Below are 56,921 nucleotides of genomic sequence, written 5' to 3'. Positions count from 1 at the left end.
ATCGCGGTGACCCGCTGGCTCGACCAGCACGGCGACCCCGACCTCCCCGCCACCATCGACCAGACCCTGGCGGCGATGAGACACCTGGTCGGTACGCCGTCGGCGTGAGCCAGGGAACCGTGCAGGGACGAACGCACCATTCCCACCATTCCGCGCTTGCGCCCTCCCTCCGTGCGGACGTAACACAACCGCAAGCTGCGAGAAGTACGTCTGGCTGCTGGCTGCAGAAGTATCTGCGGCGGATGCCGGCACAGGGAGAGCAGGATGACCAGACGCGGAGGCATGGAATGACGTACGCCGCCGACGCGGGCCGATCCGGCAACGGCGGCTCCGCCGTGGTCTCCGCCCTGGTGGCCGAGGGCGTGGAGGTCGTCTTCGGCATCCCCGGCACCCACAACCTGGAGCTCTACCGGGCCCTGGCGGACACCTCGATCCGCCACGTCACGACCCGCCACGAGCAGGGCGCCGGCTACGCCGCCGACGGCTATGCCCGTGCCACCGGGCGTCCCGGCGTCTGTCTCGTCACCAGCGGTCCGGCGGTCAACAACATCGCCTCGGCCGTCGGCACCGCCCACGCCGACTCGATCCCGTTGCTCGTCGTCGCACCGGGACCGCCGCGCGGGCTGGAAGGTGCCGACATCGGCAGCCTGCACGAGATGCGTGACCAGCGTGGTCACATGGCAGGCGTGGCCGAACGCAGCGTACGGGTGGACAGCGCGGCGCAGGCCGCGACCGTGATCCACGAAACCTTCGCCCACTGGCGGACCGCCCGGCAGCGACCGGTGTTCCTGGAGGTGCCGCTCGACGTCCTCGACGCTGCCTGGGACGGCCGGCATCCGCCGTCGCCGTCGCCCCCGCCGGTGCCGGCCGCCTCGTCCGACGACCTGGACCGCGCCATCGAGCTGCTGGTCTCAGCGGAACAGCCGGCTCTGCTCGTCGGACGCGGAGCCACCGGCGCCGCGCGCGAGGTGCGCCGCCTGGCCGAACTGCTGGCCGCTCCCGTCGTCACCACCGTCACCGGCAAGGGCGTCCTCGACGAGACGCACCCGCTGTCGGTCGGTGCGTCGGTGCGGCTCGCGCCCGCGCAGGAACTGCTCACCGCCGCCGACACGGTCCTGCTCGTGGGCAGCGGACTGTCCGACGCGGAGCTGTGGGGGTGGCGGCCCGAGCTGCCGGGTGCTGTCATCAGGATCGACATCGACCCCGGTTCGCTGACGAGGAACCTCGTACCGGCGCTCGCGTTGCACGCCGACGCCAGCGCGGCGCTGCACGCCCTGGCCGAGCGGATCGCGAGCGAGCGTCCCGGGGCGGTGAGCGCGGCGACCCGACGCGCGGCATCGGAGCGGGCCGGCCACGCACGCGTCGCATCGGCGGCAGCGGCCGCCCGGGACGCCGGGCCGTGGGCCCACCTCAACCAGGCGCTCAGCGCCGCCCTGCCGGCCACCACCATCGTCGCTGGCGACAGCTCACAGGTGACCTACTACGGCACCGCCCATCACTGGACCGCGCGGGCGCCGATGCGGCTGCTCTATCCGACGATCTACGCCACCCTCGGCTACGGGCTTCCCGCCGGTATCGGCGCCAAGCTGGGACGACCGTCGGCACCCGTGGTCGTGCTCGTCGGCGACGGCGCGTTCATGTTCTCCGTCGCCGAACTCGCGACGGCCGTCGAACAGGGGCTCGCCCTGCCGATCGTCGTGGTGAACAACCACGGCTTCGCAGAGATCCGGGACGGCATGCTCACGGCCGGCATCGCCCCGGTCGGGGTGGACCTGGTGACACCCGATTTCGTACTCCTCGGCCGCGCGTTCGGTGCGCACGGCGTCCGGGTCACCGGTATCGACGAACTCGTCGACGCGACGCGTCTCGCACTCACAGCGGACCGGCCCACCGTCATCGAGGTCGATGCGGACACCGCCGGGTGGCAGTGACGCCTGCGCCCCAGCACTGCCGGTGCCGGGGTCGAGGGCAGCCTCGACCCCGGCGAGGTAGGCGTGCCGGCGGTGTGCGAAGGGTGCCGGTCGTGGCACCACCGGCTCAGCCTTTCCAGTTGGCCTTGATGTCTGCGACGATCGCCCGCGCGATGTGCAGGGTCTGCGCTCCGCGTGAGGCGTAGGTGGCGCCGCCGTTGTGGGGGGTGAGGACGACGTTGTCCATCTTGCGGAGCTCCGCCGGTACGTACGCGTCGTGGACGACCGGCGGCTCGCTGCGGAACACCTCGAGGCCGGCACCGGCGATCGTGCCGTCCTGCAGCGCCCGGATCAACGCCGGCTCATCGACGATGCGGCCCCGCGCGACATTGATGAAGTACGCCGTCGGCTTCATCATCTTGAACTGCTTCTCGCCGACGAGCTCGTGGTTGGCGTCCTCGAAGTTGACCAACAGGCAGACGTAGTCCGACTGGGTGAACAGCTCGTCAGGTTCGGCCCACTGGACGCCCCACTTCGCTTCCTCCTCGGGAGTCAACCGGGTGCGCTTGTTGTACAGGACGGTCATGTCCATGTTGGTGAGCACCCGGGCCGCCTGTTTGGCGACCTTGCCGAAGCCGTAGAGGCCGACTGTCTTGCCGGTGGTGCCCTGGCCCATGAACTGCATCGTCATCTCTTGGAAAAATCCGACGCCACGCAGATAGTGGTCGGATTCGGTGACCCGGTACGCGAGGTTGAGCAGCAGCGCCACCATCAGTTGGCCGGTGGCCCGTGGGTTCAGCCCGTAGCCCTCCATCGTGTACCCGTCCGGGTCGGCCGGTGGCTCGGGGCGCTTGGCTTCCAGGATCCGGACGCCGGAGGCCTTGATCGCCTCGGCGTCGTGCAGGTCGGCCCGGTAGCCGGAGGTCCCGATGCCGACGAGCTTGGAGCCGGGCCCGAACAGGGACGCCCGGATCGGTGTGTGGTGCATGCAGAACAGGTAGTGTGAGCGGCGCGCCGCGCTCGCCAGTTCGTCCAGGCTCGCGTCGCGGTGGGTCCAGGGGAAGACCTCCACGTCGCCGTACTGGCGCATCAGCTCGAGTGCTGGATCGGGAATCGGCAGCGGCACATAGATCTTGGGAAGCACAGGTTGCTCCTTCTCAGTTCTTCCAGTTGGCTTTGATGTCTGCGACGATCGCTTCGGCGGTGCGCAGGGTCTGTGCCCCGCGTGAGGCGTAGGTGGCGCCGCCGTTGTGCGGGGTGAGGACGACGTTGTCCATCTTGCGGAACTCGGCCGGCACGTAGGCGTCGTGGACAACCGGGGGTTCGGTACGGAAGGCCTCGAGCCCGGCGCCGGCGATGGTCCCGTCGCGCAGCGCGGCGATGAGTGCCTGCTCGTCGACGAGGCGGCCGCGTGCCACGTTGATGAAGTACGCGGTCGGCTTCATCAGTTTGAACTCGCGCTCGCCGAACAACTCGGCGTTGTCGGCCGTGTAGTTGACCAACAGGCAGACGTAGTCGGATCGGGTGATGAGGTCGTCCGCATCGGCGACCCACTGGACCCCCCACTTCGCCTCATCTGCCGGGGTCAGGCGGGTGCGTTTGGTGTACAGCACCTCCATGTCCATCGCCGACAGCAGGCGGGCCGCCTGTTTGGCGACCTTGCCGAAGCCGTAGAGGCCGACGGTCTTGCCGGTGGTGCCGTGGCCCATGAACTGCATTGTCATTTCCTGGAAGAAGCCGTTCGCCCGGCAGAACATGTCGGACTCGTTCACCCGGTAGGCGCAGTTCAGCAGCAGCGCCACCATCAACTGCCCGGTGGCCCGCGGGTTGAGCCCGTAGCCGTCCCAGGAGAAGCCGTCCGGATCGTCGTCGGGCGGCGAGGGGCGCACAGCAGTCAGCATCCGAACCCCGGAGGAGGCGATCGCCTCGAGGTCGTGCAACTCCGGGTCCGGCCCGGAATATCCGATACCCACCAGTTGCGAGCCAGGGCCGAACAAGGACGCGCGGATCGGTGTCTCGTGCATGCAGAACAGGTAGTGCGAACGTACGGACGCACTCTCCAGTTCATCGAGACTGACATCACGGTTGGTCCATGGAAAGACTTCGACGTGGCCGTGCTCGCGCAGCAGTTCGAGCGCGGGCTGGGGAATCGGCTGGGTGACGAAGATTCTGGGACGCATCGGAGCCCTCCTTTTCGAAGTCGCTGGTCTCTCGGCACGTGACGCCGTACGTCGGCGCCGCGTGGCTGGGTGTCAGCCCGTCCAGTTGGCTTTGATCTCCTCGACCAGCGCTTCGGCGATCCGTAGCGTCTGGGCGCCGCGCGAGGCGTAGGTGGCGCCGCCGTTGTGCGGGGTGAGGACGACGTTGTCCATCTTGCGCAACCTTTCGTCGACGTAGGGGTCGACGACGTTCGGTGGTTCGGTCCAGAAGACCTCGAGACCGGCACCGGCGATGGTCCCGTCGGTGAGTGCGGCGATGAGGGCGTCCTGGTCCACCAGCCGGCCCCGTGCCACGTTGATGAAGTACGCGGTCGGCTTCATCAGTTTGAACTCGCGCTCGCCGAACATCTTCAGCTTGCTGTCGTCGAAGTCGACCAGCAGGCAGACGTAGTCGGACCGCGCGACGAGGTCGTCCGGGTCGGCGCACCAGGTGACGCCCCATTTGGTCTCGTCATCGGTGCTCAGGCGGGTGCGTTTGGTGTACAGCACCTCCATGTCCATCGCCGAGAGCAGGCGGGCCGCCTGTTTGGCGACCTTGCCGAAGCCGTAGAGGCCGACGGTCTTGCCGGTGGTGCCGTGGCCCATGAACTGCATTGTCATTTCCTGGAAGAAGCCGTTCGCCCGGCAGAACATGTCGGACTCGTTCACCCGGTAGGCGCAGTTCAGCAGCAGCGCCACCATCAACTGCCCGGTCGCGCGCGGATTCAGGCCGTAACCGTCGAGGCTGTAGCCGTCCGGATCATCCGTCGGCACGACCGGCTTGGACATGATCTGCTTCACGCCGGCGGCCTTCATCGCCGCCAGGTCGTGCAGGTCCTCGCGGGCCAGCTGCATGCCAATTCCCTTGAGTCGGCTACCGGGGCCGAAATACCGGGCCCGGACCGGCACGGTGTGCATGATGAAGAAGTAGTCGCTGCGCTGCGCCGCGCTCTCCAGCTCGTCGATGCTCACTTCTCGATGCGTCCAGGGGAAGACCTCGAGGTCGGCGACCTCGGCCATCAGGTCGAGCGCGGGTTGGGGAATCGGTTGGGAGACGAAGATCTTTGGCCGCATCGGCTACTCCTTGTCGAACTTTGCGAAGGCTTGGGGGCGGGGGCGACACCCGGCGCGACTGGTCGAACGGTCACGCGTCTTCTCGGAGAGCGGTTCCCCAGCCGGGAGGCTTTCACTTGTCCCGGGTGAAACGTCGCACCGCCAGGGCCGTGAAGACGACGGTGAGTCCCACGGTCCAGGCCAGGTACTGCAGGAACGACGGGAGCAGTGGGCCCCCGTGGGTCAGAGCGCGGGCGGTGTCGACGACGGCCGACACCGGATTGACCCGAGCGAAGGACGCCAGCCAATCGGGCATGCTGGCGATGGGCGCGAATCCGGAACTTCCGAAGACGAGCGGCAACGTCGGAGTGATCAGCCAGGTCTGCGCTGTCTCGCCGTCGCGTACCGCCAGCCCGACCCAGGTCGAGAACGAGGTCACGGCCAAGGCCCACAGCGCGATGACCGCGGTCGCCGCGACGCCGCGCAGGAAGCCGGTCTCGAAACGGAAGCCAATGACCGTGACGGCGACGATCATGAGGATGGTGATCTGAATGGCGCTCTTGGCCGTGTCACCCAGCGTCCGTCCGAGGAGCACCGCCGATCGCGCGATCGGCAAGGTACGGAACCGGTCGTTGATGCCAGCGTCCGCGTCGTGGGAGACCGCGACACCGGTCCGCATCGCCTGGACCATCACCGCCTGGGTGAGCACTCCCGGGATGACGTACTGCCGGTAGGGCATGCCCGAGACGGTCGCGACCTGGTCGAGGACGTACGCGAACAGCACCATGTTCGTCAGTGGCTGGATCAGAGACAGTGCCAGCAGTTGCCGGTTCCGCCAGAAGCTCAGCAGGTTGCGGCGGGCGATGGTTCCGATGTTCTCGATCGCGTGCGGCAGGGTGACGTAGCGCCGCACTGTGACACCGCTGTCCGCGGACCGGCTGCGGACGGGACTCATGGATGCTCCGCCGCGGTGACGACGTCGAAGACTTCGTCCAGGGTCGCGCGGTGAACGTTGATGTCGATGAAATCCAACCCTTCGGCGTCGAGGGCACGGACGGCCGCCGCGACCGTGAAGGTGCCGGACTGGACCCGGAACCGGGCTTGGGCGGAGCCGACGTTCACCGTGACGGTCGAGTCGTCGAGGCCGGCGGTGAGGGCGAGAGACTTCGCGGCCCGACGCGCGTCGGCGTCACTTGCGGCATGGACCTCCACGATCTCGCCGCCGTAGGCCAGCTTGAGTTCGGGCGGGGTTCCGACAGCGACGGTTCTGCCATGGTTGATCACGGTGATGTTGTCGGCGAGACGGTCGGCCTCTTCGAGGTACTGCGTGGTGAGGATGACGCAGGTGCCGTTGTCGCGGAGGTCCTCGACCACTTCCCACAGGCGTTCCCGGCTCGGCGGGTCCAGGCCCGTGGTGGGTTCGTCGAGGAAGAGCACCTGCGGTGAGGTGATCAGGCTCATGGCGAGGTCGAGACGCCGACGCATCCCACCGGAGAAGGCCCGGGCATGTCGACTGGCGGCCGAGGTCAACTCGAATCGTTCCAGGAGTTCGTCGGCCTTCGCCTTGGCGACCCGGCGGGGTTGTCTGTGCAGGCGAGCGATCAGGATCAGGTTCTCGCGTGCGCTGAGGCCGCCGTCGATCGCGGCGAACTGACCGGTGAGCGCGATGACCGACCGCACCTGGTGCGGCCGGGCGTGAACGTCGTGGCCGGCGACGAAGGCGCGGCCGGAGTCGGCAGTGGTCAGCGTGGTGAGGATCCGGATGGTGGTGGTCTTGCCGGCACCGTTGGGTCCCAGGATCGAGCCGATGGTTCCCGCCGGTGCGACGAGGTTGACGCCGTCGAGGGCCCGGAAGTCACCGAACCGCTTGCATAGATTTTCGGTGAAGACGCCCTCTTGCATGATCTCCCTCGCGAGCAACGCGGCCGCCGACGACGCCCTTTGTCGATTATGCATTATCGGTGGGCACAGTATGCACAGGCGCCGTGTCGCCGCGCAAGGGTGGTCGGCGGGCTCGACGACCGGTCGTCGCCCGCACCCCGGTGGGGGGCGACGTGCCAGGTCACGAGGCACTTGGCCGCCGGGCCGTCTCCGTGTCGGAGCTGTGAAAAAAGTCGATCACGTTAACAACCTGGCCGCCAGGTTAGTAGTGCGTTACACGCCTTGCGCGACGTGCCGGTACGCGCCCAGGATCGGCGCAATCGATTATGCACAACGTTGGAGGCGGAGATGGCAGCAGCAACGCCGAACCTCGGGTGGGGCCTGGTCGGCACGTCCGGCTACGCCGCGCGGGTCTGCGTTCCAGCGGTCACCGAGACTCCGACCGCGCGTCTGCTCGCGGTCGCCAGCAGCAGCCAGGAGCGGGCGGCGACCTTCGCGGCCGACGCGGGGATTCCTTGCGGCTACGGCGACCTCGACGCCCTGCTGGCCAACCCCGACCTCGACGCCGTCTGGATCGCCTCCAGTAGCTACCTGCACTTCGAACACGCCACCCGGGCGATCCGGCACGGCAAACACGTTCTGTTGGAGAAGCCGCTCGCGCTCACCGCCAACGAGGGCTGGGAGCTGGTCAAACTGGCCCAGGCCTCGGGGGTCAGACTCGCCACCGGCTACCAGGCGCGCTACGTCCCCGGCCACATCAGGATGCGGGAGCTTGTTACCGCCGGTGCGATCGGGCGGATCGTGACCGCTCGGAGCCTCTACGGCATGCGGCGGGACTCGGCGCCGAAGACGTGGCGCGGACACAAGGAGACCGCCCGCTGGGGGGTGCTGGCCGACATCGGCACCCACCACGTCGACCTGCTCCGGATGCTGCTCGGCGAGGTCGAGTCCGCCATCGGCCTCACCGCCGCCCAACGCGGGTACGAGACCGAGGATCTGGCCGTCGCGGCGCTGCGGTTCTCCGGCGACGTGCTGGCGACCCTGACCGCGACGGCGAGCTACTACCGACCGACCACCGTCGTCGAGGTGACCGGTACGCAGGGCGCTCTCGTCGCCACCGACACGTCCCCGACCGGGCAGGGCCGGGTCGTGTTGCACCACGCCGATGGCGGCACCGAAGACATCACCGGTGAGACCCCCCACTCCGCGCAGGCGCAGCTGGCAACGGTGACAGCCGCGTTCCTGGGCGAGGACGTCGCCTACGCGACGGGCGAAGACGGAGCCCGAAATCTGGACGTTCTCGAACAGATCGCCCCGGCCTGACTCCGAACCGTCTGCGGTCTCACCTATTACTACCCACATAGGAAGGTGTCACATGGGTCCACGACTCAGTCGACGTTCAATACTGGTAGCGGGTGTCGGAATGGTCGGTCTGGCGGCCACCGCCGCCTGCGGTGCCGACTCGCCCTCGACCTCGGCCTCCCCGGGCGCCTCGCCGGGCACACCCCGCAGGGGTGGCAAGCTGCGCGTCGGCGTGATCGGCAGCTCCGGCAACATCTACGACCCGCACTTCACGTCGTCGGACACGGACCAGGGCCGTGGCCAGCAGATCGCCGACAGTCTCGCCCTTCTCGCCCCGGATCTGCCGTACCGTGCCGAGCTGGCGTTGGCCGAGTCGTTCGAGATGAACGCCGACGCCACGGTGGCGACGATCCGGCTGCGCAGTGGGGTCGAGTTCCACCACGGCAAGTCGCTGACCGCCGACGATCTCATCTTCTCGTTGCAACGCATCCTGGATCCGGACAACCCGGGCCGGGCGGCGTCGGCGCTGGCGTCGATCGACCCCAACGCCATCAAGAAGCTCGACAACCTCACGGTCGAACTCACCCTGAAGACCCCGGACTCGCTGCTGCCCACCCGCTGGGGATCGTCGCAGACGAGTATCCTCCCCACCGACTTCGACCCGGCCAAGCCGGTCGGCACCGGGCCGTGGGTCATGCAGAGCTTCCAGGCCGGCGCACGCTCCACGTACAAGGCCTTCCCGAACTACTGGCGCGAGGGACAGCCGTACCTCGACGAACTCGAGATCATCGACTTCGCCGACAACACGCCGCGGATGGCCGCACTCCTCGCCGGCCAGGTCGACGCGATCGACGGTGTCGACTCCACCCTGATCCCCCAACTGCCCCCGACCGGGTTCACCACGGTCATCACGAAGTCGGGCTTCTACCAGCCGATCACGATGCGGGTGGACTCCGCGCCGTTCAACGACCCCAACGTGCGTCTCGCCATGAAGCTGCTCGTCGACCGTGAGCAGATGGTGCAGCAGGCGTACAGCGGCCTCGGTGAGATCGCCAACGACATGCCCTGCCCCGGCGACCCGGGCTACCCGGACCTGCCGCAGCGCGAGCAGGACATCGAGCAGGCGAAGAGTCTGCTGAAGAACGCCGGCTACGAAGGGCTGACGATCACCCTCAACACGAGCGCCCAGAACGGTGGCATGGTCAACTCCGCACAGGTCTACGCCGAGCAGGCCAAGGCCGCCGGGGTCACGGTGAACATCAACATCCAGGACGCCGCGACGTGGAGCGCCAACCACAAGGAAGACCAGTTCAAGCAGAACTACTGGGCGGCCGGACTGGTCGGCGGGTCCTGGTCACAGCGGTGGAGCGAGGGTGGTCGTTCCAACGAGAGCCTGTGGCAGGACCCGGAGGGTGACCAGATCTACAACCAGCTGCTGAGCACCACCGACCCCGCGCAGCAGGCCGAGTACTCCGGCCAGCTGTTGACGAAGCTGTACGAGTCGGGACCGGACATCATCCACTCCTTCAAGAGCAACGTCGACCTGACCACCGACAAGCTCAAGGGTGTGATCCCGATGGAGTCGAACGGCTGGAACCTCGGCAGCTGGCGCTACCGCCTGATGTGGCTCGAAGGCTAGTAGAACTCATTCTCCGACGGGTGGCGTCATGATCCGATCGATCCTGCTTCGGCGACTGATCAGCGGGGTGATCACCCTCTGGTTGATCTCCGTCGTGATCTTCGCGGTGCTGCACGTCCTTCCTGGCGACCCGCGCCTCATCGCGCTCGGCGACGAGTACACGCAGGAGCAGTGGGACGCGATGACTCGCGAGATGCAGTTGGATCAGCCGCTGCTCACCCAGTACGGCAGTTGGCTCAAGGGATTGGTCACGCTCGACTGGGGCAATTCGCTCATGTCGCCGTACCCGATCTCCGAGCTGCTCGGTAGCGCCGTCTACTACACCGCGCTGCTCACGTTCTTCGTGATGATCCTGGTGATTCCGATAGCCACGGTGATCGGAGTGTACAGCGCCGTACACTCCGGTCGCCTGGCGGACAACATCGCCTCCTTCCTGACGCTGAGCCTCGCCGCGATGCCAGGATTCGCCATCGCTGTTCTGACGATCTATTTCCTCGCCACGAACGTTTTCCGGATATTCCCAGGGTCGAGCATCTTCGACCCTAACGTCTCCGTCTGGAGTCAGCTCGAACTCTTCGCGCTTCCCGTCCTCGCCTCGGTGCTCGGGCTGATCCCGTACCCGATCAGGATGGTGCGTGCCGCCATGATCGAGGCGCTGGAGAGCGACGCCGTCATGGTCGCCCGCCTCAAGGGACTACCCGAACGCACCGTGATCTTTCGGCACGCGCTGCGTATGTGCCTCGGTCCGATCGTGCAGGCTTTCGGGTTGACGCTCGTGTTTCTCTCCGGAGGCACGATCATCGTCGAGACGGTGTTCTCGTATCCCGGCGTCGGGTACGAACTGATTCAGGGGGTCGGCCGGCGCGACTTTCCGGTCATCCAGACCCTTGTCGTGATCCTGGCCTTCTTCACCATCGTGTTGAACCTGTTGACGGACCTGGCCGTCATGATCGTCACCCCTCGCCTCAGGACGAGAATGTGAGGACCCGATGACGACAGAAGTTGTCGATCCGCCCGCTACCCCAATTGCGGTGGATGCGCGACCATCGGTGGCACGGCAGCGCGGATTCATCCGGCGGGCACTGAAACTCGGCCGGACCCGGGTGGGTATCGCGGCCGTGCTCGCGGTGGTTCTCTTCGCGATCGTCGGGCCGTACTTCGCCCCGTTCTCGACCACCGAGTTCGTCGGCATTCCGTTCTCCGGGCCCGGCGGCGAAGCGCTCTCCGGCACCGACCGGATCGGCCGTGACGTCTGGACGCGATTCCTCTCGGGCGGTCGCGACCTGCTCGTCGTCAGCGCGTTCGCGACGATCCTGGGCGTCGCCGTGGGCACCATCATCGGACTTGTCGCCGGCTACACCAAGAAGGTCGTCGACGAGACCCTGATGCGCTTCGTCGACCTGATGATGGCCTTCCCCGGGTTGGCCTTCTCACTCCTGGTCATAACGGTCGCCGGTGCCCAGACCTGGGTCCTCGTCGTCGCTGTCGGCGTCGGCCTGTTCCCGCATACCGCGCGGGTGGTGCGCTCCGCGACGGTCGGTGTCGCCGAGTCCGACTACGTTCGGTACAGCGAGGCGACGGGCACACCCACCCGCCGTATTCTCTTCTCCGAGATCCTGCCGAACATCCTCGTGCCGTTGTCGGTCGAGACCGGGCAGCGCTACACCCTCTCGCTCGGCTCCGTCGCCGGCCTGAACTACCTCGGTCTCGGCGTCAAGCCGCCGGCCGCCGACTGGGGCCTGATGATCCAGGAGAACCAGGCCGGCCTGCTCACGACACCGATGGCGGTCCTCCTACCGGTCATCGCGATCATCGTCGTCACCGTCGGTGCCAACCTGGTGAGCGACGGCCTCGCGGTGGCCGCCGCCGGCGCCGACGGCCGGTGAGCGGCGCGTGGAAAGGAATGCAGCAGTGAGTGCCAGCGGCATGTGGAAGGGAGTGGGGCAATGAGTGACGAGTCACGGTCCGACGGGTCGGACCTGCCCATCGGCCCGCCCGAAGCGACCAGGGTTCCGCGCTACGCCGGACCGGACACCTTCGCCCGGCTGCCCCGCCTGCAGGACGTCTCCCGCGCCGACGTGGCGATCCTCGGCGTGCCGTTCGACAGCGGCGTCTCGTACCGTCCCGGCGCCCGTTTCGGGCCACAGGCGATCCGCGCGGGCTCCAAGTTGCTGCGCAGCTACCACCCGGCGCTCGACGTCGAACCGTGGAAGGTGCTGCAGCTCGCCGATGCCGGAGACGTGGCGGTCAACCCGTTCGACATCGAGGAGGCCGTGGCCGAGGTACAGGTCGCCGCGACGGCGCTCTACCACCAGGTATCCAAGATCGTCACGATCGGTGGCGACCACACGATCGCGCTACCGTTGCTGCGCGCGGCGTACGCCCAGCACGGGCCGATCTCGCTGGTGCACTTCGACGCGCATCTGGACACCTGGGAAAGCTACTTCGGCGCGAGGTACACGCACGGCACACCGTTCCGGCGGGCCGCCGAGGAGGGCATCCTCGCCCTGGACAGCTCCGCGCACGTGGGAATCCGCAACTACGTCTACAGCCCACACGACTTCAGCGAGGACCGGCGGCTGGGCTTCGCCATCGTATCGACGCTGGACATCGCCCGCCGTGGCGTCGACGACGCGATCGACCGCGTACGCGACCGGGTGGGCGACCACCCCGTCTACGTCAGCATCGACATCGACGCGTTGGACCCCGCACACGCCCCCGGGACCGGCACGCCGGAGCCGGGTGGCCTGACCACCCGGGAGCTTCAGCTCATCCTCCACGGGCTGGTCGGCCTGAACATCGTCGGCGCCGACATCGTCGAGGTGTCACCGGCGTACGACCATGCGGAGCTGACCTCGATGGCCGCTGCGGTAGCCGCTTTCGAACTCCTGGCGATGTTCGCGAAGGCCAAGCCATGACCGACGAGATGCCCGCTGGCACCGACGACCACGTACTCGACGTCCGTGGGTTGACCGTCACGGTCGACGCCCGCGAGCCGTACGACATCGTGCGGGAAGTCGACTTCGGGCTGCGGGCCGGTGGGGTCCTCGGCCTGGTGGGCGAATCCGGCTCGGGCAAGACGACGCTGGCGCTGTCGCTACTCGGCTTCGCACGGGACAATCTGACCCTGTCCGGCTCGGTCAAGGTGGCCGGCGTCGAGATGGTCACGGCCACCGAATCGGCGAGGCGAAGCGCCCGTGGGCGGGTGATCTCCTACGTACCGCAGGATCCGATGTCGGCCCTGAACCCGGCGCTGCGGATCGGCACGCAGCTGGCCGAGACCATGGGCGAGTCGCGCTGGCTCCGCAGAGCGGCCGACTGGGACCGGATCCGGCACCTGCTCGAGCGGGTCAAGCTGCCGGCCACAAAAGAGTTCCTGCGGAGGTTCCCACACCAACTCTCCGGCGGACAGCTGCAGCGGGTCACCATCGCGATGGCGATGCTCAACCGGCCGAAGGCCATCGTCTTCGACGAACCGACCACGGGCCTCGACGTCACGACGCAGGCGGCCGTACTCGACACGATCCGCGATGTCATCGCTGAGGAGGGGGTCGCCGCCGTCTACGTCACGCACGACCTCACCGTCGTCGGCACGATCGCCACCAGGATCGCCGTCATGTACTCCGGACTGGTCGTCGAGGACGGCCCGGCGGACGAGATGCTCACCGCCTCGGCGCACCCCTACGCCCGCCGACTCATCCTCGCCACGCCAACGGTCGACCAGCGCCGCAAGCTGGTCGGGATCGCGGGGACGCCACTGAACCCGAAGGAACGCGGCACCGGCTGCCCATTCGCGGCCCGCTGCGATCTGGTCGTCGACGAATGCCTGGTGGCGACGCCGGAGCCCGTAGCGGTCGGGCTCCGACACACGTCGCGGTGCCGGCGGACGGACGTCGTGCTGGCGGCCAGCTACGCCCGCCCCGAAGACACCGGTCCGCAGTGGACACCACCGGAACACCGCGAGCCCGGGCTGCTCTTCGTCCGCAATGTCGACATCAGCTACGGCAGGCGCTATGACGAGAACCGGGTGCTGTTCGGTGTCGACCTGACCGTGCGCGAGGGCGAGTGTGTCGCGCTCGTGGGCGAGTCCGGCAGTGGCAAGACCACCCTGGCCCGCGCGGTCAGCGGCCTGCACAAGGAAGCTGTCGACGGCCGGCTCCACTACGACGGCCAGCGTATGCCGTGGCCATCCGGATCCCGGACGAAGGTCGCCCGCCGCGAGATCCAGTACATCTTCCAGAACCCGTACGGCTCGCTGAACCCGCGCCACACGATCGGCCGGATCATTACCCGGCCGCTGGAGACCTTCGGGATAGTCAAGGGGGCGGCGCGACAGCGCGAGGAGGTGCGCCGGCTGCTTGCCCAGGTCTCCCTTCCCGCCGACTACGAGACGCGCTACCCGGCGCAACTCAGCGGCGGTGAGCGGCAGCGCGTCGCGATCGCCCGCGCGCTCGCCGCCCGGCCCCGGGTGTTGATCTGCGACGAGATCACCTCCGCCCTGGACGTCTCGATCCAGGCGTCGGTACTCGAACTTCTGGTGAAGCTGCGGGTCGAGGAGAACCTCAGCCTGCTGTTCATCACCCACCACATCGGTGTCGTGCGCGCTATCGCGGACTCGGTCGTCGTGCTGCAGAACGGTGTGGTCGTCGAGGCCGGCTCGGCCGATCAGGTCCTGGAAAGCCCGCAGCACCCGTACACCGAGATGCTGCTCCGCGACACCCTCGTCATGCCCGAGGCCGGCAGCGTGGACGCCGACGGCTCGGGCGCCGACAGCCTGAACGCCGGCGGTACCCCGGCGGCCCGCGGGTAAGTTCCATTCGGCGTACGGCCGGTCGTCAGCCGATGGCCACCGGTGGCCACCCCGGTGTACGTCGCCTCGGTCCGACCGGCAGGCACAGGGCGGCCAGCCCCGCGAGCGCCATGGCCACGGCGGAGAGCACGAGGGCCGGCACGAGGCCGAGGTCGGTCGCCGCGAGCCCCCAGCCGACGGCGCCGACCGACTGGCTGCCCATGCGTACGGTCTGGAACAGGGCCATGACCCGCCCTCGGATCGGATCTGGTGCGGTCAGGGCCATGGTGGCCGCCAGTGGTGTCTGCATGACCATCCAGGTGACGCCGAAGACGAACAGGGCTACCGCGGCACCGATCAGGTCCTGGACCAGTGCCAGCGCGCCGAGCGCACCCGCCGAGGCCGCCCCGCCGACCAGCAGACTCGTGTTGTCACTCGCCCGTCGGCGCAGGCCCGGCAGGAGCAGCGCGCCGAATACGCTGCCGGCGCCGGCGGCTGCGAGGAGCAGTCCGTACCCGGTGGCGTCGACGCCGAGGCGCAGCGTCGACACCGACGGCAGCAACGCCCAGACAGCGCTCGACGGGATGCCGATCAGCAACGAGTGCACCAGGATGCGGCGGATCAGCACCGAGCGCCGGACGAAGACCATGCCTTCGACGAGCGCGCGCCGCAGAGCAGGGCGGGTTCTGGCCGGTCGGCCGGGGACCTTGTAGAAGCAGAGCACGACGACGAAGACCAGGTAGGAGAACGCGTCGAGCACGAACACCGTCGACGGTCCGGTCAGGGCGACGAGCAGACCACCGAGCACCGGGCCCAGCACCCGGGCGATGTTGAGGTTCACCTGGGCGAGGGCGACGGCGGAATGCAGCAGGGGCGGGGTGACGAGTTGCGGCACCAGGGCCTGGAAGGCGACCGTCGACAGCGCCGATCCGAGACCGAGTAGCAAGGTGTAGACCAGTAGCGCGGTGGGGCCGAGCCAGCCGAGCAGGCTGGTAACCGCGAGCGCCAGACCCACCAGGGTCTGGAACGCCTGGGACCCGAGCAGGAGCCAGCGCCGGTCGACGAAGTCGGCGATCGCGCCGATCGGCACCGACAGCACCAGCACCGGCATCCGCGCCGCTGCCACGACCAGCGCCGCGAGCAGTACGGCGTTGGCATGTCCGACGATCACCCACTGCGCGCCGACGGTGTGCATCCAGTTGCCCATGTCGCCGGCGAACTCGGCGAGCCACAGCGCCCGGAACACCGGGACGGACAGCGCGGCGAACGGGCCGGGCCCGCTGTCCGTCCGGGTGCGGGCCGTCTGCCGTCTGCCGGGCAGCACCAGCCGTGGGCCGGGCCAGTTCACCAGGTTCGCTCCGGGCCGGTGGCGGCGACTGCCGGTTCGGTCGCCGAGCGGGCGGCCCGGGCGAGCAGGACCGACAGCCCGTACGCGCCGACCAGGCCGAGCAGGCAGAGACCGACCATCGCGTACATCCCGATGGCGAACGAACCGGTCAGGTCCTTGACCTGCCCGAGCCCGAAGGCGAAGCTCAGGCCGCCGATGTTGGCGCAGAGGTTGGACCAGCCGCTGGTCAGGCCGGCGGTGCGCACGCCGAGCACCCTGATCGGGATCTCGAACAGTGGTCCGAAGTAGAACTGGAGGAAGACCGCCTGCACCAGGACCACCACGACGACGACGGGCAGCGAGCGCGCCGAGACCAGGGCCACGATGGTCGCGGTGAGCACCGCCAGCGAGACGCCGATCACCAGGGCGGGGCGCCGCAACCGGTCCGAGACGTGCCCGCCGAGGAAGTTCGACGACGCGGTCACCGCGGCCGCCGCCGCGAGCAACAGGCCCGCCGTGTGCAGGGAGAAGCCTTTCTCCGCGATGAGGTACGTGGGCAGCCAGAAGCCCAGGCCGTTGACCACCGAGTAGCGGACGAACTGCACCCCGCCGGCCACCCACATCACCGGGTGGGCGAGCAGGCCGGGCAACTCCCGTAGCCGTACGTAGGAGTCGCGTTGTCGGGTCGGGCCGGGACTACCGGCGCGCCAGTACAGCGCGGTGACCCCGAGGCCGAGCAGAGAGAAACCCACGAAGATCCACCGCCAGCCGACGTGGCCCACCAGCGCGGGACCCGCCAAGCTCAGCAGGATGTTCGAGGAGAAGCCGCCGGCCACGTAGAGCCCGAGCGCGGTGGCTCGACGGTGTGCCGGGAACTCGTGAGTGATGAGCAGCAGTCCGGGGGCGAAGACGAACGCCCGGGCCAGGCCGGAGAGTGCCTGGTTGACGAGAAGGATGGTGAAGGAGTCCACCAGGGCGAAGGTGAGGGAGCAGAGGTTGAGACCGACCAGGCCCAGCAGGAACAGCCGCTTGGGGCCGAACCGGTCCGCCAGGTATCCGGCCGGGACCTGCATGGCGGCGAACACCAGCAGGGAGACCGCGCCGAGGGTGCCGGCCTGGCCGAAGGTCAGCCCGACATCGTCGCGGATCAGCGGCAGGAACAGGGCGATGCCGCCGAGCGAGAAGCCCTGCGTGCTCTGGCAGATCACGATGAGGGCGATCGCCCACACCGACACCGAGGTTCGGGTCGTCGGCGATGCGGGATCGACCTGTGGTTGCGGTACGGCCACGTCACGTGATTTCAACGCGTGTCCACGTCCGTGACACCACATCTACAGTGGATGAACCCGGCGACATGGTGCCTCTTGTCTCCCTCGTCCGGTCGACGCGATTATGCTACGTACTATAGATTGTGCATAATCTTGGGTGATCAGCATCCACCACCGGCAGGTGATCCGACAAGGGGCGAAACACGATGCTTACAGATGCGTTCCTGATGACCGGCCTGGGACCCGACTGACGTCACCCGTCGCGGTCACGCTCCAGATCGTTGCGGAGCAGGCTCAGAATCGGCTGGCAGTGCTCGTAGGCCAGCCGCGCGGCCTCCTCGCCGTCACCGGCGCGAGCGGCGTCGACCAGTGCCCGGTGTTCACGCCGCGACTGGGCGCGCCGGCCGGGCAGACGAGCACTGTCGGACGGCACGTGCAGTGCACTGAGCGTGAGCAGCTCGGCCAACAGGGCAATCGCCCGATGGCGACCCGACGCTCGGGCCAAGGTCAGATGGAGCTCGCGGTTGAGCAGCGCGTAGCTGTTTCCGACGTCGGCGCGGCTCATCTTGCGGCACAACGCGTCAGCCTCGGCCAGCGTCGCCTCGTCCATCAACGGCACCGCATGCCGCAGATTGTCCGGTTCGACCAGCGCGATCAGTTCCTGCATCTCGATGCACTCGGCAATGGTCAGTTTCCGGACCGCGACGCCACGATGCTCGTCGATCGCGACCAGCCCCTCGGTCGCCAGCGAACGGAACGACTCCCGCACCGGTGTCGTGGACAGTCCGAGCTCCGCGGCGATCTCGACCTGGCGCAGCCGGTCACCCGGCTGGATCAGACCCAACAGGATCCGCTCGCGAAGCACATCCGTTGCCCAGGACTGCGCGGTCTTCGCGGCGCGCGCGACGGTCGGCTGATTGCGTTGCTTGACTGGCGTGGCTATCGCCCGACCTCCTGTTCGCCTGCGGCGGTTGCCAGCTGGCACCGTGCCTGTCTATCAAGGATGTCCCAGCGGCTCACCGGGCCCGGCTCGCACCGCCCGCCAAGCACCTATGCACAATCTACAGCCTAGCGTACGGACCGGATGCGTCGGCGCTACGGGCGGTCGTCGAAGGGTTTCGCACCGGTGGCCGTCTCGTACCCACCCGCTGCCCCACACTTCGACCGCCCGCCGATTCTTAACTTGTTCCTTCTCGGGGAGATCGTTCCAGTTAATCTGGTTGGAAGGCAAATGTCGGTTCGATACCCTTCTTGATCGACGCCAGCGAGACGCTGCACCCGGTGGTGCGCCGGCCCACTGCAAGGTGGGCCGGCGCACTTTGTCGCGGTCCTCGGAATTGCGGGTCAGTAGCAGATCAGGGTGACGTTCGCGGTGTAGTAGTAGTCGCTGATCTGATTTACGTACGAGCTGGATACGTAGCAGTCGATGAAGGGGGTGTAGCCATCGATCTGCGCCCAGAGCTCGGCCTGGTACCTGGCGTTGTAGACTGCGCTGCTCGCACTGCTTCCGCTGCCGTAGCCGTAGTAGACGTCGATGGCTGCCGCACTGGCGGATGCGCTGACCTGGGCGTTGGATGACGAGTCGGCGGCGACCGCTGCGGTCCCGGTGGCGGCCATCGCGCCCACGACCATCGCCGCGGTGACGGCGACTCTTGCGAGAGTACGCACGGATGTCCCCTTCCTGTTGCGGATTTGATGTCACCGTAACAGCGGCATTCGTGATCGGCAATGTCTTGCCGTTATCTAGCGCGCGCCGGCGAGGGCGTGCCGACCTGCGACGACTACGAAAAGTCAGAATTGAATTACGGCTGACCAGTGGTTTTGTAGACTGCATTTATCTGCACGATCTCGCAAACCGCGCGTACCCAGTCAGGCGAGGTCAGGCAGGGCCAGAGCGGGACCGGGAACCGGACCTCAGGCGGAGTCGCGCCGGACGAGCTCGGTGGGCAGCACCACCGCCGGCTCGACGGCCTCGCCGTCGGCCAGCCGCAGCAGCAGCCGGGCCAGCGTCCGGCCGATCTCCTGGATCGGCTGGCGGACGGTGGTCAGCGCCGGGTCCATGTAGCCGGCCATCTCGATGTCGTCGAAACCGATGATCGCGACGTCGTCGGGCACCCGGCGGCCGGCTTCCCGCAGCGTACGGATGGCACCGTGGGCCATCAGATCGGAGGCGACGAAGACCGCGTCCAACGCCGGGTCGTCCTCGAGCAGCTGACGCATCGCGATCGCGCCCGACTCGCGGGTGAAGTCGCCGGCGGCGACCAGCGACCGCCCACCGGTCTCCCGGATCACCGTCCGGTAGCCGGCCAGCCGGTCCACCCCGGCGATCATGTCCTGCGGGCCGGCGATCGTCGCCACCCGTCGCCGGCCGGATCCGAGCAGGTAGCGGACCGCCCGCTCGGCGCCGGCCTCGTTCTCCACGTCCACGTACGGCACCCCGGCGCTGACCTGTCCCATCGGTCGGCCGCTGCACACCACCGGCAGGCCGCTGCGGGCCAGCGTGCCGGGCATCGGGTCGACGCCGTGGATCGAGGCGAACATGACGCCGTCGACGTGCCGGCCCAGGGCGTACCGCTCGACCCGGTCGTGGCTGCCGACCGAGCCGGACATCATCAGCACCAGCTGCTTGTCGGCCGCCTCCAGCTCCTGGCTGACGCCGTGGATGATGCCGGGGAAGACCTGGTCGTCGGAGAAGACCCGGGTGGCGGTCTCCGGCAGGATCAGCCCCATCGAGTCGGTGCGCTGGGTGACCAGGCTGCGGGCGGCCAGGTTGGGGACGTACCCCAGCTCCTGGACCGCCCGACGGACCGCGTCCTGGATCGGTACGGCGACGGTGGTGGAGCCGTTCACCACGCGCGAGACGGTGGCCCGGGACACGCCGGCCCGGCGGGCCACCGCCTCCAGCGTCGGACGTTCCCTGGCCATGCTCACGCCTGTGCTCCCCGTCTGTGCAAGGTGCCGCCACCTCGGAAAACGCCAGCGGCTCAGCCGATGCCGTTGCGGCGGATCACCTCTTGGTACCACCGCGCGCTGTCCTTCGGCACCCGCCGCTGGGTCAGGTAGTCCACGTACACGATGCCGAATCGCTTGGCGTAGCCGTAGGACCACTCGAAGTTGTCCAGCAGCGACCACACCAGGTAGCCGCGCAGGTCGACCCCGGTGGCGATCGCGGCGTGCGCGGCCCGCAGATGCCCGTCCAGGTAGGCGACCCGGTCGGCGTCGTGGACCCGTTCGCCGTCGGGGGCGAGCTGGTCGGGGAAGGCGGCGCCGTTTTCGGTGATGATCATCGGTACGCCCGGGTAGTCCCGCCCCAGCTTGCTCAGCAGCGCGGTCAGCCCGGCCGGCTGGATCTGCCAGCCCATGTCGGTCAGCGGCGGTTCCGGGGCGATGAACTCGATGCCCTCGGTGCCGGGGAAGGCCCCGCCACCACCGGGGGCGCCGTCGCGGGCGGCCAGGTAGGTGGGGGAGTAGTAGTTGATACCGAGCAGGTCGATCGGCTCGCCGATGATCTTTTCGTCGCCGTCGCGGATGTGGTCCAGGCCGGTGAACCGGCTGACGTGGTCGAGGATTCGCTGCGGGTAGCCGCCGCGCAGGATCGGGTCGAGGAAGATCCGGTTCTGCAGGTCCTCGACCAGCTCGACCGCCTTGGCGTCGGCTTCGCTGGCCGGGTCGGCCGGGAAAGCCGACGTCGGGTTGACCGTGATCCCGACGGTCGACGCGCCGGCGGCGCGCAGCGCCTGGTTGGCCAGGCCGTGGCCGAGCAGCAGGTGGTGCACGGTCTGGAAGGTGGCGGCCGGGTCGGTACGGCCCGGGGCGTGCAACCCGGTGCCGTAGCCGAGGTACGCCGAGCACCACGGCTCGTTGAGCGTGGTCCAGGTCTGGACCCGGTCGCCGAGCCGGGCGTACACGGCCCGCGCGTACTCGGCGAAGGCCTCGGCCGTCTCCCGGTTGGTCCAGCCGCCCCGGTCCTCCAGGGTCTGCGGCAGGTCCCAGTGGTAGAGGGTGACGATCGGCTCGATGCCACGCCCGCGCAGCTCGTCGACGAGCCGGTCGTAGAAGTCCAGCCCGTGCGGGTTGACCGGGCCGGTGCCGTCCGGCTGCACGCGCGGCCAGGCGATCGAGAACCGGTAGGTGTGCAGCCCCAGTTCGGCCATCAGCGCCACGTCGTCGCGGTAGCGGTGGTAGTGGTCGCAGGCCACGTCCCCGGTGTGCCCGGCGTGCACCTTGCCCGGCGTACGGCTGAACGTGTCCCAGATCGACGGGCCGCGACCGGCCGCGCGGGCGGCGCCTTCGATCTGGTACGAGGCGGTCGCCGCGCCCCAGATGAACGAGTCGGGGAACCGGATGGGCTCGTTGGAGTTCGTCACGCCTTGACAGCACCTTCCATGATGCCGCCGATGATCTGACGGCCGAAAATGATGAACACGATCAGTAGTGGCAGCGTAGCGAGCGCCGTACCGGTGAAGACCTGCGACATGTCGTTGTAGTAGCCGTTCGACAGCGCCCGCAGCGACAGCTGGACGGTCGGGTTCTCCGGGTCGTTGAGCACCGCGTACGGCCAGAGGAAGTCGTTCCACATGGTCATGAAGGTGAGCAGACCGAGCACGGCGGCGGCGGGGCGCAACGCCGGCAGCACCACGTTCCAGTAGATCCGTAGCGTGGAGCAGCCGTCGACCCGGGCCGCCTCGATCAGTTCGGTGCTGACCGCCTGGCTGGCGTACTGCCGCATCAGGAACACCCCGAAGCCGGTGACCAGCGCCGGCACGATGACCGCGGCGAGCCGGTCGTTCCAGTCCAGCTGGCTCATCAGCATGTACAGCGGGATGACGCCGAGCTGGGTCGGCACCATCATCGTCGCGATGATCACCAGCAGCAGGGCGTTGGAGCCCTTGAACCGCAGTTTGGCGAAGGCGAACCCGGCCAGCGACGAGAACAGCACCACCGAGAAGGTGACGGTGCCGGCGACGATCGCCGAGTTGATCATGCCGGTGAGGAAGTACGCGTCCGGGTTGTTGAACAGCCGTTCGATGTTGCCCGGCAGGTTGCCGCCTGGGGTCAGCGGCGGCGGGATCTGCCCCATCGCGTCACTGGACCGGGTGGCGACCACGAACATCCAGTAGATCGGGAAGATCGACATCAGCCCGGCGACGATCAGCGTCGCGTACGTCAGTTTGCTGGCGCTCCACAGGTGCTGACTGGCTTTCACGGTGCTCACCCCTGCTTCCGGGTGCTGTTGCCGAGCCGGCGGATCACCAGCACGTTGATCAGCGAGATGACGACGATCAGGGCGAACAGCATCCAGGCGATCGCCGAGCCGTAGCCGAAGTTGAAGTGCGGCGCGAACGCGTTCTCGAACATGTACATGGTCATCGTCTGCGACTCGCGCAGCGGCCCGCCCCGGATCGGGTTGGGGCCGGAGTTGAACAGCAGCGGCTCGGTGAACAGTTGCAGTCCGCCGATGGTGGAGATGATGACGCAGAAGACAATCGTCGGCCGCAGCATCGGTACGGTGATCGACCAGAACTGCCGGACCGGGCTGGCACCGTCGATCGCCGCCGATTCGTACAGGTCCTTCGGGATGGACTGCATCGCGGCCAGGAAGATCAGCGCGTTGTAGCCGGTCCACCGCCAGTCGACCATCGTCGAGATCGCCACCCAGGCGCCGAACCGGGTGTTGCGCCAGTCGATGGCGTCGATGCCGACCAGGTCCAGCGCCCAGTTGATCATGCCGAACTCGCGGCTGAACAGCTGACCGAAGACGATCGCCACCGCCGCCGTCGAGGTGATGTTCGGGATCAGGATGCTCATCCGGAACGACGTACGGGCCCGCAGCTGCCGGTTCAGCAGGTGCGCCAGCCACAGTGCCAGCAGCAGCTGCGGCACCGTCGAGATGACGAAGATGCCCAACGTGTTGAGCACCGAGTTCCAGAAGTCGCCGTCGCCGAGCAGCCGGCTGTAATTGTCGAAGCCGACGAACGGGTGCTCGGCGGCGAGCAGGTCCCAGTCGTGCAGCGACACCCAGAACGTGTAGCCCAGCGGGTAGGCGCCGAAGATCGCGAACAGCACGAAGAACGGCGCGATGTACAGGTACGGGGAGGCTTTGGTGTCCAGCCGGGCCAGCCACAGCCGGGGCCGCCGGTGCGGCGGCTCGGGCTGTCGCCGGGCCGGCCGGGTGGCGTCGGCGGCCGGCTGCCCCGGCTCGACCTGCGCCACCCGGCCTGCGGTCACTTCTCGGCCGCCGTCTTGGCGTTGTTCACCGCGTCGGTCCAGCCCTCGTCGGGCGTACGCTGACCCAGCTCGACCGTACGGACGGCGTTCTCCACCTCGGTGCGTACCGCCTGGTTCTTCGGTCCCATGTAGACCGGCTTGAGGTTCTTGGCGCCTTCACCGAAGATCTGCCCGATCGGGGCGTCGTTGAAGTACTCGCTGGTCGCCTCCAGGATCGCCGGGTCGTCGAGCGCCTGCGGCGACGACGGCAGCGGGCCCTTGGCCTTGAACGCCCCGATGTGCCCCTCCGGGCTGGTCAGGAACTTGACCAGCTTGACGGCCTCCTCCTGGTGCTCGCTCTGCGCCGGCACCGCCAGGTGCGACCCGCCCCAGTTGCCGCCGTCGCCGGGCACCGTGGCGATGTCCCACTTGCCGGCCGCCTCCGGGCCGGCGTTGCCCTCGATCACCCCGGTCATCCAGGCGGGGCAGGCGATGGTGGCGAACTTGGCCTGCTTGAACGCGGCCACCCACTCGTCGGACCAGGCGCCGTACTTGCCGCTCAGGTCGGAGTCGATGATGTCCATGGTGATGTCCCAGGCCTGCTTGACGGCCGGGTTGGTGTCGACGACGAGGTTGTCTTCGAGGTCGTAGTAGTGGTAGCCCTCGGCGGCGCCGGCGGTCTGCAGCACGATCGTGTTGAACGTCTGGGTCGCCGCGTCCAGGAACGACGCGCCGGTGTCGGCCTCGACGAACTGCTCGCCGACGGAGATGTAGTCCTGCCAGGTCGGCCAGAGCGCGGAGACCTCCCCGCGGTCGGTCGGCAGCCCGGCGGCCTCGAACAGGTCGGTGCGGTAGCACATCGCCATGCCGCCGACGTCGGTGCCGAGCCCGATCAGCTGGCTGCCGTCGGCGGTCAGCGCCTGGTCCCACTTCCACGGCATGAAGTTGCCTTCGAGCTCGGCGGCGCCGTGGTCGAGCAGATTCACGAAGTTCTGCGGGTTGGCCTTGTACTCGATCAGCAGGCCCTCCTCGATGGCGACGACGTCACCGGCGCCCTTGCCGGCGGCCAGCCACTGGGTCAGCTTGGGGGAGTACTCGTCGAGGTTGGTGCCGGTGCCCCGTTCGACGATCTTGATGCCGGGGTTTTCGGCCTCGTACTGCTTGTACAGTTTCTCGTAGCCGAACTGGCCGAAGACGTCGACGGTCAGGGTGATGGTGCCGTCGTCGGTGGCTTCGTCGCCGCCGCAGCCGGTGGCTGCGGCGAGTACGGTGACCGCGGCGGCGGTCGCGGTGACCAACCGGCGGCGTGAATTGGCGCCCATGGATTGACCCCTCTCAGGTCCAGGCATGGTGGGGTGCGGAAACTGCGTGGTTGCTGACTGGCTCTGCGTTGACCTGGCGATCTGGCCGGTTGGCCGGCGTGGTCGGTGAGAGCGCTCTCACGAGAGTGGGACCTGAATCACTTCCATGTCAAGTGAGCGTTCGCAGAAAGTTGCCGGCACGTTACCTACGCCAGCATCGCCAGGGACGACCGGACGCCAGCATCGCCGGCTGGGACGTGACCGGTGGTCAGCCGACCCGGAGCGCGTCCAGCAGCGTGGCGTCGCCGGAGACGTCCAGCACGTCGAACTGCACCCGACCCCAGAGCCCGAGGAGCAGGTCACTCGCGGTGCCGGTGGCCAGGGTCCGGGTGTGATGATCGTCGGAGTCGAGGATCGTGTCGGTGTCCAGCAGCGCCATGCCCTCGCCCCGCAACCGGACGTACCACTCCTGCTCGGCGTCGGTCGCCACCAGATGCGCCACCCCGTACGCCGGCTGGTGACTGCGCCGCCGGCCCGCCGGCAGCCAGGAGTCCAGCACCTCGCTGATCCCGTCGGCGGCCAGCTTCGCCTCTACCGGCTCCACCCCGGCGATCGCCGTCTGCGCGTCCCAGCGGTGCACCGCGGTCTCGTGCGCGATCCGGCGTGGCCAGAACGCCGCCTTCTTCGCCTGCGGCGCCCAGTTCCACGCCGGCAGCTCCGGGTCGATCCCGTCGAGCAGATTGACCAGCGCGTCGAACTCCTGCTGCCACCAGACAAGCGCCTCGTCGCCGCCGGGCCGGCCGGTCATCTCGGACCGCACGGTCGGCGGATCGACCACTCCGCGCACCACGTGCTCGCGCACCCAGGCGTACACCGCGCCGAGATGGTGCACCAGGTCGACGACCGTCCAGTCCGGGCAGGACGGCACCGGCGCGTCCAGCGGCACCTGGGCGACCGCGGCCCGGAACGCCGGACCGTCCGCCCGCAGTGCGCCGAGCCAGAAGTCCTTGGAGCCGTGCAGCCTGCTCATCATGATCCTCCGGGTCGAGCCGACAGCCAGTGGCGTGGCGCGGGTGGATTCCAGCCTAGGGTGAGGGGCGTGCCTGACGTTAGTGCCCACGCGCCATCTGCTGAAGACCCGACGGCCCTTGCGCCGTTGGCACGCTATACCACGCTTGCCCTCGGCGGCCCGGCCGACCGGCTGGTCACCGCGACCACCGCCGACGAGCTGACCGAGGCGGTCCGTGACGCCGGCCGGCGCGGGGAGCAGATCTTGCTGCTCAGCGGCGGCAGCAACGTGGTGATCGGCGACGACGGGTTCCCCGGCACGGTGATCCTGGTTCGCTCCACCGGATTCCAGGTGGTCGCCGAGGAACCGGCGGGGGCAGGGGGTCCGGCCACCGTCACCATCCGGGTCGAGGCCGGCGAGCCGTGGGACGACCTGGTCGCGGCGACCGTCGCCGCCGGCTGGTCCGGGGTGGAGTGCCTGTCCGGTATCCCGGGCGCGGCCGGTGCCACCCCGATCCAGAACGTCGGCGCCTACGGCCAGGAGGTCGCCGAGACCGTGCAGGCCGTGCATGTGCACGACCGGCTCACCGACGAGCGGTACGCGTTGCCCGCCGCCGACTGCCGGTTCGCCTACCGGGACAGCCTGTTCAAACGCAATGATCGCTACCTGGTGCTGGCGGTGGACTTCCAACTGGTCCGCAGCGAGCTGTCCACCCCGGTGCGCTACGCCGAGTTGGCCCGCAGCTTCGGCGTCGCCGTCGGTGACCGGGTGCCACTGGCCGACGCCCGCGCCGCGGTGCTGCGGTTACGGGCCGGCAAGGGGATGGTGCTCGACGCCACCGACCCGGACACCCGCTCGGTGGGCTCGTTCTTCACCAACCCGGTGCTGGACGCCGCCGCCGCGCAGCGGTTCCATGCCCGGGTCGCCGCGGCCGGGACGGGCGAGCCGGCGACCTGGCCGGTCGCCGGTGGCGACGCGGTCAAGGTCAGCGCGGCCTGGCTGATCGACAAGGCCGGGTACGGCAAGGGCTACCCGGGCGGCGACGCGCCGGTCGCCATCTCCAGCAAGCACACCCTGGCGCTCACCCACCGGGGCGGCGGCAGCACCGCCGCACTGCTCGACCTGGCCGGCACGATCAGGGACGGAGTCCGCGCCCGGTTCGGCGTGACCCTGCACCCGGAGCCGGTCCTGGTCAACTGCTCGTTCGACTAGCCGCCGAGCAGCCGACCCGTCGGGCAGGGCCATCACGCGACGGGCCGTCGGGACCACTGCTCAACCGCCGGCCGGGGCCACCGCCGACCAGGGCACGGTCAACTCGCCGAGCCGCCACCGCGCCGGTCGGTCCAGCACCGGCCAGCCGCCGTCCCGCAGCGCCGACACCGTGTGCAGCCAGCGCTGCCGTGGCCCGTACGGTGCGTAGCCGGCCGCCGCCCGCCAGCTCTCGTCGAGCGCCCGCAGCAGTGCGTGCACCCGCTCGCCCGGCACGTTGCGGTGGATCAGCGCCTTGGGCAGCCGTTCGGCGAGCACCGCCGGCCCGCCGCCGGCCGGGCCGGCCAGGGTGGCCAACCGGCCGGCCAGGGTCAGCGAGACCGGCCCGGCGGCGTCGAGCAGCACCCAGGAGCAGACCCGGCCCGGTTCGTCACAGGTCCCCTCGACCAGCAACCCCCCGGGGGCGAGCGCGGTGCTCATCGTCGCCCACGCCGCCGCGACGTCGGACTCGGCGTACTGGCGCAGCACGTTGAACGCGCGGACCAGCACCGGCCGGAGCCCGGCCAGCTCGAATCCACCCCGGCCGAAGGTCAGTTGTGGCGGCGCGGCGGCCGGAGCCGCCGCCGCGACCCGGTCCGGGTCGATCTCCAGCCCGACCACCCGCACGTCCGGTCGCACCGCCCGCAACCGGGCGGCCAGCTCGACGGTGGTCACCGGGTGGGCGCCGAAACCCAGGTCGACCACCAGCGGTGGCCCGGCCGCGTCCGTCAGCGCCGACCCGCAGCGGTACGCGATCCACCGGTCGGCCCGGCGCAGCCGGTTCGGCGCGGTGGTGCCCCGGGTGACCTCGCCGACCGGCCGGGCCGCGTCGGGCGTGCGGGCTCCGACCGGCCGGGCCGCCCGACCCCTGCTCACCCGGGCAGCACCCGGTGCACCTTGTGCTGCGCTGCCTGGGCCAACGGGCGGACCACCAGCCGGTCCACGTTGACGTGCTGCGGCCGGGTGGCGCACCAGGCGACGCAGTCGGCGATGTCGTCGGCGACCAGCGGCTCGGCCACCCCCGCGTAGACCGCGTCGGCCCGCGCGGTGTCCCCGTCGAACCGGTTCACACTGAACTCGTCGGTACGCACCATGCCCGGATCGATCTCGACCACCCGGACCGGCCGGCCGCACAGCTCCAGCCGCAGCGTCTCGGTCAGCGCGGCCTGGCCGTGCTTGGCGGCGGTGTAGCCGCCACCGCCCTCGTAGACGACCTGCCCGGCGGTGGAGCCGATCACCACGACGGTGCCGGCCCCGCTGGCGGTCAGCGCCGGCAGCAGGGCCTGGGTGACCCGCAGCGTGCCGAGCACGTTCACCTCGTACATCCACCGCCAGTCGGCCACCGGCGCGGACTCGACCGGGTCCAGCCCACGCGCTCCGCCGGCGTTGTTCACCAGCAGGGTGACCCGTCCGGGTGGGTCACCCTGCTGGGCCAGCCCGGTGACCGCCTGCGCCAGCCCGGCCACCGACCCGTCGTCGGTGACGTCGCAGGTCACCGCAGTGGCGGCACCGCCGCTGTCGGAGATCGAGGCGACCAGGTCGGCGAGCCGGTCGGCGCGGCGGGCGGCGGCGACCACATGGAAGCCGTCGGCGGCCAGCCGGCGGGCGGTGGCCGCGCCGATCCCGCTGGACGCTCCGGTGACGATGGCGATCGGTGTCATCAGGCCATTGTCGCCGCTTGCCGGCCCGGGACGGTCGCCGCCGGTCGGCCCCGGGCGTCGCCACCGGCGAGAGGTGGATCACCTCCACTGGCTGTAGTGCGGTACGTCGCTGCCGGTACCGGGAAGATGTGACAGGTCGTCCTGGTTGGTGGCGTTGGCTGCGATCAGGCGAGCGGAGGGAGCGACGTGGTGCAGGTGGGTCAGGCCGGGCCGGGTGACAACCAGCCGCCGCCGCGTCCCCGTCGGGTCGCGACACTGTCGGTGCACACCTCTCCGCTGGACTCGCCGGGCACCGGCGACGCCGGCGGTATGAACGTCTACATCGTCGAGGTGTCCCGGCGGTTGGCCGAGGCCGGCGTGGAGGTCGAGATCTTCACCCGGGCGACAGCGGGTGGCGTACCGCCGGTGGTGGAGATGGCACCCGGTGTACGAGTTCGGCAGGTGATCTCCGGCCCACTGGAGCCGCTGCCGAAGGAGGACCTGCCGGCGCAGCTCTGCGCATTCACCGCCGGGGTGCTGCGGGCGGAGGCCGCCCGGGCCCCTGGCTACTACGATCTGATCCACTCGCACTACTGGCTCTCCGGGCAGGTCGGGTGGCTGGCGAAGGAGCGCTGGGGGGTGCCGCTGGTGCACACCGCGCACACTCTCGCCAAGGTCAAGAACGCCCGGCTGGCGGCCGGTGACCGGCCTGAGCCGGCTTCCCGGATCATCGGCGAGGAGCAGGTGGTCACCGAGGCGGACCATCTGGTGGCGAACACCAGGACCGAGGCCGGCGAGCTGATCGACTGGTACGGCGCCGGGGCGGACCGGGTGTCGGTGGTCGAACCGGGCGTCGACCTGGACCGGTTCCGGCCCGGCCCGGCCGGCCGGGAACAGGCCACCAGGGCGGCCGCCCGACGGCGGTTCGGCCTGCCGGTCCGCGGCCATCTGGTGGCGTTCGTCGGCCGGATCCAGCCGCTGAAGGCACCCGACGTGCTGCTGCGCGCGGTGGCCGCACTGCGCCGACGGGACCCGGATGCGGTCGCCGATCTCACGGTGGTGGTCGCCGGTGGCCCCAGCGGAACCGGCCTGGACCAGCCGGGAGCCCTGATCGACCTGGCGAGATCGCTGGGAGTGGACGACCTGGTGCGGTTCATGCCGCCGCTGGCCCGTACCGACCTGCCGGCCCTGTTCCGGGCCGCCGACCTGGTCGCGGTGCCGTCGTACAACGAATCATTCGGTCTGGTCGCCCTGGAGGCTCAGGCCTGCGGCACGCCGGTGCTGGCCGCCTCGGTCGGTGGCCTGGTCACTGCGGTCCGCGACGGGCGCAGCGGAGTGCTGGTCGACGGGCACCACCCGGACGACTGGGGCCGGGCGATCGGCGATCTGCTGGCCGCCCCGGCGTTGCGGGACCGGCTCGGTCGGGGCGCGGTGGAGCACGCCCGGCAGTTCTCCTGGGCACGCACTGCGGCCGGGCTGCTAGACGTTTACGGTGGGGCGGTGCGGGCGTACCGCGCGGCGACCGCCGCCGGGATGTCCCGGGACGCCGACGCCCTGTCGGCAAGCGTGGGCTGACCAGGAGTGCCATGAGCGGACGAGCCGAGGTGGCGGCGCTGATCGAGGCGGTCTGCAACGAGCGCGAGCTGAGCTGGGAACCGACCGGTGACCTGTCGTACGCGGTGACCTTGCCGGGCACCCACAAGCTGAAGACGGTGTGCAATCTGATCGTCGGCGAGCAGGCGCTGCGAATAGAAGCATTCGTGATGCGGCAGCCCGATGAACGGCGTACCGAGTTGTGGACCTGGCTGCTGCGACGCAACGCCAGGATGTACGGTGTCGCCTTTTCGATCGACTCGGTCGGCGACATCTACCTCACCGGTCGTGTCGGGTTGGCCGGTATCACCGAAGACGAACTGGACCGGATACTCGGCTCGGTGCTCACCTATGCCGACGAGTCATTCGACGCGATGCTGGAGATCGGCTTCGGTTCGGCGATCCGCCGCGAGTGGGAATGGCGGGTCAAGAGAGGCGAACCGTTGGCGAACCTGCGCGCCTTTGCGCACCTTTTCGACGACAAGACGCCGGAGGATCCAGGTTTGTAGGGAGCCAGCAGGGTACTGCTCGCATGGTGGCGCAATCGTCGCCCACTGCCCCCCGCAGGGACACTGTCAAAGGGAGTGAGCAGACCATGCCTCAACAGACCAGCACCCGGCGCCGCAGCCCCGCGTCGGACGGACGGTCCAAGGCCGGCCGTAGCTCCACCTCGGCCCGCAAGTCCGGCTCGGCCCGCAACCCGAGTCCGGCTCGGAGCAGCTCGAACCGCGGCGCCGGCACTCGCAGCGCGACGGCGATCATCGACCGGGCCGGCGGCAACGTCCGGGAGAGCGACCTGGCCGACCTGCGGGTCGACGAACTGCGTGCCCAGTTGCGTAAGCGCGGGGTGACCGGCACGTCCAACCTGCGCAAGCCCGATCTGATCAAATCGCTGGCGCGGGCGATGCGGCGGGGTACTCCGGCGCGGGCGAAGCAGGCGTCCCGGCCGAAGGCCGGTTCGCCAACCTCCCGGCGTTCAGCGCCGGCCGGCAAGAGCGCGAGTTCGGCCCGCAAGGGCACCAGCTCAGCCCGGTCCGGTACATCGTCGACGGCCCGCAAGAGCACGAGTGCCGCCCGAAAGAGCACCGGCTCGGCGGGGAGGAGCACCGGTTCGGCCCGCAAGAGCGCGAGTTCGGCCCGCAAGAGCGCGAGTTCGGCCGGTAAGAGCGCCGGTTCGGCCGGGCGGAACACCTCTGGCGCGGGCGGCGGCGCACGGGCCGGCGGTGGCGGCGCCAAGATCCGGTCCGGAGCCAAGTCGTCCCGTTCGCTGAAGTACGCCCAGCGTATCGATGATCCGCAGCAGCACGCCGAACGTGCCGGGCGTAGCCTGGTCACCACCGATCACCGGACGATCCGGCAGTGGGCCGACGCCCGGGGCGGTGCACCGGCGACCGTCAGCGCCCCGCGTGACGGCCGGCCCAGCGTGCTGCGGATCGACTTCCCCGGGTACGGCGGCGGCAATCTACGAAAGATCTCCTGGGATGAGTGGTTTGGGACGTTTGATCAGCGTCGGTTGAACTTCATCTACCAGGAACAGCGCACGGACGGTACACCGAGCAATTTCTTCCGGCTCGAATCTCCCGACCGCGAGGATGCCTGAGCGTGTATTCGTCATCACTCGTCGGTGTTGTTGCGGCTTAAACCCGTCCGGCACCTCGGGTGGTGTGATTGGGCGTACAACCGAATCGCCTTGTCCATCGGAAGTGGCAGGAACTACGGTTGAGCCACGCGCCGAGCCCGGGATTGGCTGGGGGCCGTCGGACCGGTTCGGTCCGAACGACCGGGCTGGGTGCCGGGGGACCGGTGGCATTGGGCCGTTGGGGGACGGCGCCACCCGAAACCGGCGGCGAGGGGGAGCGACGCTTACGGGGGTGAGTGTCGCTCCCCGCCGCCGGTTATCCGTTTCTGCCGGCCTGGCAACTACTGCGGATGAGCTCGCGCCAGCGGCTGCTGGGACCCGTCCGGCTTCGCCAGCTGGGACCGGGCCAGCCGGGTCACGGCCGAAGCGTCCGTCCGTAGCTCGCTCGTCCGTAGCTCGGCGGCCCGCCGTTCTCGGGCCGGTCCGGCGATCAGCTGACCCACCGCGACCACGCCGCCGATCGCGGCGCAGCCGAGCCACAGCGCGGTGTTTCCCGCGTACTGCCAGACGAAGCCGCCGGTGATCGGCGCGGCGAACGCGGCGACCGACCAGGACAGCGAGAAGACGCCCTGGTAACGGCCGCGCAGTGCGGCCGGGGTCAGCTCGGCGATCAGCGTCGCGTTCGACGGCGAGTTGAGCATCTCGCCAGCGGTCCAGATCAGCACGGTCACCGCGTACAACCAGGCGACGTCGGCGACGGCGGTCAGGCCGAAGCCGACCCCGACGATCACCGCCGCCAGAGCCAGCACGTGCGAGCGGTTGCGGCCGGTGATCAGCCGGGGTACGAAAAGCTGCCCGACCACGATGAGTACGCCGTTGAGCGCCATCACCACGCCGAACGTGGTGGGGGACAGCCCGTCGTCGGCCATCGCGATCGGCAACATCGCGCCGTGTTGCATGAACACCATGGCCAGCAGCACGTTCAGCCCGACGAAGCCGAGGAAGACGCGGTCGGTGACGACAACCAGCAACCCGGCCGGTCGGGCCGCGACCACGGCCGCACCGAGCGGTGCCGCCGCCCGGGTCGCCGGCCGGGTCTCACCGACCTTGACGAAGACCAGCGCGGCGGTGGCCAGGGTGGTGCTCGCGTTCACCGCGAACAGCAGGAAGTAGTCGACCTGCGCGGCGAGTCCGGCGAGCACCGCCGCGAACGCGTACCCCAGGTTGATGGCCCAGTAGTTGAGCGAGAAGGCCCGCAGCCGGTCGGCGGCCGGGACCACGTCGATCATCATCGCCCCGTACGCCGGCCGGGCGCCCTCGTTGAACAGGCCGAGCAGCGCGGCCCCCACCAGGAGCAGCCACCACCGGTCGGCCAGCCCGAGGACGATCAGCATGGTGGCGGCGCCCAGATGCGCGGTGAACAGCGTCGGGCGCCGCCCCCAGCGGTCGGCGAGCGTGCCGCCGAGCAGGGTCCCGACCGCGCCACCGGCACCCCACGCACCGAGCACCAGACCGGCCTGGGAGCCGGACAGGCCGCGCCCGGCGGTCAGGTAGATGGCCAGGAAGATCACGACGAACGAGCCGAGCCGGTTGATCAGACTTCCGGTCCACAGGTACCAGAAGGCGCGGGGCAGGCCGCCGGTGGTCTGCCGCAGCCATTCCCGCGCGCCCGACATCCGCCACCCCCGTGCAGTAATGAACAGTGCTCGACCGGTGCCTTACACGCTAGGGTCGGACGGCGTACCGGGCATGCGAATTTCGGCGTGGTGGTCGTCACCCCGGCCGGCCGGTGCCCCGGGCCGGTGAACCTCCAGGCGCCGGGTCCGGCAGGATGGACGACATGACTGTGGGGACACTGGTGCTGCTCCGGCACGGCGAGAGCGAGTGGAACGCGAAGAACCTCTTCACCGGTTGGGTCGACGTGGATCTGACCGCCAAGGGCGAGGCCGAGGCGCGGCGCGGCGGTGAGCTGCTGGCGCAGCACAACCTGCTGCCGGACGTGGTGCACACCAGCGTGCTGCGGCGGGCCATCCGGACCAGCGAGTTGGCGCTGCACACCGCCGACCGGGGCTGGATCCCGGTGCGCCGGTCGTGGCGGCTCAACGAGCGGCACTACGGCGCGCTGCAGGGCAAGAACAAGAAGCAGACCCTGGAGGAGTACGGCGAGGAGCAGTTCATGCTCTGGCGCCGCTCCTACGACACCCCGCCGCCACCGATCGCTGACGACGACGACTGGTCGCAGGTCGGCGAGCCGCGGTACCGGGAGCTGCCGCCCGAGCTGATGCCCCGGACCGAATGCCTGGCCGACGTGGTGCGGCGGATGCTGCCGTACTGGTACGACGCGATCGTGCCGGACCTGCTCGCCGGCAAGCAGGTGCTGGTCGCGGCGCACGGCAACTCGCTGCGGGCGCTGGTGAAGCACCTCGACGGGATCTCCGACGAGGCGATCGCCAAGCTGAACATCCCGACCGGCATCCCGCTGCGCTACGACCTGGACGGCGCGCTGCGGCCGGTCAACGTCGGCGGTGACTACCTGGACCCGGACGCCGCCGCGGCAGCGGCCGCCGCGGTCGCCAACCAGGGCCGCTGAGCGTCGGGCCAGGGGTACGGGACGCTGCCCGCCCCGTACCCCTGGCCCTGGTCACGGGCAAGCCGGGACCCGCGCTGCCCGGCGGCCGGTCAGTCGTTCGGGTTCACCCCGGTCACGTGGTAGACGACCCGCCGGCCGGCGTTGACCGCGTGGTCGGCGTACCGCTCGTAGAACCGGCCCAGCAGCGCGCCGTCGATGGCGGTCTCCGCGCCGTACGGCCAGTCCTTGCCCAGCAGCACCCGGAACAGCTTGCGGTGCAGTTCGTCCATCGCGTCGTCGTCGCTGTCGAGCTCGGCGGCGGTCTTCGCGTCCGGGGTACGCAGCACCCCGACCACCTTCGCGATCATGCGGTCGGCGACCTCGGCCATCTCCGAGAAGACGCCGCGCAGCTCGGCCGGGACCGCCGGTGACGGGTGTCGCCGCAGCGCGGTCTTGGCCACGTGATCGGCGAGGTCACCCATCCGCTCCAACCCGGAGGCCACGTGCAGCGCGGTGATCGCCATCCGCAGGTCGGAGGCGACCGGTGCCTGCCGGGCCAGTAGGTCGCTCACCCGCTCCTCCACCGTGCGGTAGAGGGCATCGATCTCGGCATCGTTGACCAGTACCAGCTCGCCGGCCTCGCGGTCGGCGGTGAGCAGCGCGCCGGTCGCCCGGCGCAGTGCCGTCTGAGCGGCTTCCGCCATCGATACCAGCAGCTCGCTGATTTCCTGCAGCTCGGCCTGGAACTCCTCGCGCATGGTGGCCTTCCGTCGTCGTGGTGGGAGGTCTCCGGTCCTGGTCCCGCCCGGTGTCGCCCACACGGTATGGCGGCTTGCCGGCAGCCAGATGAACAGGGGTGAACAGAGCAGGGCGGCAGTATGAACATCTGGCGATTGCGGTGAGATATGTCCTGTTCGGGTGGCTGACCAGGTTAACAATGACCCTACGATCGCCCCGTGGATTGGGCGGTTCTGGCCGGCGGTGTGGCCGTCGGCACTGGCGGCGGGCTCGTCGCCGGTCTGCTCCTGGCGCGAGCCCGGGCACGACAACTGGCTTCCGCCCCGGTCGAACACCGGGGCGGGCAGCGTACGTCCAGCAACGGGAGGCCGTCGATCGTCGCGAACGACGCCGCTGCGGCGCCCCCGGCTCCGGACCGCAGCCTCATCGACTCACTGGCCCGCCGGAGCCTGGACTCGTTGCGGGTCGGCGTGGTGGTGCTCGACGGGGCCGACGTGCCGGTGCTGGTCAACCCGGCGGCCCGGGCGATGGGCATGCTCCGGGCCGGGCCGACACCGGGCAGCGTCACCGCGCACCCGATCATCCGTACCCTGGCCGGGCAGGTCCGCCGCACCGGCGTGCGCCGCGAAGTGGAGCTCGACCTGCCCCGGGGCCGCGAAGGCGGCTCCCAGGACCCGCTCGGGGTGCACCTGCGGGCCGTCGGCCTGCGCGACAACCACGTGGCGGTCGAAGCGGCCGACGTCACCGAGTCGCACCGGGTGGCCCGGGTCCGCCGGGACTTCGTCGCCAACGTCAGCCACGAGCTGAAGACCCCGATCGGTGCCCTGCAGCTGCTCGCCGAGGCGTTGCTGGACGCCACCGATCCGGACAGCGCGGTCACCGACCCGACCGAGGACGTGGCCGCCGCCCGCCGGTTCGCCGAACGGATCCAGCACGAGTCGACCCGGCTCGGCCGGCTGGTCAACGAGCTGCTCGAACTCACCCGGCTACAGGGGGCGGAGCCGCTGCCGGCCCCCGACCCGATCGCCGTCGACTGGGTGCTGGCCGAGGTCGTGGACCGGACCCGTACCCCGGCAGCGGCCCGCCGGGTCGAGGTGGCGGTGGCGGGCGAACGCGGGCTGACCGTGTACGGTCGCGACAGCCAGATCGCCACCGCGTTGGCGAACCTGGTGGAGAACGCGATCGCCTACTCCGGCGAGGACACCCGGGTCACGGTGACCGTCTCCCGGGCCGATGGCTACGTCGACATCGCCGTCGCGGACCAGGGCATCGGCATCGCCCCCGACGAGGTCGACCGGATCTTCGAACGGTTCTACCGGGCCGACCAGGCACGCTCGCGCAGCACCGGCGGCACCGGGCTGGGCCTGGCCATCGTCAAGCACATCGTCACCAACCATGGCGGTCGGGTCGAGGTGTCCAGCACGCTGGGTGGAGGGTCGACGTTCACGCTGCGGCTGCCTGCCAGCCCGCCGGACGCAGCCCTGCCGCTACCCGAATCGGTTGAGATCGACACCGGTTCGGCCGCGCACGAGCAGGTCTGAGCGGATCAGGCCGGACACAGGGAGGGAACGAACAAGTGGCCCGGGTACTCGTGGTGGAGGACGAGGAGTCCTTCTCCGACGCGCTCTCCTACATGCTGCGCAAAGAGGGTTTCGAGGTGTCGGTGGCACCGACCGGCACCGACGCGCTCACCGAGTTCGACCGTACCGGAGCGGACATCGTGCTGCTCGACCTGATGCTGCCCGAGATGTCCGGCACCGAGGTCTGCCGTGAACTGCGGCAACGTTCCCGGGTGCCGATCATCATGGTGACCGCCCGGGACAGCGAGATCGACAAGGTGGTGGGCCTGGAGATCGGCGCCGACGACTACGTCACCAAGCCGTACTCGCCGCGGGAGCTGGTCGCCCGGATCCGGGCGGTGCTGCGCCGGCAGAGCACCGAGGTGATCGAGCCGTCCACCGCGACGCTGACCGCCGGACCGGTCCGGATGGATGTCGAGCGGCACGTGGTGACCGTCGACGGTGACTCGGTCCAGCTGCCGCTGAAGGAGTTCGAGCTGCTCGAGCTGCTGCTGCGCAACGCCGGCCGGGTGCTCACCCGGGGGCAGCTGATCGACCGGGTGTGGGGTGCCGACTACGTCGGTGACACCAAGACCCTCGACGTGCACGTCAAGCGGCTGCGTTCCAAGATCGAACCGGAGCCGTCGGCCCCGCGCTTCATCGTCACCGTGCGCGGGCTGGGCTACAAGTTCGAATCCTGACCAAATGTTGGAGCCGGTGGCTATACCGGTGCCGGTGGCACCGGTCGCGTCGGGGTCAGTCCGACCGGCGGGTGTTCGGCGCCCGTCGGCGCGGCGTGGCCGGATGCGCCGCCACCAGGCCACGCCGGGCCCGTGCCGCGCACAGCTCGGCCAACCGGGCGTACGCCGCCTTGCCGACCAGCGCGGTCAGCTCCGGCTCGTACGACCGGTACATCGGCTCGCCCCCGACGTGCGCCTCCGGCGACGAGGTGCACCACCAGTCCAGGTCGTGCCCACCGGCACCCCAGCCCCGCCGGTCGAACTCGGTCAGCGTGGAGACCAGCACCTTGCTGCCGTCCGGGCGTTTGGTCCACTCCTGGTCCCGGCGGATCGGCAACTGCCAGCAGACGTCCGGCTTGTACTCCAGCGGGTGCACCCCGTCGCGCAGCGCCTGGGCGTGCAGCGCACAGCCCCCGCCACCGGGGAAGTCGGCGTCGTTGTGGAACACGCACGGCCCGTCGGCGCTGCGGGTGGCGGTCCGCCGCGCCGGATTCTTGCCGTCGACAGTGTCCATCTCGGTGTAGTTCTTGAACCCGCGCCGGTAGTGCTGCCAGGTCTGCGGGGTGAGCCGCTTCGCCGCCGCCTTGACCCGGTTCTCGTCGTCGCTGTCGGTGAAGAAGGCGCCGTGCGAACAGCAGCCGTCCCCGGCCCGCCCGGCGATGATGCCGTGGCAGGACCCACCGAACACACAGGTCCAGCGGGACAGCAACCAGGTCAGGTCGGCCCGGATCAGATGCGCGGCGTCGGCCGGGTCGACGAACTCGATCCACTCACGGGGAAAGTCCAGCTCGACCTCCCGACTGCGGGGGTCGGCCGGGGTCTCGACCAGGATCCGGAGCTCGTCACGGGGCGCCACCCGGCCAGCGTACGCCTGCCACCTGCGGCGGGCCGGGCAAGCGGGTCGGTACGCCCGGTTGGCCTAGGGTGATCACATGCGACTGGGTGTGCTCGACGTCGGTTCCAACACCGTGCATCTGCTCGTGGTGGACGCGCACCCCGGCGCCCACCCGTGGCCGGCGCACTCGGAAAAGTCGCTGCTGCGGCTCGCCGAACAGATCGGACCGGACGGCGCGCTCACCCCGGCCGGGGCGGACGCCCTGGTCGAGGCGGTGGCCGCCGCGCGGGCTGCGGCCGAGCACTGGCAAACCAGCGACCTGATCGCATTCGCCACCTCGGCGGTGCGCGACGCCACCAACTCGGCGGCGGTGCTGGCCCGGGTCCGCGCCGAGACCGGCGTGCACCTGCAGGTGCTCTCCGGTGCCGACGAGGCCCGGATGACCTTCCTCGCGGTCCGCCGCTGGTTCGGCTGGTCCGCCGGCCGGCTGATGGTGCTGGACATCGGCGGCGGCTCCCTGGAGCTGGCCGCCGGGGTCGACGAGGAGCCGCACCTGGCCCAGTCGCTGCCGCTCGGTGCCGGCCGGTTGACCCGGGAACGGCTCGGTGTCACCCCGTTCACCGTCAGCCCGCCTTCCGCACAGTTCGTCAGCGAACTGCGGGAGTACGTCGACGCCCAGGTGCAGACGATGGTTCCGCTGCTGCAGGCGCAGGGCTGGGACCGGGCGGTCGGCACCTCCAAGACGTTCCGCACCCTGGCCCGGCTGACCGGGGCCGCGCCGTCCAGCGCCGGGCTGTGGGCACCCCGGCGGCTGACCCGCGCCGGGCTGCGCCAGGTGACGGGGTTCATCCGGCACATCCCGCCCGCCGAGTTGCACGAACTCGAAGGGGTCAGCGCCAGCCGGGGGCACCAGTTGCTGGCGGGAGCGGTGGTGGCCGAGTCGGTGATGCGACAGCTGGGCATCGAGTCGCTGGACATCTGCCCGTGGGCACTGCGGGAAGGGGTGATCCTGCGCCGGATGGCGCAGCTGGAGCTGACCTCTGCCGGTGACCCGGGCCCGGTCCACCGATCCGGCGGGCCCGCGCCGGCCGGGCTAGGCTGGGCGACGTGACCTCCGCGGTACCCGTGCTGCTCTCCAGTTCCTCGGTGTTCCCCGAGCCGACAGCGGCCGCCTTCGAGCTGGCCGCCGCGCTCGGCTACGACGGCATCGAGGTGATGGTCTGGACCGATGCGGTCAGCCAGGACGCCGGCGCGCTGCGCGGGCTCGCCGCGCACTACGGTGTGCCGGTACTCGCCGTGCACGCCCCCTGCCTGCTGGTCACCCAGCGGGTCTGGAGCTCCGACCCGTGGGAACGGCTGCGCCGCTCCGCCGTCCTGGCCGAGACGCTCGGCGCGCCGACCGTCGTGGTGCACCCACCGTTCAGCTGGCAACGCGACTACGCCCGTACCTTCGCGGACGGGCTGCGTACCCTGCGCGACGCCCACCCGCAGGTGCGGTTCGCGGTGGAGAACATGTTCCCGGTCCGGATGGCCGGCCGTGAGTTCGTCCCGTACCAGCCCGGCTGGGATCCGACCGAGGTCGGCTACGACGCGTACACCCTTGACCTGTCGCACTGCGCCGCGTCGCGGGCCGACGCGCTGGCCCTCGCCGACGCGATGGGCGACCGGCTGGAGCACGTGCACCTCGGCGACGGCAGCGGCCTCGGCCGCGACGAGCACCTGGTCCCCGGCCGGGGCAACCAGCCGTGCGGCGAGTTGCTCGGCGCGCTGGCCGGCAACGCCTTCCAGGGCGCGGTGGCGGTCGAGGTCGCCACCCGGGGCGCCCGCAGCCGTACGGTGCGCGAGGCCGACCTGCGCGAGTCGTTGGCGTTCGCCCGCCGGCACCTGGCCGCCGTCGACGGCGGCAGCCCCGGCCGGTCGGCGACCGCCGACCAGCCGGCCAGCTGAGCCGGGGAAGCCCGGCCGGCTCGAGCCGGGAAAGACCGGTCAGCTGACCGGCAGCAGCGGCTTGTCCTCGACCGCGGCTCGTTTGCGGGCCCGGTGCGCGGCCACGTGCGAGCGGGTGGCGCAGCGCTCGGAGCAGAACCGCCGGCAGCAGTTCGACGACGTGTCCAGGTAGACGTTGCCGCAGCGGGCGTCGGCGCAGACACCGAACCGGGCACTGCCGTACTCGCACAGCCAGACCGACAGCCCCCACACCGCCCCGGCCAGATACTCGGCGCTGACCGAGGCGCCCCGGCCGGTCACGTGCATGTGCCAGTCGTTGGAGTCGTGGCCGGAGATTCGCGGCTGCACCGGAAACGCAGCGAGCAGCGAGTTGAGCTCGGCGACCGCGTCGGCGTCGCGCCCGGTGGTGCCGTACTCGAAGACGTCCCGCAGGCGTCTACCGGCCCGCCGGAACACCGCCAGGTCGCGGTCACAGACCTCGTCGCACATCCAGACGTGGTCGCCGTGGAACAGCGCCCTCAGGTCGTCGAGGTCAGCCAACGGGGAGTTGACCAGATCAACTGCGGTCCGCGCGTAGGCGTCGAAGTCCACCTGACAACCGTAGACGATTCAGATCGCCCGGTGGGCGGCCACGTAGTGCGGCAGAAACCGGGCGTACCCGTCGGTTATCAAACCGGAACTCTCCCGCAACCCGGCACCGGCCGACTCGCCGTCCACCACCCAGCTGCCCAGCACCAGATGGTTGCCGTCGAACGCCGGCAGCGCCCGGAACTCCTGGTAGCACCAGCCTTCGGCACCGTAGTCGCCCGGACTTTCGATCTCGCCGGCAGCGGTCACGATCCGTACCGCCGCGCCTTCCCGGCCGAGCAGCGGCTTGGCGACGTACTCCGGCATCGCGCGCGGTCCGTCCAGGTACGCCGGCAGCAGGTACGGGTGGTCCGGAAACAGCTCCCAGAGCACCGCCAGCAGCGCCTTGTTCGACAGCAGCAGCTTCCAGGCCGGCTCGATCCAGGTGGTCGGGGTGCCCGGTTCGAGCGCCAGCCGCCCGTACGGCTCGGCCAGCATCCACTCCCACGGGTAGAGCTTGAAGCAGGTGGTGATCGGCTGGTCGGCGGCGTCAACGAAGCGTCGGCCGTCCCAGCCGACGTCCAGCATCGGCAGCAGCTCGGCGGTCAGCCCGGCCTGGCGGGCGGTCTCGGCGAGGTAGCCGGCGGTCATCAGATCCTCGCCGGTCTCCTCCTCGCTCGACCAGGTGACGTGCAGCGTCGGGTGGTACATCCCGGCCTTGATCTGCGCCCAGCCCGCCACCAGCCGTTCGTGCAGGCTGTTCCACTGGTCGAGCTGCGGTCGGGTGTCCTCCAGCCAGTACCACTGCACGATCGCGGCTTCGACCAGGGCGGTGGGGGTGTCGGCGTTGTACTCCAACAGCTTCGGCGGCCAGGAGCCGTCGTACCAGAGGTCGAACCGGCCGTACAGACTCGGTGGCTGCTCGCGCAACGACCGGGCGACGGCGTCGGCGGCCCACGCCGGAATGCCGAAGTCGGCGTACCTCCGGTGCGTCACCACGTACTCGGCCGCCGTCACCGCCATCCGGTGCAGCTCCTCGGTCGCCTCCTCCAGCCGCAGCACCTCCGGCAGGTCGAAGGCGTAGCAGGCGGATTCGTCCCAGTAGGACATCACCGAGCCGTTGGGCAGCTCGGTGTCGGCGTACACCAGACCCTGCTGCCGTACCGTCGCGTCCCAGTCCGGCCGGGGCCGGCAGGTTTCGCGCCGCATGCTCAGCCGCCGCAGGAGGCGAGGTGGGTGCCGAACCCGCCTCGGTCGGGCAGGGCCACGGCGGTCCGGGCCGGAGCTTCCGGCGCGGTACGGGCGACGACCGCCCCGGCGCCGCCGGCAGCCATCGCCAGCACCGTCGTGCCGCCGCCGGAGCCGGCACCCATCGACCGGTCGTCATCGCAGTCGTCGTCCGGGACCAGGTTGCAGCCGGAGAGGGAGAGCGCCAGCGCGGTCAGCGCACCGAGCTGGACACTGGTCGACCGGAGCCGACGCGGGGAGATCTTGTCCACAGCACTGTTGTAGCTCACCGACGCACGCCCGGCGTCGCCGGACCTCGGCCACCGGCCGGACCTCGGCCGTCGCCGGACCTCGGCCGTCGCCGGACCTCGGCCACTGGCCGGGCCGGTCGTGGTCAAGGGCGATACGCTCGCCCTATGCTTCGCTCGGTCATCCTCGCCGCGTCCCGGTCGACCACGATCGAACGGCTGGTCGCCGCCGCCCCGGTCAGCCGTGACGTGGTACGCCGATTCGTCGGCGGCACCACCATCGACGAGGCGTTGACCGCCGCCGCCGAGCTCACCGGCACCGGTGTGGTGATCAGCATCGACCACCTCGGTGAGGACACCACCACCGCTGAGCAGGCCAGCGCGGTGCGGGCGGAGTACCTGGCCCTGCTGGACGCGTTGGACCGGGCCGGCCTCGCCGCCGGCACCGACGTCAGCGTGAAGCTCTCCGCGCTCGGACAGCGGTTCGACGAGCCGGCGGCGACCGGGCACGCCCGGGCGATCTGCGCGGCGGCGGCCGCCGTCGGTGGCACCGTCACCCTCGACATGGAGGACCACACCACCACCGACTCGACCCTGGACATTCTGCAGACCCTGCGTGCCGACCATCCGTCCACCGGTGCGGTGCTGCAGGCGTACCTGCGGCGTACCGAGGCGGACTGCCGGGAGCTGGCCACCGCCGGTTCCCGGGTGCGGCTGTGCAAGGGGGCGTACGCGGAGCCGGAGTCGGTCGCCTACCAGTCGGCGATCGACGTCGACAAGTCCTTCGTACGGTGCCTCAACATCCTGTTCTCCGGCGCCGGCTACCCGATGCTGGCCACCCACGACCCGCGCCTGATCGCGATCGCCGAGGACCGGGCCCGCTGGTTCGACCGGGCGCCGGAGGAGTTCGAGTTCCAGATGCTGTACGGGGTCCGACCGGCCGAACAGGCCCGGCTCGCGGGGGAGGGCTACACCATGCGGGTCTACCTGCCCTACGGCACCGACTGGTACGGCTACCTGATGCGCCGGCTGGCCGAACGCCCGGCCAACGTGGCGTTTCTCGGCCGGGCGCTGCGCTCCCGCGACTGACGCCGGCACCCCTGTGCTGCCGCTCAACCCGGGCTGGACCGGGCTGGTTCCGGTCCCCGTATCATTCGGCGGGTGACCGACCGGCAGGACTCCGTACCGATCGACCAGCCGGACCCGGACGGATCGGCGGATCAGCGAGAGCCGGACAGTTCGGCGGACCGGCCGGAGTCCGACGGATCGGACCGGCCGGAGTCGTCGTCAACGGACCAGCCGGATCGGCCGGATCCCGCGCCGGCCCCGGTGACCCCGCCGCCGGAGCGGCGCTGGTCGCTCTGGCCGGTGCTCGGCATCGTCGCGACGGTGTTGTTCTGCGCCGTGCCGGTGGTCGGTGCGGTGGCGCTGATCGACCGATTGCCCAGCCCGGAACCACCGGTGATCGAGCCGACGGTCACCCCGCAGACCGGCCCGCCGGCCAGCCCGGTGCCGGGCGATCCGCCGGACGCTACCCAGGCCTGGCTGCGTACTCAGATCAACGCCCTGCTCGACCAGCAGGCCGCCGCGTTGATCGCCGGCGACGAACGGGGGTTCCTCGCGGTCACCGAACCCGGCTCGGCCGCTCACGACGATCTGGCCCGCCAGTTCAAGACCCTGCGCGCGATGCAGGTGACGGCGTGGCGCCCGTCGGTCAGTACGCTGCCGGTCGAGTTCGACCCGACTGCCACCGCCGCGCCCACGCCAGCGGCCACCGGGTCGGCCACGCCGACCACCGCCCCGACCGCCCCGCCCGCCCCGCCCGCCACGGTGACGGCCACGGCGACCGCCACGACCGCCACGGCGACCGCCGCCCCGACGGCCACCACCGCGCCGACGGCGACGGTCACTGCCGGCCCGTCATCGTCACCGGCCGCCCCGGTGCCGACCGGCCCGGCGGCGCTCGGCACCGAGTGGCGGCTGCTGGTCAGCTACCAGCACTGCTTCGTGGTGCCGTCCTGCGAGACCAGCGAGGTGGTGGTTGGTCAGCGCTGGAGCACCGAGGGCGGACGGCTGCGCCTCGTCGCGGTCGAGCCGTCGCTGACCCTGCAGGACGGGCCCCGCCCCTGGGAGGTCAGTGAACTGGTCGTCGCGACCGGCAACCGGACCCTGGTGGCAACCACCCCGCAGCACCGGGATCTGCTGTCCGACCTGCTGCGCGACGCCGAGGAGGCGGCAGCGGTCGCGGACCGGTATGCGGTCTCCGGCACCGCCCCGGACCGGTACCGGGTCTTCTACGCCGGCGCCGACGAGTGGGGCAGTTGGTACGGCGGGAACCGTCCGGACTGGACTGCCGGCTACGCGGTGGCGGTCGGCGGCGGACACTACGAGATCGTGCTCAACGGCACGAACCTGCGCGACGTGCTCCGGCCGGACCTGCTGCGTCACGAGTTGACCCACGCCGCGTCCCTGCCGGACGGCGGGAACCGGGAGCGGGCCGCCTGGTGGCTGATCGAAGGACTGGCGGAGCACGCGGCGGCCGGCGGCCGGCCAGTGGTCCGCTACGAAGGGCTGGACGACGTCCGCCGGCTGGTCCTGGAACAGGACTGGCAGGGGCCGCTGAGCAGCGTCGAGCCGACCGCGGACGCCGAGGACTGGCAGGTCGGTGCCGGGTACGGGGTGGGCTACCTGGCGGTCCGGCACCTGGTCGACCGGTTCGGTGAGGAGCGGACGCTGGCGTTCTTCCGTGCCGTGGTGCACGACGGCGTGGGTCTCGACGAGGCCGCCCGGACGCAGTTCGGTGAAGCCTGGGAGGGCCTGCAGGAGGCGTGCGTCGACTACGTCCGGCGGGCGGTCGGCTGAGCCGTCACCCGCCGCCGTCGTGCCGGTAGCCCGTACGGGTGTCGGCCCCCCGCCGTAGGGATCAAATGACGGAACGGATCGCGCCGGTCACAGCGACCCCGTTACCGTACTGGTAACACGTGCGTTGCCCGTCGCGGCGCGGAAGGGTCCCGCCGGGCGGCACGCGCCGGGGAAATGGGATGGATTGGTGAACCATGGCAGGATCACCACAGTCCGAGGACAGGCTGTCGGAGGTCAAGTTCCTTACCGTCGCCGAGGTGGCGAGGGTGATGCGGGTATCCAAGATGACCGTCTATCGACTCGTGCACTCCGGTGAACTCTCCGCGGTACGGGTCGGCCGGTCGTTCCGGGTGCCGGAACACGCGGTGCACGAGTACCTGCGAGGGGCTTTCCGGGAGACCGCCTAGCGGGTATCCGGAGACGCCCGGCACCGACGCGTCCCCCCGGCTGGCGCCGGGGCCGCGTTGGTGCTGATGACACGCGCGGGCTAGGCTTGACGCCGGCCGTGCCGTCGCATGCGCGGGTGAGTCCGCCCGCCGGCCCGGCCGGTTGTCCAGTTCGGCCCACGCGTCAGCCACACCGCACGCTGCGCACGGGCCGACCCGAACGTTCGTTGGAAAGGCTTTCGTATGGGCTCGGTGGTCAAGAAGCGCCGCAAGCGTATGGCCAAGAAGAAGCACCGCAAGCTGCTGCGCAAGACCCGCGTCCAGCGTCGACGTCTCGGCAAGTGACCGTGGCCGGGCCCAGGCCCGGCTCAGCAACGCTCCGGTCACCCGCCGGCACTTGGAGGGCCGCATGGTGAGGTCCCCGACCGTGGTGGTAACCGGGACGAGCCGATTCATCGGTGCCCGGGTCGCCGGTCGACTCGCCGCCGACCCCCGGGTCGGCCGGGTCGTCGGGCTGGACACCGCCACACCGGCGCCGGACTTCGCGGATCTGTTGCGCGACGTCGACCAGGTCCGCGCCGACGCTGGCGCGGCCAGCGGCATCATCGCGGACCTCGACGCGTCAGCCGTCGTGCACCTGGCCGTGGTCAGTGGACCGGACCAGCAGTACGGCGGCCGCGCCGCGATGAAGGAACAGAACGTCATCGGCACCATGCAGCTGCTCGCCGCCTGCCAGCGGGCGTCCGGTCTGCGCAAGCTGGTGGTGCGTTCGTCGACGGCGGCGTACGGCGCCTCGTTCCGCGATCCGGCGGTCTTCACCGAGGACACCGAGCCCCGTGAGGTGCCGCGCGGCGGGTTCGCCCGCGACATCCTGGACATCGAGGCGTACGTGCGCGGCTTCCGCCGCCGTCGGCCCGACGTCACCGCCACCGTGCTGCGGTTCGCTCCGTTCATCGGCTCCACCGCCGAGACCAGTCTGACCCGCTACTTCGCCCAGCCGCTGGTGCCGACCGTCTTCGGCCGGGACCCCCGGCTGCAGTTCGTGCACGTCGACGACGCGCTCGAGGTGCTGCACCGGGCCGTGGTGGAGGATCGTCCCGGCACCTTCAACGTTGCCGGTCCGGGCGTGCTCACCCTCTCCCAGGCGATCCGGCGGGCCGGCCGGGTCGCCGTACCGGTGCTGGAGCCGGGGCTGTCCGGTGCCGCCGGGGTCACCCGGGCCTTCGGTGTCGGGCGCTACGGGTTCGACCAGATCGACCTGTTCGTCCACGGCCGGGTGGTCGACACCTCCCGGTTGATCCGCGAGTTCGGGTTCGAACCGCGGTCGACGCAGGCCGCCTTCGACGATTTTCTGCGCGCCCACTCGGACGGGGCGCTGCTCGCCAGCGACCGGCTGGCCGCCGCCGAGCAGGCGATCCTGGACGGCATCCGCCGGGTCCGCGCCGGCCACGCCGGTGACCAGCGGGAACTGGCATGACCGTGCCGGACCGACCCGGCGACGTCTGGGATCAGCGGGTGGCCGCCGGCCTGGCGTTCCTGCGCCGCCGGTTGGCCGGCGAGTACGAGGTGGACGAGTTCGGCTTCGATCCCGATCTCACCGAAGGGGTGTTCCTGCCGGTGCTGCGGGCGCTCTACCGCGAGTGGTTCCGCACCGAGGTGTCCGGGGTCGAACACCTGCCGGTGGACGGTGCCGGGCTCGTGGTCGGCAACCACTCCGGCACGGTCGCGCTGGACGCCGCCGTGCTCACCGCGATCCTGCACGACGAGCATCCGCGGCACCGGCACCTGCGGCTGCTCAGCGCCGACCTGGTCTTCCGGTTGCCGTTTTTGTCCGAACTGACCCGCAAGTTCGGCGGCACCGTGGCCTGCAACCCGGACGCCGAGCGGTTGCTCGGTGGCGGGGAACTGGTCGGGGTCTTCCCGGAGGGCTTCAAGGGAGTCGGAAAGCCGTACTCGCAGCGCTACAAGCTGCAGCGGTTCGGTCGGGGTGGGTTCGTCTCGGCGGCCATCCGGACCGGATCGCCGATCGTTCCGGTGGCGATCGTCGGCGCTGAGGAGACCTATCCGATGCTGGCGAACATCGCCCCGCTCGCCCGGATGCTCGGCCTGCCGTACTTCCCGGTGACGCCGACGTTTCCGTGGCTGGGGCCGCTCGGCCTGGTGCCGTTGCCGAGCAAGTGGCTGATCGAGTTCTGCCCGCCGATCCCGACCACCCAGTTCGCCGACCACGCCGATGACCCGCTGGTCGTGTTCAACCTGGCCGACCAGGTGCGGGAGACGATCCAGCAGGCCCTGCACCGGCTGCTGGACCGCCGGCCGGACCCGTTCGGCCGGTGAGCCGGCCGGCCGGGCCCGCCCGGCCGGCAAGCGGTCAGTCCGTCAAGCTTCGCAGATCCAGCACCTGCCAGGACGCGGAGCTGTCGTCGCCGACCGACCACCACAGCACACCGCCCCGGCAGAGCACCATGCCCACGTCGTCGCTGACCACGACCGCCTCGTCGCGTTGCAGATCGTAAACGATCAGCTGCTGCGAGTTGGCCAGTGAGGTGGGCGCAGACGACAGCGACAGCACCTCGAACCGGTCCAGCACGGCGACGTCGATGGTGCTGGCGGTCACCGTGCCGTCGCCGATGCGCCGACGGTCCGTACCGTCCGGGCGCATCAGGTCGATGCGGCCCGGGCCGTCCGCGGCCAGCACCAGTACCCGGCACCAGGTGGGACCGCAGGTGACCAGCTCGGTCGGACCGGCGGGGACGTCGGTGATCCGGCGTTCGACCAGGTCCCGGATCCGGATCGGGCCGGTCTCGCCGCTGCCGGCGCTGACCATCGTCGGCCATCTGGACAACGCCCAGGCTCCCGGATCGGTGCGTACGGTCACCTCGCCACCGGCCAGCGGAACCGACCGCAGTTCGGTCGCCGGTTCGGTGCCGGGCGCCACGGCGACCCAGTACAGGCTGCCTTCGTTGATCACCATGTCGTACTGCGAGTTGAAGAAGACCACGTCGCCGGTGTCGGTGGTGAGCCGGCGTGGCTCGGCGTCGTCGGCCAGGCCGGCGGCCCACATCTCGGTCCGCCCTCGGCCGTCCTCGTCCGCGACCGACTCGGACCAGGCCAACGTGCCCCCGTCGGTGGTGAACCCACCGAACTGCGGGGTAGCGCCGAGTGGGAGCCGGCGCAGTTCCCGTACCGACCCGTCGGCTGCCCGCACGACGAGCCGCAGGGCGGTGCCGTCCGGGCTCGGCGCGGTGCCGACCGAGGTGGCGCCGTCGAGGAAGAGCACCGGGCTGTACGCCGGCCCGTCGGCGAGGTTGGCGGATACCTCGGTGATCTCGGCCGCCGGCCAGACCTCGGCGACGGTACGCAGCCGGCCCGGCTCGTCCGCGCTGGTCGTCGGGCCAGCCTGCGGTAACACGACCAGCAGGACCGTGGCTGCCAGCGCCCCGGCCAGCCCGGCCAGGTGCCATGGACGGTGGCGGCGGTGCCGACCCGGCGGGTGGCTGGGCGCCCCGGTCGACTCGACCGGGCGTGCGGTGACCGTCACACCGATGCCTTCCTGATCCGATGCCGGCGTCGCGACCCGGGTGGGCCGGATGCCGCTGTCCTGGTCAGCCGGTTGCCCGGCGGCGGCGGATGGCCAGGCCAGCCGTCACCGCGCCGGCCAGGAAACCGGCGGCGACCGTCGACGGTACCGCGATCCGCGCCGCCTTGCGACCGGTCCGGAAGTCCCGGACCTGCCAGCCCCGGTCCCGCGCCTGGCGGCGCAGCGCGGTGTCCGGGTTGACCGCGACCGGGTGTCCGACGGCGGTGAGCATCGGCAGGTCGTTGGCGGAGTCGCTGTACGCGCTGCAGCGGGCGAGCTCGAGCCCTTCGACTGCGGCAAGCTGCACGATCGCCTCGGCCTTCGCCGGGCCGTGCATCAGTTCGCCGGCCAGCCGACCGGTGTACGCACCGTCGACGACCTCGGCGACGGTACCGAGCGCACCGGTCAACCCGAGACGCTGGGCGATCACCCGGCCGACCTCGACCGGAGTCGCGCTGACCAGCCACACCCGTTGTCCGGCGCCGAGGTGCAACTGCGCCAGGGCCCGGCTGCCGGGCCAGATCCGCGACGCCATCAATTCGTCGAAGATCTCCTCGGTGAGGCGTTCCACGTCGCTGACCCGCCAGCCGGCGACGAACGCCAAGGCCGCCTCCCGGGCGTGCGACATGTCCCCGGCGTGTTCTGCGGCGAGCAGCCGGAACCGCGCCTGCCGCCAGGCGAACTGGGCGAGGTCGGCGGTGGTGAAGTAGTTGCGGGCGGCCAGGCCACGCGCCAGCCAGTAGATCGACGCACCACGCAGCATGGTGTTGTCGACGTCGAAGAACGCCGCTGCCCGGTGGTCGGGGGCCACCGGTGTCGCCGCTGCCCGGTGGTCGGGGGCCACCGGTGTCGCGGCTGCCAGCCCGGTGGTCGCCCAACCCGTGGTGTGACCGGCAGCGTCCGTACTGATGGTCACCTTGCGGGTGCGGGGCACGCCGGCATCACTCTCTCCCGTCGGGCGGCGCCACCGGCCCGGTCAGGTCACCGGTCAGTGGCCGGGTTGTCCTTGACCGCCGGGCGCGGGCCCGGCAGATCCGTCTCGGTGGCCTCGCCGACCTGTGGCTCAGCGAGGTTCGACTGCTGCGGACTGGTCGACGGCCGGTCGTCGGGCTCCGGGCCGACCGACGAGTCGGCACCTGCGGCGGGGGCGGGTGCTACGTCGGCGCGCCCCTCGTCGACCGACGACTCACCGGCGGGCGGCCCGACCAGGCCGCCCGGGACACGAATGCTACCGGCCGGCTCGGCCGATACGCAGCTGGCCGGCAGCGGGCCGAGTTCGTCGCTGTCGCTGGTGGCCGGAGCCGAACAGGTCAGCTCGTCGCGCAGCGCCGTGGTCCGGGCACGGACCCGGTCGAGGAGGGTGAGTGACTCGCCGACGCGGTCCCGGTTCGCCGCCGACCCGTCGGCGAGTTGCCGCAACGTGGGACGTTGCGTGGACACGAACGAGTCGATCACGTCCAGCGGGGCCCCGTCACCGCCGACAGCGGCGGCGGAGGTGAGCAGCCGGACGCCTTCCCGGGTCTGGCCGTCCATGTCGTCCAGCACCGCGCTGAACGCGGTGGGCTCGTCGTACACGATGAGTGCTTCGCCCATCCGTACTTCCGCGAAGCTGAGGAACAGCTGTCCGCGGGAGGAGTCGGACTGGGCCAGGGCGAGCTGGGCACGCTCGGTGGACCGTTTCATTCCGTACAGGGTGTCGCCCGGCACCGCCTGCTCGGTGGCGGCGGACATGCCGGAGACGGTGATCGCCCCGAATGCGACGGTGGCGATGATGACCGCGCGGGTCCGGGCCCGGCCGGCGGTCGTCGCCGCGCGGGCCCCCGCCGCCCGGGCGGCGAACCAGCGGGACCGGGGCCGTTCGGGAAGGCGACGGTACGGAGCCGTCGGTGCGCCGGCGCCGATGCCTTCGCGTTCGGCGGTGGCGATCAGCACGGCGCGCAGGTGCGCCCGGTAGTCCGGGTCCACGCCGCTGTCCGGTGACTTCGGCATCTCGGACATCCGGCGCCCGAGTGCCGTGAGCCCGGCCAGCTCGTCGTCCAGCGGATCGCGGACATGGTGCCGCCCTCCGCCCTCGGCGCGGTCGAGAAGTTGTGCGAATCGTTCGGCGCGTCGGCGGAAGAGATTGAGCTTGCTCATCGCGGACACCTCCCTTCGCAGGTCACGGCTTCAGCGGCGGGTGTCGCCACTATCCGGTGCGACCACGGCCAGGGTCGCTGGGGAGGTGACCCGTTGCGGGTCCTGGCACGCTGCCTGGTGGCTGGCGAGGTGCTGGCACCATCGGTCGCACCCCAAGAAACGCCTGAGCGGTCAGTTGGGTTACGGGCCGGTGGCGAGATTCATCACTACGCGTGACTGTGGTTGCTTTCTGTGTGGGTGTCGTCACGGTTGGAAACCGTCGGGCAGGAGCCGGGCCAGCGCCCGTACTGCCCGGTACTGCAGGGCCTTGATCGCCCCCTCGTTCTTGCCCATCGCCCGGGCGGTCTCGGCGACCGAGAAGCCTTGCAGGAAGCGGAGAACGATGCACTCCTGCTGTTCCGGGTTGAGCTGTTTGACGGCGGTCAGCAGGGCGACGTTGGTGATGTGGTCGACGACCGCCGCTTCGGGGCTCCCCTCCGGGCCACGATCCTCGCGCTCTGCATCCATTACGTCACCCGTAGTAACTTCCAGCCGGTACCGCCCCGACTTGAAGTGGTCCGCGACCAGGTTGCGGGCGATGGTCACCAGCCAGGCCCCGAGGTCGCGGCCCTGCCAGGTGAAGCTGCCGATCCGCTTCAGGGCGCGCAGGAAGGTGTCCGAGGTGAGGTCCTCGGCGAGTTGCCGGTTGCCCACCCGGAAATAGACGAACCGGAAAACGGTGTCCACGTACCGGTCGTAGATCAGACCGAACGCCTCGGTCTCGCCAGCTTGGGCCCGTTCCACCAGCGCCCAGACCTCGCGGGCGGGATCGGACGGGTCCGGCCGGTCCGGGTACCCGCCTGGCGGTGCGCCGGACCGGCTGCCCTGGTCGGGGATGACCGGCAGAACGGTGGTCTCCGCCTCGTTGCCGTCCGGCTGGGTCGGCATGGTCGGCCGGGCCGGGGTGGCCACCGCGCCGCCCATCGGCTTGGTGTTGGCGCCGGGCTGGCGTCGGCCCGGCCCCTCGTTGGGCTGGGTGCGCGGCCTGGTCCCTCGGGTGCCGCCGTCGCCGCGCATCGTGATGCTGAGCATCTCGTGCATCGACGCACGTAGCAGTGACAACCCTTCGGCGAGGGCGATCCGGGCGGCAATTACCTCGCGGCTGGCCGACGGGAGAACGATCTGCGGGGAGTAGACACTCATTTGGCGTCCTCCGTTCGTGCCTGCGGCGACCCGGCTCGTTGCTGGGCCCGGGCACCTGGGTCGGTGAGCTGGATGCTGATACCGGTGCTGATGCCGGCGCGGTCCGACAGGTCGGTGGTGAGCGCCATGGACCGGCGCACCCTCCTGAGGTGCTGGTGCGGTGCGACAACGGGCACGGCGGCCTCCTCGGGCTGAGGGGTGGCGACTCACGGCAAAACGGGTGAGTCGACCCAAGGCGATGATAGGGCCAACGTCACCCACGCGTGTGGAGTCCGTTACACAACGACGAAGTATTTCCGCAGGACGGCGTGCCCATGTCGCACTAGCTGTCCGCTGTCGGTTACCCGACGCATTGGTTGTCGGGAAGCGGTAAGCTCCCCGGCGTGTCGCACCGCCAGCCCAGAATCACCTTGATCACCCGCCCCGGCTGTCACCTCTGCGACAACGCGCGTACGGCGATCGCCCGGGTGGCGGGGCAGACCGGCGACGAATGGGTGGAGCGGGACGTCACCGCTGACATCGAGCTGGAGCGCGACTACGGCGAACGGCTCCCGGTGGTGCTGCTCGACGGGCGGGAGCACGGGTACTGGCGGGTCGAGGAGCAGCGGCTGCTCGACGACCTGCGCCGAGCGGCCGGCTGACCTGGTGACCGGCCGAGCGGCCGGCTGAGCTGCTGGTCCGGCGGTGCCGGTGCCCGGTATTGTGCCGCCGTGGCCCCGCTTGACACCCATCTGGTCTGGGACTGGAACGGCACCCTGCTCAACGACCTGGCGCTGGTCGTCACCTCGACCAACCACGCGATCGCCACCGTCGACGGCCCGGTGCTCACCCCCGAGCAGCACCGGGTGGCCTTCCGTCGGCCGGTCGCGGACTACTACGCAGACGTTCTCGGCCGGGCGGTCGGCGCTGAGGAGTTCGGCCGGCTGGACCAGATCTTCCACGCCGCGTACCGGGCCGGTCTGACCACCTGCGGACTCGCCGAGGATGCCGAACGGGCGCTGCTCAGCTGGTCGGGCAGCCAGTCGCTGCTCTCGATGTGGTTCCACGACGAGCTGGTCCCGCTGGTCGACACGTACGGCCTGACCCGGACCTTCCGGCGCATCGACGGGCTGCGGACGACGGTCGGCGGCGACCGCAAGGCCGGGCATCTCGACCGGCACCTGACCGCGCTGGGGGTGGACCCGGCCCGGACCGTGCTGATCGGCGACTCGATCGACGACGCGGACGCCGCCGAGGCGGTCGGTGCAAGTTGCATCCTGTACACCGGCGGCTTCACCGACCCGGACCGGCTCCGGGCCTGCGGCGTGCCGGTCGCGGAGTCCCTCACCGAGGCGGTCCGGCTGGCGGCCGACCACTGACCGCTGCCGGAAAGCCGGCCCGGCCCGGTCAGCCGCGCAGGTAGGTCAGTACGGCGAGCACCCGACGGTGCTGTTCGGTGTCCGGCGCCAGCTGGAGCTTGTTGAAGATGTTGTGGATGTGCTTCTCGACGGCCCCGTCGGTGACCACCAGCAGCCGGGCGATGGCGGTGTTCGAACGCCCCTCGGCCATCAGCCCGAGCACCTCCCGTTCCCGCGGGGTGAGCTGGCGCAGCGGGTCGTCGCGGCGGCGCCGGACCAGCAGTTGACCGACCACCTCCGGGTCGAGCACCGTACCGCCGCCGGCCACTCGGGCCAGGGCGTCGAGGAACTCGGCGATCGCGGCGACCCGGTCCTTGAGCAGGTAGCCGACGGCGCCGGCGCGGTCGGCGAGCAGATCGTCGGCGTACGACACCTCGACGTACTGGGACAGCACCAGCACCGGCGCTCCCGGGACCAGTTCGCGGATCCGTACCGCCGCCCGCAACCCTTCGTCGGTGTGCGTCGGCGGCATCCGTACGTCGACGATCGAGACGTCCGGACGGTGTTCGGTGACCGCCTCGACCAGGGCCGGGCCGTCGCCGACCGCGGCCACCACCTGGTGGCCGTGCTCGCTCAGCAGTCGGACCAGGCCCTCCCGCAGCAGTACGGCGTCGTCGGCGATCACTACTCGCATGGGTGCCATGTCTACCATCGCGGCTCAGCCGGGAAGTTCGGCACGGACCTCGGTGGGCCCGCCCGGCGGGCTGTGCACCGCGAGGGTGCCGCCGTGCGCTCGCACCCGGTCGGCGAGTCCGGCCAGTCCGTGCCCTTTGGCGAGGTGGGCGCCGCCGGTCCCGTCGTCGGCGACCACGATCGTCAACCCGCCGTCGTGGCGGTGCACACCGACACTGCAGGCGGTCGCCCCGCTGTGCTTGGCGATGTTGGTCAGCGCCTCGGCCACCACGAAGTAGACGCTGCTCTCCACCGCCGGGTCGGGCCGCGTCGCGGCCGTGCCGAGCCGGGGGTCGACCGACAAGTCGACTGGTATCACGCCGCGTCCGGCCAGGGCGGCGAGCGCGCTGGGCAGCCCCCGGTCGACCAGGATCGGCGGTGCGATACCACGGGACAGGGCGCGTAGCTCGGCCAGCGTCTCCCGGGTCTGGTCCAGCGCTTCGTCCAGGGTGCGTCGGGCGGCGTCCGGGTCGGCTGCCAACTGCTCGCGGGCCCGCCCCAGGTCCATCGCGAGGCGGACCAGTCGCTGCTGCGGCCCGTCGTGGATGTCGCGTTCCAACCGGCGAAGCGCGGTCGCCTCCGCGCTGACCGCGGCCTGCCGCTGCTCCTCCAGGTCGGTGATCCGGTCACGCATCTGGGCCACCCCGGTGAGCAGGCCGCGGGCGAGTCCGGCCTGCAGCAACGCGCAACCGCGTACCACGATCGGCAGGGTGACCAGGAAGAACAGTCCGATCGCGGTGTACAACGCGATCCGGGTGCCCGGTGCGTCGCCGAGGCCGAGCAGTGGCGCCAGACCGCCGTCCGGGTCGGCGGGCAGCAGCCAGTCGTACGTCCAGTAGAGCGAGCCGGCCAGCGCCCCGGTCCACCAGGCGACGGTGACCGGTACGGCGATCAGGGTCACCGGCAGGCGCAGCACGCCGAAGCCCAGGTCGAGCCAGGACTGGGGGTCGGTGAGCGGGGCGAGGACCCGTCGCCAGGTGCCGGCATCCGGCCCCGGTGTCACGTATCGCGGCTGCACCCGGGCGGCGGCCAGGACCCCGGCCATCCGGTGCCGTTCGAGCTGGGCGAATGCGCGGGCGGTGGCCAGCGTGCCGCTGAGCACCGGTAGGCCGACGACGGTGACCACCAGGCCGATGCCGAGTGCGAAGCCGACGACGCCGACGACGAAGTTCGCCAGCGCGAGTGGCAGGCTGGTGAGCACGTACAGGGAGTCACTGGCGAGCCGGCGCAACGTCGCCGGCCGGTTGGCCGGTGCGAGAGCGGGCGGAATGCCGACTGCGGTCATGGCAGTGACGTTAGGTGCCAGGTGGCGGGCGGGTCACTCCCGCCGGCCCGCCGATCGCGGTGGGGTTGTCCCCCCTGTCGGAGCGGCGCATGGCAAAAAGCCGGAAATTGGTAATAATGGTGCTGCTGTCGCCGGATGAAACCGGTGTGACCGGTAGCGTGGATCCAGTGGCTCGTCCATCACCGTCGATCAAGATCGCGATTTGTGCACGCGTTCACAAGCGCCTACGCTGTAATCCTGACGAGCCCTGATAGCACAACAGGTGACGGCGGTTGCCACAGGGGCACCGGACTGACCGGCCGGGCCGGCGGGTCAATGATCGCATCGCACGGAGACACATGAGTCAGCACCGCCAGCCAGGCGCGTCCGGCCGGGTCGACGCCGTTCCGGCGCTGCCGGACCTCCCCGAGGCGACGGTCGCGCGACTCCCGGAGTATCTCCGTGCCCTGCACACCCTCGCCGACGCCGGCCACGAGACCGTTTCCAGCGAAGGGCTGGCCAGCGCGGCCGGGGTCAACTCCGCCAAGCTCCGCAAGGACCTGTCCCAACTCGGCTCGTACGGCACCCGCGGCGTCGGCTACGACATCGCGCTGCTGATCGAGCAGATCGAGTACGTGCTCGGGCTCACCCACCGGCGGGCCGTCGCGCTGGTCGGGGTCGGCAACCTCGGCCACGCGCTGGCCGGCTACGCCGGCTTCGCCAGCCGGGGGTTCCGCATCGCCGCGCTCTTCGACGCCGACACCGACCGGGTCGGTGAACAGATCAACGGGCTGGTGGTCCGGCACATCGACGACCTGCCGGCGGTCGCCGCCGAGGAGTCGATCGCCATCGGGGTGATCGCCACCCCGGCCGCCGCCGCGCAGCAGGTCGCCGACCAGTTGGTGGCCGCCGGGGTCACCAGCATCCTCAACTTCGCGCCGTGCGTACTGGTGGTGCCCGCCGGAGTGGACGTGCGCAAGGTCGACCTGGCGATCGAGCTACAGATCCTCTCCTTCCACGAGCACCGCAAGTCGGCCTCCGGTCACGACCACGGCGTACCGGGGCTGA

54 protein-coding genes and 2 pseudogenes (2 of these 56 running past the window's edge) are annotated in these 56,921 nt (G+C 70.4%); 26 read left to right on the top strand and 30 right to left on the bottom strand.

Going from position 1 to position 56,921, the window contains the following annotated elements; genetic code table 11:
- Positions 1-108, top strand: the 3' end of a protein-coding gene (locus EDC02_RS30800) for a TetR/AcrR family transcriptional regulator (RefSeq protein WP_123605779.1). Its footprint begins 471 nt before the window's first position; only the last 108 of its 579 coding nucleotides appear in the window; the start codon falls outside the window, past its left edge; it ends in the stop codon at positions 106-108.
- A gap of 179 nt (positions 109-287) precedes the next feature.
- Positions 288-1,931 (top strand): thiamine pyrophosphate-binding protein, encoded by a 1,644-nt coding sequence (locus EDC02_RS30795; RefSeq protein WP_123605778.1) that lies wholly within the window; start codon positions 288-290, stop codon positions 1,929-1,931.
- A 106-nt stretch (positions 1,932-2,037) separates the two neighbouring features.
- Here the strand turns inward: EDC02_RS30795 and EDC02_RS30790 are convergent, their stop codons facing one another.
- From EDC02_RS30790 to EDC02_RS30770, 5 genes are all read right to left on the bottom strand, one after another.
- Positions 2,038-3,054, bottom strand: coding sequence for an NAD(P)-dependent oxidoreductase (locus EDC02_RS30790; protein WP_123605777.1), 1,017 nt, complete (start codon positions 3,052-3,054; stop codon positions 2,038-2,040).
- Between the two features lie 13 nt (positions 3,055-3,067).
- On the bottom strand, positions 3,068-4,090 hold the full coding sequence (locus tag EDC02_RS30785) for an NAD(P)-dependent oxidoreductase (RefSeq protein WP_123605776.1): 1,023 nt from the start codon (positions 4,088-4,090) through the stop codon (positions 3,068-3,070).
- A gap of 72 nt (positions 4,091-4,162) precedes the next feature.
- Positions 4,163-5,182 (bottom strand): NAD(P)-dependent oxidoreductase, encoded by a 1,020-nt coding sequence (locus EDC02_RS30780; protein ID WP_123605775.1) that lies wholly within the window; start codon positions 5,180-5,182, stop codon positions 4,163-4,165.
- Between the two features lie 112 nt (positions 5,183-5,294).
- The gene (locus tag EDC02_RS30775) at positions 5,295-6,116 is read right to left on the bottom strand and encodes an ABC transporter permease (RefSeq protein WP_123605774.1); all 822 of its coding nucleotides are present in this window, start codon (positions 6,114-6,116) and stop codon (positions 5,295-5,297) included.
- Positions 6,113-7,063 (bottom strand): ATP-binding cassette domain-containing protein, encoded by a 951-nt coding sequence (locus EDC02_RS30770; RefSeq protein WP_123607259.1) that lies wholly within the window; start codon positions 7,061-7,063, stop codon positions 6,113-6,115. The genes EDC02_RS30775 and EDC02_RS30770 overlap by 4 nt, the downstream gene beginning before the upstream one ends.
- A gap of 327 nt (positions 7,064-7,390) precedes the next feature.
- Between EDC02_RS30770 and EDC02_RS30765 the strand changes: the two genes are divergently transcribed.
- The 6 genes from EDC02_RS30765 to EDC02_RS30740 all read left to right on the top strand — a co-directional run bounded on the left by EDC02_RS30765 (position 7,391) and on the right by EDC02_RS30740 (position 14,793).
- A complete protein-coding gene (locus tag EDC02_RS30765) occupies positions 7,391-8,365 on the top strand; it encodes a Gfo/Idh/MocA family protein (RefSeq protein ID WP_123605773.1) in 975 nt (324 codons plus the stop codon).
- Positions 8,366-8,465: 100 nt separating this feature from the next.
- Positions 8,466-9,983: an ABC transporter substrate-binding protein gene (locus EDC02_RS30760; protein WP_158632372.1), complete on the top strand. Its 1,518-nt coding sequence runs from the start codon at positions 8,466-8,468 to the stop codon at positions 9,981-9,983.
- 28 nt (positions 9,984-10,011) lie between these two features.
- Complete coding sequence (locus EDC02_RS30755) at positions 10,012-10,965, top strand: ABC transporter permease (protein ID WP_123605771.1); 954 nt, start codon at positions 10,012-10,014, stop codon at positions 10,963-10,965.
- A gap of 49 nt (positions 10,966-11,014) precedes the next feature.
- Complete coding sequence (locus EDC02_RS30750) at positions 11,015-11,869, top strand: ABC transporter permease (protein WP_233606533.1); 855 nt, start codon at positions 11,015-11,017, stop codon at positions 11,867-11,869.
- Between the two features lie 60 nt (positions 11,870-11,929).
- A complete protein-coding gene (speB, locus tag EDC02_RS30745; protein WP_123605769.1) occupies positions 11,930-12,901 on the top strand; it encodes an agmatinase in 972 nt (323 codons plus the stop codon).
- Positions 12,898-14,793 (top strand): ABC transporter ATP-binding protein, encoded by a 1,896-nt coding sequence (locus EDC02_RS30740; protein WP_199757976.1) that lies wholly within the window; start codon positions 12,898-12,900, stop codon positions 14,791-14,793. The genes speB and EDC02_RS30740 overlap by 4 nt, the downstream gene beginning before the upstream one ends.
- A 25-nt stretch (positions 14,794-14,818) precedes the next feature.
- On the opposite strand, the gene EDC02_RS30735 is transcribed toward EDC02_RS30740, so the two are convergent.
- From EDC02_RS30735 to EDC02_RS30690, 10 genes are all read right to left on the bottom strand, one after another.
- Complete coding sequence (locus EDC02_RS30735; protein WP_158632371.1) at positions 14,819-16,120, bottom strand: MFS transporter; 1,302 nt, start codon at positions 16,118-16,120, stop codon at positions 14,819-14,821.
- On the bottom strand, positions 16,117-17,403 hold the full coding sequence (locus EDC02_RS30730; protein ID WP_233606532.1) for an MFS transporter: 1,287 nt from the start codon (positions 17,401-17,403) through the stop codon (positions 16,117-16,119). The genes EDC02_RS30735 and EDC02_RS30730 overlap by 4 nt, the downstream gene beginning before the upstream one ends.
- A 217-nt stretch (positions 17,404-17,620) precedes the next feature.
- Entirely contained in the window at positions 17,621-18,232 is a 612-nt protein-coding gene (locus EDC02_RS30725; RefSeq protein ID WP_233606700.1) for a GntR family transcriptional regulator, read from the bottom strand.
- A 479-nt stretch (positions 18,233-18,711) separates the two neighbouring features.
- Positions 18,712-19,035: a hypothetical protein gene (locus tag EDC02_RS30720; protein ID WP_148083701.1), complete on the bottom strand. Its 324-nt coding sequence runs from the start codon at positions 19,033-19,035 to the stop codon at positions 18,712-18,714.
- Between the two features lie 246 nt (positions 19,036-19,281).
- Positions 19,282-20,292 carry a LacI family DNA-binding transcriptional regulator gene (locus EDC02_RS30715; protein WP_123607256.1) on the bottom strand — a complete coding sequence of 337 codons (1,011 nt, stop codon included), beginning with the start codon at positions 20,290-20,292 and terminating at the stop codon, positions 19,282-19,284.
- A gap of 59 nt (positions 20,293-20,351) precedes the next feature.
- Positions 20,352-21,734 (bottom strand): GH1 family beta-glucosidase, encoded by a 1,383-nt coding sequence (locus EDC02_RS30710; RefSeq protein WP_233606531.1) that lies wholly within the window; start codon positions 21,732-21,734, stop codon positions 20,352-20,354.
- Entirely contained in the window at positions 21,731-22,504 is a 774-nt protein-coding gene (locus EDC02_RS30705) for a carbohydrate ABC transporter permease (RefSeq protein ID WP_123607253.1), read from the bottom strand. The genes EDC02_RS30710 and EDC02_RS30705 overlap by 4 nt, the downstream gene beginning before the upstream one ends.
- A 74-nt stretch (positions 22,505-22,578) precedes the next feature.
- The gene (locus EDC02_RS30700) at positions 22,579-23,595 is read right to left on the bottom strand and encodes a carbohydrate ABC transporter permease (protein WP_199757975.1); all 1,017 of its coding nucleotides are present in this window, start codon (positions 23,593-23,595) and stop codon (positions 22,579-22,581) included.
- Positions 23,592-24,896: an ABC transporter substrate-binding protein gene (locus EDC02_RS30695; protein ID WP_123605765.1), complete on the bottom strand. Its 1,305-nt coding sequence runs from the start codon at positions 24,894-24,896 to the stop codon at positions 23,592-23,594. Before EDC02_RS30695 ends, EDC02_RS30700 begins: the two co-directional genes overlap by 4 nt.
- Before the next feature lie 247 nt (positions 24,897-25,143).
- On the bottom strand, positions 25,144-25,905 hold the full coding sequence (locus tag EDC02_RS30690; RefSeq protein ID WP_123605764.1) for a maleylpyruvate isomerase N-terminal domain-containing protein: 762 nt from the start codon (positions 25,903-25,905) through the stop codon (positions 25,144-25,146).
- A 69-nt stretch (positions 25,906-25,974) separates the two neighbouring features.
- On the opposite strand from EDC02_RS30690, the gene EDC02_RS30685 reads away from it, so the two are divergent.
- A complete protein-coding gene (locus EDC02_RS30685; RefSeq protein WP_255500595.1) occupies positions 25,975-27,096 on the top strand; it encodes a UDP-N-acetylmuramate dehydrogenase in 1,122 nt (373 codons plus the stop codon).
- Positions 27,097-27,156: 60 nt separating this feature from the next.
- On the opposite strand, the gene EDC02_RS30680 is transcribed toward EDC02_RS30685, so the two are convergent.
- Complete coding sequence (locus EDC02_RS30680; RefSeq protein ID WP_123605762.1) at positions 27,157-28,008, bottom strand: class I SAM-dependent methyltransferase; 852 nt, start codon at positions 28,006-28,008, stop codon at positions 27,157-27,159.
- Entirely contained in the window at positions 28,005-28,793 is a 789-nt protein-coding gene (locus tag EDC02_RS30675; RefSeq protein WP_123605761.1) for an SDR family oxidoreductase, read from the bottom strand. The genes EDC02_RS30680 and EDC02_RS30675 overlap by 4 nt, the downstream gene beginning before the upstream one ends.
- A gap of 186 nt (positions 28,794-28,979) precedes the next feature.
- On the opposite strand from EDC02_RS30675, the gene mshA reads away from it, so the two are divergent.
- The 3 genes from mshA (at position 28,980) to EDC02_RS30660 (ending at position 31,965) form a co-directional block, all read left to right on the top strand.
- On the top strand, positions 28,980-30,347 hold the full coding sequence (mshA, locus tag EDC02_RS30670; RefSeq protein ID WP_123605760.1) for a D-inositol-3-phosphate glycosyltransferase: 1,368 nt from the start codon (positions 28,980-28,982) through the stop codon (positions 30,345-30,347).
- An 11-nt stretch (positions 30,348-30,358) separates the two neighbouring features.
- Positions 30,359-30,874: a YbjN domain-containing protein gene (locus EDC02_RS30665; RefSeq protein ID WP_123605759.1), complete on the top strand. Its 516-nt coding sequence runs from the start codon at positions 30,359-30,361 to the stop codon at positions 30,872-30,874.
- A gap of 86 nt (positions 30,875-30,960) precedes the next feature.
- Positions 30,961-31,965, top strand: a complete 1,005-nt coding sequence (locus EDC02_RS30660) for a hypothetical protein (RefSeq protein WP_233606529.1) — start codon at positions 30,961-30,963, stop codon at positions 31,963-31,965.
- A 320-nt stretch (positions 31,966-32,285) separates the two neighbouring features.
- Here EDC02_RS30660 and EDC02_RS30655 read toward each other — a convergent pair whose 3' ends face one another.
- The gene (locus tag EDC02_RS30655) at positions 32,286-33,620 is read right to left on the bottom strand and encodes an MFS transporter (protein WP_123605758.1); all 1,335 of its coding nucleotides are present in this window, start codon (positions 33,618-33,620) and stop codon (positions 32,286-32,288) included.
- 164 nt (positions 33,621-33,784) lie between these two features.
- Here EDC02_RS30655 and EDC02_RS30650 point away from each other — a divergent pair, with 164 nt between their 5' ends.
- Positions 33,785-34,534 (top strand): phosphoglyceromutase, encoded by a 750-nt coding sequence (locus EDC02_RS30650; protein WP_233606528.1) that lies wholly within the window; start codon positions 33,785-33,787, stop codon positions 34,532-34,534.
- Between the two features lie 89 nt (positions 34,535-34,623).
- Here the strand turns inward: EDC02_RS30650 and phoU are convergent, their stop codons facing one another.
- A complete protein-coding gene (gene phoU / locus EDC02_RS30645; RefSeq protein WP_123605756.1) occupies positions 34,624-35,271 on the bottom strand; it encodes a phosphate signaling complex protein PhoU in 648 nt (215 codons plus the stop codon).
- Between the two features lie 198 nt (positions 35,272-35,469).
- On the opposite strand from phoU, the gene EDC02_RS30640 reads away from it, so the two are divergent.
- Together EDC02_RS30640 and EDC02_RS30635 are read left to right on the top strand one after the other, a co-directional pair.
- Positions 35,470-36,792, top strand: coding sequence for a cell wall metabolism sensor histidine kinase WalK (locus tag EDC02_RS30640; RefSeq protein WP_233606527.1), 1,323 nt, complete (start codon positions 35,470-35,472; stop codon positions 36,790-36,792).
- A 35-nt stretch (positions 36,793-36,827) separates the two neighbouring features.
- Positions 36,828-37,511, top strand: coding sequence for a response regulator transcription factor (locus EDC02_RS30635; protein ID WP_123605755.1), 684 nt, complete (start codon positions 36,828-36,830; stop codon positions 37,509-37,511).
- A 55-nt stretch (positions 37,512-37,566) separates the two neighbouring features.
- On the opposite strand, the gene EDC02_RS30630 is transcribed toward EDC02_RS30635, so the two are convergent.
- Positions 37,567-38,382, bottom strand: coding sequence for a hypothetical protein (locus tag EDC02_RS30630; protein ID WP_370461620.1), 816 nt, complete (start codon positions 38,380-38,382; stop codon positions 37,567-37,569).
- A 100-nt stretch (positions 38,383-38,482) separates the two neighbouring features.
- On the opposite strand from EDC02_RS30630, the pseudogene EDC02_RS30625 reads away from it, so the two are divergent.
- Together EDC02_RS30625 and EDC02_RS30620 are read left to right on the top strand one after the other, a co-directional pair.
- Positions 38,483-39,415 (top strand): annotated as a pseudogene (locus EDC02_RS30625) (Ppx/GppA phosphatase family protein); the annotation flags it as partial.
- Positions 39,416-39,492: 77 nt separating this feature from the next.
- The gene (locus EDC02_RS30620) at positions 39,493-40,332 is read left to right on the top strand and encodes a sugar phosphate isomerase/epimerase (RefSeq protein WP_199757974.1); all 840 of its coding nucleotides are present in this window, start codon (positions 39,493-39,495) and stop codon (positions 40,330-40,332) included.
- 39 nt (positions 40,333-40,371) lie between these two features.
- On the opposite strand, the gene EDC02_RS30615 is transcribed toward EDC02_RS30620, so the two are convergent.
- Genes EDC02_RS30615 through EDC02_RS30605 form a run of 3 tightly spaced genes read right to left on the bottom strand, consistent with a single transcriptional unit; the run spans position 40,372 to position 42,416 of the window.
- Positions 40,372-40,923 (bottom strand): CGNR zinc finger domain-containing protein, encoded by a 552-nt coding sequence (locus EDC02_RS30615; protein ID WP_123605752.1) that lies wholly within the window; start codon positions 40,921-40,923, stop codon positions 40,372-40,374.
- An 18-nt stretch (positions 40,924-40,941) separates the two neighbouring features.
- The gene (locus EDC02_RS30610) at positions 40,942-42,108 is read right to left on the bottom strand and encodes a glutathionylspermidine synthase family protein (RefSeq protein WP_123605751.1); all 1,167 of its coding nucleotides are present in this window, start codon (positions 42,106-42,108) and stop codon (positions 40,942-40,944) included.
- A 2-nt stretch (positions 42,109-42,110) separates the two neighbouring features.
- Positions 42,111-42,416: a hypothetical protein gene (locus EDC02_RS30605; protein ID WP_233606526.1), complete on the bottom strand. Its 306-nt coding sequence runs from the start codon at positions 42,414-42,416 to the stop codon at positions 42,111-42,113.
- A 126-nt stretch (positions 42,417-42,542) separates the two neighbouring features.
- Between EDC02_RS30605 and EDC02_RS30600 the strand changes: the two genes are divergently transcribed.
- From EDC02_RS30600 to EDC02_RS30580, 6 genes are all read left to right on the top strand, one after another.
- On the top strand, positions 42,543-43,463 hold the full coding sequence (locus EDC02_RS30600) for a proline dehydrogenase family protein (protein ID WP_123605750.1): 921 nt from the start codon (positions 42,543-42,545) through the stop codon (positions 43,461-43,463).
- A 72-nt stretch (positions 43,464-43,535) separates the two neighbouring features.
- Positions 43,536-45,236, top strand: coding sequence for a hypothetical protein (locus EDC02_RS40515; protein WP_158632369.1), 1,701 nt, complete (start codon positions 43,536-43,538; stop codon positions 45,234-45,236).
- Between the two features lie 194 nt (positions 45,237-45,430).
- A complete protein-coding gene (locus EDC02_RS30595; protein WP_123605749.1) occupies positions 45,431-45,643 on the top strand; it encodes a helix-turn-helix domain-containing protein in 213 nt (70 codons plus the stop codon).
- 222 nt (positions 45,644-45,865) lie between these two features.
- On the top strand, positions 45,866-45,967 hold the full coding sequence (locus EDC02_RS30590) for a 30S ribosomal protein bS22 (protein WP_007465623.1): 102 nt from the start codon (positions 45,866-45,868) through the stop codon (positions 45,965-45,967).
- A gap of 64 nt (positions 45,968-46,031) precedes the next feature.
- Positions 46,032-47,099 (top strand): NAD-dependent epimerase/dehydratase family protein, encoded by a 1,068-nt coding sequence (locus EDC02_RS30585; RefSeq protein ID WP_123605748.1) that lies wholly within the window; start codon positions 46,032-46,034, stop codon positions 47,097-47,099.
- Complete coding sequence (locus tag EDC02_RS30580; protein ID WP_123605747.1) at positions 47,096-47,959, top strand: lysophospholipid acyltransferase family protein; 864 nt, start codon at positions 47,096-47,098, stop codon at positions 47,957-47,959. Before EDC02_RS30585 ends, EDC02_RS30580 begins: the two co-directional genes overlap by 4 nt.
- Positions 47,960-47,993: 34 nt before the next feature.
- Here the strand turns inward: EDC02_RS30580 and EDC02_RS30575 are convergent, their stop codons facing one another.
- The 5 genes and pseudogenes from EDC02_RS30575 to EDC02_RS39855 form a co-directional block, all read right to left on the bottom strand.
- Positions 47,994-49,163, bottom strand: coding sequence for a hypothetical protein (locus EDC02_RS30575; protein ID WP_123605746.1), 1,170 nt, complete (start codon positions 49,161-49,163; stop codon positions 47,994-47,996).
- 64 nt (positions 49,164-49,227) lie between these two features.
- Positions 49,228-50,136 carry an HAD family phosphatase gene (locus EDC02_RS30570; RefSeq protein WP_123605745.1) on the bottom strand — a complete coding sequence of 303 codons (909 nt, stop codon included), beginning with the start codon at positions 50,134-50,136 and terminating at the stop codon, positions 49,228-49,230.
- A gap of 317 nt (positions 50,137-50,453) precedes the next feature.
- Positions 50,454-51,338, bottom strand: a pseudogene (locus tag EDC02_RS30565) (DUF5667 domain-containing protein); the annotation flags it as partial.
- Between the two features lie 243 nt (positions 51,339-51,581).
- Positions 51,582-52,418 carry an ECF subfamily RNA polymerase sigma factor, BldN family gene (locus EDC02_RS30560; protein ID WP_123607248.1) on the bottom strand — a complete coding sequence of 279 codons (837 nt, stop codon included), beginning with the start codon at positions 52,416-52,418 and terminating at the stop codon, positions 51,582-51,584.
- Between the two features lie 98 nt (positions 52,419-52,516).
- Positions 52,517-52,696: a hypothetical protein gene (locus tag EDC02_RS39855; RefSeq protein ID WP_148083700.1), complete on the bottom strand. Its 180-nt coding sequence runs from the start codon at positions 52,694-52,696 to the stop codon at positions 52,517-52,519.
- Positions 52,697-52,903: 207 nt separating this feature from the next.
- Here EDC02_RS39855 and EDC02_RS30555 point away from each other — a divergent pair, with 207 nt between their 5' ends.
- Entirely contained in the window at positions 52,904-53,161 is a 258-nt protein-coding gene (locus EDC02_RS30555; protein WP_123605744.1) for a glutaredoxin family protein, read from the top strand.
- A 69-nt stretch (positions 53,162-53,230) separates the two neighbouring features.
- Positions 53,231-53,878 carry an HAD family hydrolase gene (locus EDC02_RS30550; RefSeq protein ID WP_123605743.1) on the top strand — a complete coding sequence of 216 codons (648 nt, stop codon included), beginning with the start codon at positions 53,231-53,233 and terminating at the stop codon, positions 53,876-53,878.
- 28 nt (positions 53,879-53,906) lie between these two features.
- On the opposite strand, the gene EDC02_RS30545 is transcribed toward EDC02_RS30550, so the two are convergent.
- Both EDC02_RS30545 and EDC02_RS30540 read right to left on the bottom strand, forming a co-directional pair.
- Positions 53,907-54,551 carry a response regulator transcription factor gene (locus EDC02_RS30545; RefSeq protein ID WP_123605742.1) on the bottom strand — a complete coding sequence of 215 codons (645 nt, stop codon included), beginning with the start codon at positions 54,549-54,551 and terminating at the stop codon, positions 53,907-53,909.
- A gap of 24 nt (positions 54,552-54,575) precedes the next feature.
- A complete protein-coding gene (locus EDC02_RS30540; protein ID WP_123605741.1) occupies positions 54,576-55,874 on the bottom strand; it encodes a sensor histidine kinase in 1,299 nt (432 codons plus the stop codon).
- 338 nt (positions 55,875-56,212) lie between these two features.
- On the opposite strand from EDC02_RS30540, the gene EDC02_RS30535 reads away from it, so the two are divergent.
- Positions 56,213-56,921 carry the 5' portion of a redox-sensing transcriptional repressor Rex gene (locus EDC02_RS30535; protein WP_123605740.1) on the top strand. It continues 128 nt past the right edge of the window, so only the first 709 of its 837 coding nucleotides appear in the window; the start codon lies at positions 56,213-56,215; its stop codon lies beyond the right edge, outside the window.

The sequence above is a fragment of the Micromonospora sp. Llam0 genome (assembly GCF_003751085.1).
Lineage (GTDB): Bacteria > Actinomycetota > Actinomycetes > Mycobacteriales > Micromonosporaceae > Micromonospora_E.
This window is presented reverse-complemented; position numbering and strand designations above follow the sequence as displayed.

Coding starts and splice junctions, on each gene's coding strand:
- EDC02_RS30795 (WP_123605778.1), top strand. CDS start 288: ATGACGTACGCCGCCGACGCGGGCCGATCCGGCAACGGCGGCTCCGCC.
- EDC02_RS30785 (WP_123605776.1), bottom strand. CDS start 4,090: ATGCGTCCCAGAATCTTCGTCACCCAGCCGATTCCCCAGCCCGCGCTC.
- EDC02_RS30780 (WP_123605775.1), bottom strand. CDS start 5,182: ATGCGGCCAAAGATCTTCGTCTCCCAACCGATTCCCCAACCCGCGCTC.
- EDC02_RS30775 (WP_123605774.1), bottom strand. CDS start 6,116: ATGAGTCCCGTCCGCAGCCGGTCCGCGGACAGCGGTGTCACAGTGCGG.
- EDC02_RS30770 (WP_123607259.1), bottom strand. CDS start 7,063: ATGCAAGAGGGCGTCTTCACCGAAAATCTATGCAAGCGGTTCGGTGAC.
- EDC02_RS30765 (WP_123605773.1), top strand. CDS start 7,391: ATGGCAGCAGCAACGCCGAACCTCGGGTGGGGCCTGGTCGGCACGTCC.
- EDC02_RS30760 (WP_158632372.1), top strand. CDS start 8,466: ATGGTCGGTCTGGCGGCCACCGCCGCCTGCGGTGCCGACTCGCCCTCG.
- EDC02_RS30755 (WP_123605771.1), top strand. CDS start 10,012: ATGATCCGATCGATCCTGCTTCGGCGACTGATCAGCGGGGTGATCACC.
- speB (WP_123605769.1), top strand. CDS start 11,930: ATGAGTGACGAGTCACGGTCCGACGGGTCGGACCTGCCCATCGGCCCG.
- EDC02_RS30740 (WP_199757976.1), top strand. CDS start 12,898: ATGACCGACGAGATGCCCGCTGGCACCGACGACCACGTACTCGACGTC.
- EDC02_RS30715 (WP_123607256.1), bottom strand. CDS start 20,292: ATGGCCAGGGAACGTCCGACGCTGGAGGCGGTGGCCCGCCGGGCCGGC.
- EDC02_RS30705 (WP_123607253.1), bottom strand. CDS start 22,504: ATGTCGATCTTCCCGATCTACTGGATGTTCGTGGTCGCCACCCGGTCC.
- EDC02_RS30695 (WP_123605765.1), bottom strand. CDS start 24,896: ATGGGCGCCAATTCACGCCGCCGGTTGGTCACCGCGACCGCCGCCGCG.
- EDC02_RS30690 (WP_123605764.1), bottom strand. CDS start 25,905: ATGAGCAGGCTGCACGGCTCCAAGGACTTCTGGCTCGGCGCACTGCGG.
- EDC02_RS30675 (WP_123605761.1), bottom strand. CDS start 28,793: ATGACACCGATCGCCATCGTCACCGGAGCGTCCAGCGGGATCGGCGCG.
- EDC02_RS30665 (WP_123605759.1), top strand. CDS start 30,359: ATGAGCGGACGAGCCGAGGTGGCGGCGCTGATCGAGGCGGTCTGCAAC.
- EDC02_RS30660 (WP_233606529.1), top strand. CDS start 30,961: ATGCCTCAACAGACCAGCACCCGGCGCCGCAGCCCCGCGTCGGACGGA.
- EDC02_RS30655 (WP_123605758.1), bottom strand. CDS start 33,620: ATGTCGGGCGCGCGGGAATGGCTGCGGCAGACCACCGGCGGCCTGCCC.
- EDC02_RS30650 (WP_233606528.1), top strand. CDS start 33,785: ATGACTGTGGGGACACTGGTGCTGCTCCGGCACGGCGAGAGCGAGTGG.
- phoU (WP_123605756.1), bottom strand. CDS start 35,271: ATGCGCGAGGAGTTCCAGGCCGAGCTGCAGGAAATCAGCGAGCTGCTG.
- EDC02_RS30610 (WP_123605751.1), bottom strand. CDS start 42,108: ATGCGGCGCGAAACCTGCCGGCCCCGGCCGGACTGGGACGCGACGGTA.
- EDC02_RS30600 (WP_123605750.1), top strand. CDS start 42,543: ATGCTTCGCTCGGTCATCCTCGCCGCGTCCCGGTCGACCACGATCGAA.
- EDC02_RS30595 (WP_123605749.1), top strand. CDS start 45,431: ATGGCAGGATCACCACAGTCCGAGGACAGGCTGTCGGAGGTCAAGTTC.
- EDC02_RS30590 (WP_007465623.1), top strand. CDS start 45,866: ATGGGCTCGGTGGTCAAGAAGCGCCGCAAGCGTATGGCCAAGAAGAAG.
- EDC02_RS30585 (WP_123605748.1), top strand. CDS start 46,032: ATGGTGAGGTCCCCGACCGTGGTGGTAACCGGGACGAGCCGATTCATC.
- EDC02_RS30580 (WP_123605747.1), top strand. CDS start 47,096: ATGACCGTGCCGGACCGACCCGGCGACGTCTGGGATCAGCGGGTGGCC.
- EDC02_RS30560 (WP_123607248.1), bottom strand. CDS start 52,418: ATGCACGAGATGCTCAGCATCACGATGCGCGGCGACGGCGGCACCCGA.
- EDC02_RS30545 (WP_123605742.1), bottom strand. CDS start 54,551: ATGCGAGTAGTGATCGCCGACGACGCCGTACTGCTGCGGGAGGGCCTG.
- EDC02_RS30540 (WP_123605741.1), bottom strand. CDS start 55,874: ATGACCGCAGTCGGCATTCCGCCCGCTCTCGCACCGGCCAACCGGCCG.